The following is a 47,150-nucleotide window of genomic DNA, read 5'->3' on the forward strand; positions in this document are numbered from 1 at the left end:
GGGTGCCCAGTACACCATCCCGCCGACCAAGAATCTGCTTCATCCCTGGAAATATGACCGGCAAATTTACAAGCGCCGGAATGTAATAGAGCGCTATTTTTGCCGCTTGAAAGACTTCAAGCAAATCACTACCCGCTATGATAAGAGAGCGAATTCTTTTCAAGCTTTTCTTTTCCTTGCTGCTTCTACTGTCATTTTCTCCATTTTGCACATATGAGCCGACTTCTCAGATACACCCTAGGCGAATATTTTGTTGAACCAGCCTCCTACCGCATTGGAAACTGCGGTAGCTGCATTTCCGATGCCTTCCGCAATCGCCTGTCCGCCGTCAAGAATGAAATCCGATGCCCATTCGGTGGCGGTCTTCCCGGTAAAATGTTCAATCAGAGCATTACCGCCGGCAATCACGAGACCACTGGCGGCAGCAACGACCACAGCCGGCGCGGCTACAGTTCCACCGACAGCTGTAACGGCAGCGCCAATCACGGCTTGAATTCCGATGGAAGCCGCGGTGTCCACTACTGTTTCAACAACAGTTTCTGCGACCACACGGCCGTCAGACATGCTTCCGCCGGATGCGGCTTGTTCTTCTTTATTGCTGAACCAGTTGCAGACGCCAGTGATTCCGACGGATACCCAAGAAGGAATAGCATTTTTGATGCCGTTTTTTTCGGTAAAATTGTCCACTGAATTTGTCAGTTGTTTGCGGAAGGGCGAGGTTTTGTTGGTCAGATTATTGATAAACCGGGTTGTAACACTTTTAGCCTTGGAAACATAACCGACAGGCTTGAGTCCAAAAGCGTTTCGGAAAAACCAGCTTGTGGCTGTTTTCCCGCCCACTGCATTGCCAATTTTGGAGTAATTTTTAATGTCCTTGATTAGATCGGAAATGAATTTAACCCCTTTAGAACCAGGTTTGACGTAATCCGCCCAGCTTGAGGCGTTTTTGAATCCGTTGATTATATCATAAATGCTTTTGCCATAGTTGGAACCGGCTATGAGTGTGCCGAGGCTGATCCAGGTGGCAAATTCATTATCAGAAGACTGCGTAGGTGCTATTTTACGAGTATCGTTGTTTTGATTCTGGTCCAGCTTTTGATAGGTGTCATAGGCTTGCTGGAAAAAGGACTGATAACTTTTCAGGGCCTGCTGATAGTTTTCCAGGCTGCCGGACAAACGGGAAGCAATAGAATTGATGTCAGACTGGCATTTAATATCCCAGTCGAGGCTTTTGACAGTGTTTGAGAAGTTGTCCTGAATCTCGTTGACTTGTGAACCGACCGCAGTCCAAGCGTCCCCCAGCTGCTTCATGCCCGCAAATTGTACATATATACGCGGCATACATGACGTCTCCTCTCTATCCATACCAGACAGCCCGGCCCAAAGGCCGGGCGTGCCGGATGGTTACATGATGCCGTGCAATATCAGAAAACTTTGCCCTGTTCCTGTGCCATCTGAGTGCCCTGCTGCTCTACGGCCTCGTAGTTTTCCGCAGCAGTGGTCAGGAAAGTGCTGTAGTTGATCATGTCAATCTTGAAGGTTTCAAAGATCGTCTGCATACTAGCAAACTGCTTCTTTTCGGTTTCGATGGTGGTACCCTTCATGCTGCCGGCGGTGTTGTTGACTTCCTGCAGCATTTCCGTGTAAAGGGTTAAGATTTTATCGCCTACCGTTTTGATATTCTGGGCCTTGTCACGCATGACCTAGGAATCCACTACAACCTGTGCCATATTCAAAGTACTCCTTTCAAAACAATACGCCTGTAAAATGTGTTTATCGGCCGGTGCTGAGGTTGCTGGCAACCTGTTTCAGATTGTTTTCACTGCTGCGCAGATCGCTGACATATTTCCGGAGGAAAGCCACATAATTGTCCAGAGCCTTTTTGGCAGCGGTAAAATTGTTCTGATAGTTCTGAATTCGCTGGTTGAAGGTCTGACTGGCTTCACCTTTATAGCTGACGTTCAGGTCAGAGACGGCAGTGTAGATGCTTTTGTATGTAGTGGCAAATTCGTTTGCTTTGGCCTCAATGGTAGAGGCGGAGCGCTCCAGGGTTTCAGGTGTAACGTCAAAAATAGTGGATGCCATGATAAAATCTCCTTTCAAAACAGATCATAATGCCATCAGCGGCCAAGGGAAGCACCCAGCGATGCGGCCAAAGAGGCGGCTTTTTCGGCGGCCTCTTCGTCCTCTCTCTGGATCCTTTTGGCGCAGGTGCGGATTGTGTTGGCCAATGTGGACATCTGGGACCTGGTCTGGCTCATTTCGCTGCGCAGGGCCACCAGCTTGGCTAAAAAGGCTTCTGCAGCTTCACCTTTCCAGATACTGCGGCAATCCTGTTCCATTTGCTGCAATTTTTGAATCTGACTGGCCAGCTGACTGGCCTGGTCGGATATTTCGTCCGCCTGAGACATGACCTTGGAATAGTTAATCCGGAATTTCATCTTGCCGATTCCTCCTTTGTTACATCAAAACCAACTGCGCTCCGTCTGTAATACCCAGCTGCCGGAAGCTGCATTCCTGGCGCAGGACAGTGCCGTCGGCCTTATCAAAAAGAGACAGCTCCTCCGCACCTTGCTGCACGCCGTATTCTGAGCATAAAATGCGGGCCATCAGCTGCTGCACGTGAGCGACAGACAGCGAGTCCGGCACGATGAAATCGTAGATGTTGCCCAAAGCAGGAACAGTGACGGCAACCGATATTTTTTTCATGGAAATCACCATCCAATTTCTACAGCTTTGCCGCCGGCCAAAAAATAGCCGGTATCTTTGCGGGCTTGATGGATCACCGGCAGTGTACCAATTGCGGCTGCTGCTTCATAGCAGCCCGGAGCAATCAGATAATTTTCCACGCCGGAAACCAGATTGATGAACAGGCTGTCCAAATTGTATCCACCATTTACATCGAAGCCGCAAATAAAGCTGATCCCATATTTGGGGCTGTCAATATAGCGGAATACTTTCCGCAGAAAAGCGGCTTGCTGATCCGTTATTTCATCGAAGAAAGCGTGAAATTCTGCAATCAGCACAAAGAGATGACGGCTGCGGCTGGTTTCATCTTCTAGCCTGCAGTTGAGCTCAGGCTTCAGGAGTTCAATCCAGTTATCCAGATCTTCTGAGCTTTGAATGTAACGGCATGCGGGAAAAGCCTGTGCAGCAGGCGCGAGTATCCCGGAGCGACTGTCGATCAGCACAACGTCTCGATTCTCCTGCATAAAAATGGAGCGGAGCGTTTCCTGGAACCGGTCAGTCAGAGCGTTCTGGTTTGCTGCGCAGATACAGACATTGCTGCTTTCCTCCAGGGAAATTCCATACAGCATGGCGCCGGACAGAGAAGCTGCTAAGATCAGATTTTCGGCACTGTCCTCACAGGGATCGAGGCGGGGAAGAGTGGGCAGCGGAGAAGAATTTAGTGTCTGGAAAGAAGTTTCCTGAATAGAATCTTGTCCAGCGTCCAGCTTAAGGGGCAGGGGACCATGCCATTCCTCTGCAATCTTTTTGTACTGTTTACAGTATCGCTCTGCACAATTGTTTTGCAGGAACGTGGCAGCTCTGTGATGTCCCCATAAGCAAACAGAGTGGTGATTCCGGCATCGTTTTGAGGGTCATTCAGATAGCGCAGCAGCGCTTCTCTTTCGATCAGGGCTGGATGCATGACCACCACCACATAATGGGGAACAGAGAGTTTCTTTTTGCTTTCCTGGTTTTTGCGGTTTTGGATTTCCTCGTCGATGGAGTTGAAAACAAAATGTACTTCCTCTGGTGTAGTGGCGAAATAACGAACTTTTTTGTCGTCACTCCAGACATGTGGCACATCTTTGAACAGCTCAAAACGGTGAACTTGCTGGGGTGGAACAATCAACACCATCTTGACCTCATTGTAAGGATGCAGGGCGATGATGTTGAGAATTATGGACTCCAGCAGGGAGTGCACATTTTCTTCGTCGCCAATCATGCCGATGGTCTGGCTGCTGGCCAGATCCAAAGTCATGGGGACGTCTGACAGCACGCTGTATTTTTGAGCCAACTGACCGGGCAGAGCGCTCAGCGGGTCGGGGTGCAGCTGAAACCCGACCTTGGGGATTTTGATTTTTAAATTGAAAGGTCGGTTGCCGATGCCCAGACGCACCCTCAGAAAGTCTTCATCCTGCGCCGAACGTTCCCACAGCCGCAGTCGGTTGACTTCATTGTCCAGCATGGCACAGAGAGTTTCCGGGGGAGGATTCAAGGTTTGACCCAACAGTTTGACGGCATGGCTTTCTTTTTCGGACAGGATTTTGTCAATCCCCTGGATGTAGGCCGTATAGCGTTCTTCCCGATATTTTGTCTCAGCGGCAAGATTCTTTTTCTGGTAATTCCGCAGAAGGGTGGGCCACAACAAGGAGCCCAGCAGCATACCTACTGCCATTACGCCGCTGGTCACGACTGAAGCGGTACTTCCGCCGTTGAGGGCATTGGCAACCGAGACGCCGACGCTGACCAGCATAACCAGCGACATGGTGAGGCTAGGGCCGATGGACAAAAGGAGGGGCGTTTTATCCATAGAAGGAGGAGAGGGCGGGCCGTCAACTTCTATTTCTTCGGGCTCCAGCGTGCGGGAAACGCGGGGAGTAATGATAAAATAACTTTCTTTTTCTTTCCGTGGTTTCGGAGATTTCAGCGGCCAGTCCTGGGCTTCCGGCAGGAAAGTTTCTATGCACAAGTCCCGAATGGCGACAATATTGCCGCCCAGATAAACCATTGAAAATCCCATGAAAGCAAGCTCGTCAAAGGGCTCCAGCTTCCGGGAATGTACAGCCTTGCCGTTAACATAAATGCCTGCGGTTCGTTTTAAGTCTTCGACATAAACACAGTTCTGGTCATCTACCCGGACAGCAACCTGTTTCTCTCTGGAAATATAATTGCTCAAGGTGAATACAATATCATTTTGCGCTCCGCGGCCAATATAAATATTGCTGCCTTTGGGCAAATAATATTTCTTGTAGGCAAGCGAAAGGGCGGATCTGGCAATAAAGATCACCTTTAGCTTCACTGTGCCGTTTGAATCTTTGAATGTAATATAATCGCCGTTTTTTAAAGTGTGTTCACGGCACGCTTGATGGTCAATTTCCGCCTGGAAAAGACTGTTGTGTTCAAGCCGCAGAACATAGCTGGAAACAGACTCGGTTTCCTCTTGAAAAAAGGGTAAAACAAATCCATCCGGCAGGCCCAAAGTGTCATGGTACAGTGCGTTGGTACGGTTCTCCACTACTTTGCTCAGCAACTGGGAGATCATATGGTTTCCGATGAAGAAGATTGCCAGAAAATCTGTAACAGACCTATTTTTCTCCGTTTGAGCCATGCCATATACTCCTTTTTAATATATATCGTTCGTTGACGCTGAAAATGGTGCGGCAGTTTTCGAATTTACTGTGAAAAGGGATTTTCATTGTATAACAAATCTTTCAAGCCGATTCATTGAATATGTAGTATTTTGCGTGTTCCATGTAATAATTTGCGGAATAGATAAAATGCGTTTTAAATACAGCTTTTAAAAATTTACTATATAATAAGGAAGGCGTAGCTACCATGTTTCTGCTGAGCAAAGAGTTGATGCGGACGGGGAGACACTTTATCTGGAAAGCAGATTGGGTATGCATCTGCATACGGTACGCCATGAGCTGTAAAAGGTTCTGATCAGTAGGAATCCCATTGTCTCAAAATCGCCGTGACGGCTTCTCTTTTCCAGGGCAAAAGCCAGCTGCGGGGAATTTTACTTTTATTGATGCAAGTTATGACATTGACGGAACAAGATAATACACTATTCATGCAGTTGTGAAAGAAATTTGCTATACTGTGGACGTCAAATCCGATTTGGTACAATTATTTTTCAGGAGGAAAGAGTATGTTTAAAAGATTGTTTGGACCAACGACTGCGGATCAGCTTGTTTATCTGGAAAACCGCATCTGGCCTAGCCTGGCGGTTGTTGTCCTCAGTTTTATTGCTTCGTTTTTTGTGAACGGCGCCCTTGGCATCATTGCGATAGTAATCCTGTACTGGGGCTGGTCGGGTGTCAAAAACTGGTTTGGATTTGCGGCATTTACCACCATTCTGGCAGGTTATGACAACCTTATACTGGGCGTGCTGGTAGGCCTGCTTTATTTGCTGGTAGCGTATTTTGCAGGTATTTTTATTTTTCTGCTTGGGGTAGTCCGCTATGGAATGCTTAAATTGCAGCATTCCTGAATATAGCGTCAGCCGCCAGATTTTTTGCGGCTATCTGGTTGCAGCTGGACAGGAGTGAGGGATGGAGTATGTCAGTTGTATGGGTTTTGATCGTTGTCGTGGCCGCTTTTTTCTTCCTGAAAAGAAGGCCGCCGTTGGAAATTCCACAAGAATCACAGACAGCTGTCAAAGCTTCTGGTAAGTGTGGACCGGATGCAGAATGGAGGCTGCATGAAGATGGGCAGCTGTACATAACCGGCAACGGATCAATGTATGATTATGAGCCCGAAACAACAGAACATCCTGAAAAAATTGCGCCTTGGCATCCGTATCGGCGTGACGTTCATTCGCTTGTTGTGGATCGGGGAATTTCCTGCCTTGGACGGTGGGCCTTTGCATATTTTTTCAATATGACCGCAGTTACATTGGCTTGCCGAATTTCTTTTCTGCCTCAGGGATGCTTTTTTGAATGCGAAAGCTTGGATGAAATTGAGATACCCAGCGGTGTAAAACGGATCGGAACAAACTGTTTTTTGGATTGCGTTAGTCTGGATACCGTTCATCTGCCCAAGGGATTGCTGGCAATTTTGGACAGTGCTTTTTGCGGTACAGGACTTGTTCATATCAATCTGCCTGAATCGCTGGAAGAAATTCATTCCTTTGCATTTGGCCACTGTCAATCTCTGAGAGAAATCTCCATACCTGATAATGTGAGCTATATTCACGCTGATGCATTCTATCACAGCGGTGTGTGGGTTCCCCCTCGTGGATGAAGCCTATATGGTTTCTGAATGTTTTTAAAGGACAGATAAAAGAAAGCCAGGTTTTCCTTTTGTAGGAAAACCTGGCTTATTCTCATTTTGAGAGGAAAGAAAACTGGTTTCTGCTCTATGAGCATGAATTTAGTGCAGGATATTCTGGATCATAGCAGTGTTTTTGAAGTACAGGAAACATAGATAGGCGATGGAAGCGAAAATGTTGAATAGAATTCTTGGGCCAAGGTTTCTTTCAAAGAGGAAATGACTGGCTTTTAAGATGAAAAAACTGGGAAGAAAGTAAAGCCCTGCCAATATAGGTATATCGATGATATATAAGACGAAACTAAGCATTCCGCGCAAACCGTTTATGCTCAACATCCCGGCCCATTTAAATAGAATAAGTACCAGCCCCATATAAAAGGGAACGAAAGGAAAGGCCTCGGAAACTCTTAAGGTGCGCTCTCCGCGTTCAGAGTGAGAATATACTGCCATAAAAATAATAATCCAGATTACTACAGAGATGGGAACAATGTTTTCGGCAATCCAAAGAACCGCCTGCATGCCGATTCCAAGAAGGCCAAGCGCAGTCATAAGTAAAAAGATAACGAAAGAAGCTGGAATGAAATAAATAATCATATCATAACCCTTTCCATTGGAGCTGAGATGAAAATATATATTGAGATCATGATGGATTGATCATAAATCAAAAAACCGAAAAAGTCAATATAAATATCTTGCTGCAGGAGCATGACAACAGAGAGTAAATGGGTTTGCTGGCTCTGACTACAAACCAATTCTGCATCTGGTTTTGTTCTTTTAAAACAATATTAAGAAGATATCTGCGCCCTACTCGAGAGCAGCTGAATTTATTCTTGTTCTGTCGGGCGGAACTGCTTGATAAATGGAACTCGAGCAGGGAATTTCGGCTGAGGAATGTCTGCGAGATGGGATGAATTTCGATAGAAACTGTAAACCGTTACATGAAACCTGCATAATATGACGGATTCAATGACTTGACACAGTGGATTTGTTATAATTTTATAAATTTCTGTGGAGTTTTTATGAGATAAACGATCGACATTGAAATGGTGAAGGTGAAGTAAGATGGCTCTTTGGGATAAACTCAGCGGCAAGATGAAGGAAACCATTGTCAAAGGAGTTACCCTGGCGGGCATTACAGTGACCAGCATTACCTCGGTTGGGGCAGGCGTGGAACAACAGCAGCAGTTGGATCAGATGGAAGACTCAAGCAGAGATCCGGTCTCTATCGAGAGGCTGCTTCAGGATGCACCCATTAAGACCAGTATGGAAGCTTTCAATGAGATGGATGACCTGATGGGTCAGTCCGAGCGCCAGCAGGAGATCGAGGAGGCTACAGATCCCAGGCTGAAGGCGGCGATGTTTAGTGCTGGAGCCGAGGGACCCAAGGGTGCCGGCGACGGTATCCCTGGCAAAGATCCGGGTCCGGTGCAGACAGAGTCCGGAGACTATTATTTCACCGGAACAGCCGAAGCTAATTTGAAGTATGGCAGCGGCGGTATCCAGCAGTGTTTCATTCAAAACGCTTATGAGCTGAAAAAAGAGCATCCCGCAGCTGGCAATGGGCGGCTGATCGAGGTGGACCGTGAATACGAAGATCCAGATTTTGCCCAGAGAAACGGCCAGCCCGACGGGGTGACAAGTCACCAGTTCGGGTCCACCCATGCCACGGTGGATCACCGTCCCCTGACAGCGGAGGGGAAGGCGGAGATGGCTCAGCTGGATACTTCAACTCCGATGGAGGAAGGAAAATCCATCCAAAGTCTGGATGTGGAGCAAAACCCGGACACGGCGTATCTAGACGAAAATACCATCGACGCCCGGGGCCTGAACCGGGAAGGGGCTGATGTGAAAAAAGAAGCCTGGATTCGGCCATTCAGCAATCAGGAAGACGACAAGCTGGAGCCGGACGGATGGAAGAACCCGGAACAGCTGAAGGACGGGCAGACATTCTATCAGTTGAGCGTAGACGGTGATACCACAAGCAGTTATTTTGTGACGGAAGATGTGGTGGACAGCTGCCGCAAAGAAGACGGCACAGTGGATTTCAACCAATTGAGGGATGGCTTGCAAATTCCTCAGGGAGAGCAGAAAAACTGCCTTGTAAAATATGTGTACCGGACAGGGCGGGAATCATCGAATCAGGATAAGAGTGAGTCTGATAAGGTATATGCAGATCCTCCAGACCACAAAAACCTGTTGGGTTCCAATGACAAAAACAATCATAACAGCGATGGCCTAAAAAATCATGATGGTCCTGAAAACAAATCGGATAAAGACGGAAAAAACACAGATGTCACCAAAATCGGGGATGAAAACCAGAGTAAAGTTGCTGCCCGAGAGTCTGGTTTGAACGAGAAAAGGGAAACCGAGGCCAGGCAGACGACACAGACCGGAAACATTCAGGAGGACGGGAGCCGGAACGTGAGAGCTGAGGACCCGAACAAAGATGAGGTCAAAACCCGCCAGACTGACCCGAATCAGGAGAATAAAACCGAGACCGAACAGACGACGCAGACTGGAAACGTTCAGGAGGACGGGAGCCGGAACGTGAGGGCTGAAGATCCGAACAAAGATGAGGTCAAAACCCGCCAGACTGACCCGAATCAGGAGAATAAAACCGAGACCGAACAGACGACACAGACCGGAAACATTCAGGAGGACGGGAGCCGGAACGTGAGAGCTGAGGACCCGAACAAAGATGAGGTCAAAACCCGCCGGACCGACCCAAGTCAGGAGAATAAAACCGAGACCGAACAGACGACGCAGACTGGAAACGTTCAGGAGGACGGGAGCCGGAACGTGAGGGCTGAAGATCCGAACAAAGATGAGGTCAAAACCCGCCAGGCCGACCCAAGTCAGGAGAATAAAACCGAGACCGAACAGACGACGCAGACTGGAAACGTTCAGGAGGACGGGAGCCGGAACGTGAGAGCTGAGGACCCGAACAAAGATGAGGTCAAAACCCGCCAGGCCGACCCAAGTCAGGAGAATAAAACTGAGGCCGGGCAAACAGCCCTGACAGGAAAACCCCGTGCAGAGGACCCAACCAAAGTCCAAGCTGTAGGTCGGCAGGGTCTCTGGAACAAGAATGCCAAAGCTGAGGATCTGGACAAGGATAAAGACAAGGTTGCAGCACAGCAGACCGGCCAAAGCGAGAATCAGGAAACAGAAAACACAAATCAAAAGACGGGCCTTCCGGCGGTGCAAACCAATACCAATCTTCCGGCCTTGTGGGAAAAACCTTCCACCGGCCAGGAGAAGAACGAGAATCAGACAAACAAAGCGGCTAAGGAGGGAGACCGGCACGAATGGGAGAAGCCGGGCGCTGAAAAATCCGGGGCGATGGAAGACAAGCCATCAAACACCAAAACAACTGACAAGCAGGAAACCCATTCCACCGGTTCCACGCAGAAGGACAATCAGGGAAAGGAGCAGCCGACGTCTTCCGGCGGACAGAACAGAGACGATGATGGAGGATATCATCTATGAAGAAAATTGAAGTATTTGATGGCAACGAGCTGCGGGATCTGCCGGTGGAATACCCAGTGCAGATACCTCGCTGCACCCTTTACGGTCAGGACCGGCGGGGCGGACAGGTGGTTGTCCCGCTGGACGATGAACTGCTCAGCCGCCACATCATGCTGTTGGGCGGCATCGGCACCGGTAAGACAAATGCCTTTTATCAGGTGGTCAGCCAGCTGCGCCGGGGAATGACCGACCAGGATGTTATGATTGTGTTCGACACCAAGGGCGATTTTTACAATGCCTTTTATCGAAAAGGCGATGTGGTCATCAGCAATGATTCTACGGCCTGTGGACCCGATGGACCGGATTACTGGAACCTGTTCAACGAACTGGAAGAGGGCGAGGACATGGAGGTGGCCATCAATGAGATATCTAAAACCCTCTTTGCCCAGCGGCTGAAAAACACCACACAGCCCTTTTTTCCAAATGCTGCAAAAGATCTGTTCGGTGCGGTGCTGACACATTTTTCGCGGAATAGAGAAAGATTCTATTGCGACAACCTGGCCCTGCGCCAGTTTATGGACGCTATGCCTACCCCACAGCTGCGAGAAATGCTGAATCAACACGATGACCTGCGGTCTATGAGCAGCTATATCTACGACGACAAATCCGGACAGACGCAGGGCGTACTGTCCGAGCTGCAGCAGCAGGTTCGGGAACTGTTCGTGGGCAACTTCAAAAAGCGTGGCACTCTGTCCATGCGGGAACTGGTTCGCCGCAAGGGGGGCCGGATGATCTTTGTGGAATACGATCTGAGTGTGGGTGAGACTTTGACCCCTATCTACACCCTGCTCTTTGATCTGGCTATCAAGGAGGCTCTCAGCCGCAAAAAAAGCGAGGGAAATGTGTTTTTCCTGGTGGATGAGTTCCGACTGCTGCCCAACCTGACCCACATCGATGATGCCGTCAACTTCGGACGGAGCATGGGTGTAAAATTTATGATCGGCATTCAGAACATCGAACAGATGTACGAGGTCTACGGTCAGGCGCGGGCCCGGAGTATTTTGTCCGGTTTTCTGACCAGCATCTGCTTTCGCGTCAACGATGCTTCCTCCATTGAGTACATCCAAAAACTCCACGGCCGCAACCGGAAAAAAGAGGTCTATATGGCCTCGGTCCAAGGCCGTGGTCTGGTCGAAAATGTCCGGGATGCCAATGTGGTGGAGGACTGGGACATCCAGCGGTTGGGGATCGGCGAAGCAATCATCGGCCTGCCGGGACGGGAACCCTTCTGGTTCCATTTCCTGAGGGCCAAATAAAATGCCAGGACACGAAAAAGAGAGGAGGATCAAGATGCGGTGCCCCAAATGTGGAAATCAAGTGTCGGCAGGGGCGAAGTTCTGCCGGACCTGCGGAGCCAGGCTGATGCCCCTGCCTGCATCGGAGCAAGCGGCCCCGGCGGCTCTGGCTCCAGTTGCACGGACTCGATTTGGCGGCAAAAAGTGGCTGGCAGCGGTGGTGTTGGTACTGGCGTTATCGGTTGTGGCGGCCTATCTGCTGCTGGGACGGAAGAAGGGCGATAACATCGACTGCTTTATGGTTTGTGACGGCAACTACGTGCTGGCAGATGTGCAGAATGACCAGGCTTTCCCACTGGTTCCCAGCATGGGAGAAGCAGCCAGCGTGCTGTTTGGTCCCGATGAGTCCTATGTCTTTTTGTTTATGAGGAATGACATCCTCTGCCGGGTGGACTGCGCCGGACTGGAACTGGACCCAGAGGCCAGCAATGCTGGCCAGGTGATGCAGGTGGATACTGGCGTTTTTCAGAACGGTGTGACTCAGCTGACCGGGGGACGGGCAGTGTATCTCAAAAAGGGAGGAGAGCTATGCTGGTTTGATGGACAAACGGTGACCCGGCTGGCAGGGAACGTGGTGTCCTATTCTTTGGTGGATGGCGAGAAACTGGTTTATTCCGTGGAGACGGAGAACGGATATATCATCTACTGGGTTCCTCTGGATGGGTCGGAAAAGGCGGCCCAGCTGACCGGAGAAAATGAAATGGCGTGGCTGTGGAGCTCCTGGGAGGCGGGCCAGCAGGCAGCCTACTCGGTGGAAACGGAGGAGGGCTGGGAAGCTCTCTATCTGGTAGGTGCCGACGGGGAGCCTCAGCTGGTGAATGACGCTGCCCAAATTTACAACTACGGCGAGATGGGGGATACCCTCTACTATACCGCTGACACCACAATGCCCTATGATGGCGAGAGTTTCGCTTCTACAGGCATCCTCTGCAGTCTGAAGGATGGCGCTATCACCCAGCTGGCAGAGCGAGTCAATAACTATTGGCTCAACGGGGACCAGCTGGTGTATCTGGTGGAGGATGATCTGAACCAGGAGCGGGCCGCGGCTGATTTCAGCATCTCGGATGTCCGGGAGGACCCTGTCTGCTATCACCGGTGTTTTGTAATGGCGGATGGTCTGCCCACGGTGGAAGTGGATATGGACAATCTGGTAGAGGTCTTGATCCAGGATGGAGACGACCGGCCCTGGGTTGACCAGATTATGACCAATGGCACACAGGTCTTTGTGCGGAAGGGTCAGGGAAATATCTATCAGGCCCCTGTGACCGATGGCATCGCCACCGGTTTTGTCCAGATGACAGAGGGGTCGAAGTGGATGACGGTCAACGGCGATTCCTTGTACTATACCGACGCTCTGCCCGGAGGACAGAACGAGGAAGAGTGCAGCCTGTACTGTGCCCGGGACGGAGAGATTGCCTGTCTTTCTGAGAGAGTCAACCCCTGGCAGGTCTGGGTTTATGAGGACGGCACCGTCCTGGCTATCAGGAACCTGGATACCTCCAGCACTGCCCAGGGCCAACTGGTGATGCTGAACGCCGCCGAAGGGGAAACGCTGGTGGGAGAAAAGGTCAGCGGCTTCCTGCGGATGGATGAGGAAACGATATTGTATCTATCCGACGGTACTCTCCACCGCTTCCGGAAGGGAGAGAGCGAGGAACTTTGGGGGCAGATAGAAGGTCTGTGGTGCCGGAACGTCTGCCAGCCAGTCTATGAAAATGACCTGTACTGGATGGAATTGAGTCAGTAACTGTCCAGAAGGGCCGCAAGATACAACCAATACAAAGAGACAACAGGAGGAAGAAAATCATGGCTTTTTGCGAACAATGTGGAACCCGTCTGCCGGATTATGCCGTTGAGTGCCCGGTCTGCCATACGCCGGTGCCGGCTGAGCCTCAGCCCTTTTTCAAGATGGAACCCGACCGGCCTCAGCCCTCTGCCCCGGTCCAGCCGACCTGGGAGGGGGCGACAGTGACTCAGACCCAGACCAATAAAGCAGAACAGTCTGCTCCGAGGGAAATTCCCAACAGCAATATCAAGCTGTCAGAAAACGAGGAAGTCGTCCGACAGTACCAATGCAGCAACATCAAGCGGCCTGCTTCCTGCATTGGATACCTGACCGTGACCACCAAGCGGATTCTGTTTGAGGGCAGAAGCTCGGGCAGCCGCATCGCTAAGGAAGTGGTGCTGGATTCGGTGTCGGGTCTGGACTGCTCTTATGGCACCAATATTCATCTTCGCCGCCTGATTCTGGGCATCATCATTGTTCTGCTGGGGCTGACAGGAAGATTCAATTCCCTGTTCCAGATAATTGTTATTCTGGTGGGCGTCTATCTGGTCGTTACCAGCTTCCGTAAAACCTTTATGCTGGCTATCTATTCTTCCAAGACCAGCAGCAGTCCCATTTCCATTGGTGAAGGCATTCGCTCTCTTCTGGGGAACGAGGCGGTTTACACGCTGGTGAGCGAACCAACACAGGATACAGACCGGATGCTCAATGAGCTGGGGGCCATGGTGCAGGATCTCCAAACGCTGGGAGACTATGCAGTCACCAAGTGGAAGAAAATCTGAGGAAGGATCGTTGAACCATGAAGTGCCCAAATTGTGGTCAGGAACTATCTGATCAGGCCCGGTTCTGCCGCTTCTGTGGACAGAGACTGGAACAAAAACCCACACCCCAGCCGCCTGAACCGCCAAAACGGTCCGAGCCTGAAATCATTCCACGCTGGCAGCCCCGTGCCGACACCGAAAACAAGACTGGTCTGGGACAGAAGAAAATAGTATGGGTGATTGCCGCTCTGGCACTGCTGCTGGTGGTGATTGTGGGAGCACTGGTTTTTCTGATCGGGAAAAACAAGGTGGAATCCAAACAGTCGAGAGAGGAATCGGCTATATCAATGGAAACTTCCTACGAGGAAGACCAGCTCGACTCCATCCCTGAGAAGTCAGCAGCGTCTGCTGCCTTGGAACCAGAGGCTTCATCGGTGTTTGAGGTGGAGCCGGAGTGGGGTCAGCAGGAAATTCTGGTGACTCCTTCCGGCGGAGGCACAGCAGTGCTGACCTTGCGCCAAAAGTATGGGGATGACTGGGAAACCCTCTACACCTGTACCGCAGCCATCGGCCGCAACGGTACCACTACATCTCCCCAGGAGGGAGACGGCAAGACGCCGGCCGGTACATTCCCGGTGGAGTTCTGCTATGGTCTGGAGCAGCCCGAGACTGGCATTCGCTTCATTCAAGTGGGACCGGACAGCGTTTGGGTGGATGACGGGAATTCCCCTTACTACAACTGTCTGACTACTAAAACCGAGGCTGGGGACGTATCCCATGAGGATACCTACTCCCAGTTCACCCGGGGCTTCTATACCGTCAATATTTTCTTTGCCAACAACGGAGATGGACGTACTCCCGGTTCCGCCACGCCGGGAGCTGGTTCAGTGCGGGTGTTGGAAGGCTATACCAGGACCCTGGAACCCACCAATGGAGACATTAAAATTGCATCGGAGGATATGAATCAGCTGCTGCAGCGGCTGGATGCAAATTATGATCCAGTGGTCACCGTTGTGAGCGGTTCATAAAAGAACAAAAAGATCCCCAGCCTGTATGGGTAGGCTGGGGATCTTTTTGAATGTACAAAATGTTGGCTTGGATGCTGTTTTTGGGGATTTAAGGAAAAGTGCAGGCATGGGGTGCGCAGTAGCTCTCTTTATCTCTGTGAAACACCCCGCTCCCACTTGCTGACGGCCTTGTCGGACACAAAGAGCGTCTCGGCCAGCTGGCGCTGGGTGAGACCCTTTTCCCGGCGGAGGGCGGCGAGAAACCCGCCGAAGGCATCTTTATCCAGTTGGTACATGCAATCCACCTCGTTTTCCGTTGTTTGCTGGCCTCACTCTAGCAGCCGGCGCCGGACTTGTCAATCGACGGACGGCAGAATGGACGGAGATGCGATAAAAAGCGGGCAAAAAGGGCCGCGCACAGGGACGCCGATCCCGGGCGAAAAGCGCGGCGGAAGCCTCTCTGTGGGCGAAACTTTGCGTATGTTTCCGAGGGCCCCTGTCTCCCCGGCAGGATGGCCGCCGGCTATGTCCGGGCATCCAGTCCAGAAGGATGAGCGGCCTGCGCCGAAGCAGCCGCCGGGGCGTATGTGCTGGCATGAAAAAAGACCCGCCGGAGCGGGCCTTTTGAGACGAACGGTTCTTTTCGGGGCCAGGCTGCCGTCACAGCCCTTCCAGGTAGCCCTTCAGCAGGGGGACGATCTGCTTGATGGAGACGTGGGTGGTGTTGATGCACAGGTCGTAGTTTTCCTTCTGGCCCCAGCCGGTCTCGGCGAACAGGCGGTAATAGCTGGCACGGGCCTTGTCGATCCGGCGCATCTGGCGGAGAATGTCTTTCTCGGTGGTGCGGGGGTCGGTCTCCCGCTCCAGGCAGCGCTGCAGCTTGGCCTGTTCCTCGGCGTAGACGAACAGCCGCAGGGGGTGATAGTCCCGCAGGATCACGTCGGCGCAGCGGCCCACGATGATGCAGCTGGAACATTTCCGGGCGATGTCCAGAAGGGTGTTGCGCTGGGCGATGAGCAGGTCGGTGGCGGTCTGGGGGATGGGCTGGACGCAGGAGAAGCTCTTGCCGATGGTCAGGGGATACTGCAAAAGATAGTTTTGCTCCAGGGTTTCCCGGACGTAGTCCTCGTGGAAGCCGCCCTTCTGGGCGATGGCGGTGAGGATTTCCCGGTCGTAGTAGACGATGCCCATGGCGTCGGACAGGCGCTTGGCCAGTTCCCGGCCGCCGCTGCCGAATTCGCGGCTGATGGTAATGATTTTCACTGTGCTTCCTCCTTTGCAGTTTTCCGGGTCAGGAACCGGCCCAGACCTAGGGTGAACAGTTCGGCTGCCGGGAAGGCCAGCCACACGCCGGTGACCCCCAGCATCCAGGACAGCAGACAGGCGAACACCACGATGGCCACCACCCCGCGGGACAGCGAGAGGATGGAGGACTCCCGGCCCCGACCGGTGGCGCTGTAAAAGCCGGTGCGCACAATGTTGACCGCCGCCACCAAAAAGCCCAGGAAGTAAATCCGCAGTCCCGGTTCAGCGTAGGCGGCCAGGGCGGCGGAGCCCTCGCTGTTGAAGACGGCCACGAAATAGGGCGCGAACAGCAGGACGCTCACCACCAGAATCCCCGCGATGACGGCGGCAATCTGGAGGGAATGGCGGTAGATGCGGCCTTCGGCGTCGGCGTCGCCCTGGCCGTGGACCTTGCTGGCCAGGGGCTGCAGGCCCTGGGATACGCCGTTGAACAGGGCGGTGCCCACCAGGGCCATGTTGGCCACGATGGCGTAGGCCGCCACGCCGGTGTTGCCCGCCAGGCCCAGCAGAATGAAGTTGAACACCATGGTGGTGATGCCGCTGGAAATCTCGCCCACAAAGGCCACCACACCCAGATAACAGGCCGAGGCCAGCTTTTTCAGGGAGGGGCGGCGGGGCCGCAGGCGGATGGTGTTTCTGGGGGAGAGGTAGTGGATGGAACACAGGCTCATGCTGACGATGGGGGAGACGGCGGTGGCCAGGGCCGCGCCGGCCATTCCCAGCCGCATGGGGAACATAAAGATATAGTCAAACACAATGTTGAAAATGCCGCTGGTGAGGGTGGCGGCCATGGCGATGTTGGGGGAGCCGTCGTTGCGGACAAAGGCGGTGAAGGTGTAGTTCAGCATGAAGAAGGGGGTGAAGCACAGGACAATCCGGAGGTAATCCGCCCCCAGCTGCACGATGGAGCCGTCCGCACCCAGCAGCCGGAGAATCCCCTCGGGCCACAGCAGACCCCCGGCGATGAACACCAGGCTGATGGACAAAGTGAAAAAGATGGAGTTGAAGAAATAGTCGTCGGCGTCCCGGACCCCCAGGGACTTCTGGAGGGTGTAGCGGGTGGCGGAGCCGATGCCGATCATGGAGCCGATGGCGAAGATCAGCCCGTAGACCGGGAGGATCAGGTTCAGGGCGGTGATGCCGTCGGCGCCCTCGGCACAGGCGATGAAGAAGGTGTCGGCCAGAACATAGCAGGAGGTGCCCACCATGGCCAATACGTTGGGGATGATGTATTTCCTGAGTTGCTTTTCGATCATACGGTCTCCTTTACCAAAAAAGCATCCTCGCTTGCGGCTTCCAAGACCTAACGTCGCAAGCAAGAATGCGCTGTGCATTCTACTACCCGGTGGCAGTGTGGATGTGAACTTTTTGGCCCGGCCCGGGGCCCCGGAGGGGGCGAAAAAGGGGCGTTCGGGCCGAATCGCTGGCTATTATAACACAAGACGCACCAAAGAGCAAGGCGGCCGCCCTGGCGCCAAAAACGCCGGGCCCCTCCGGGTCCGGCGCGGCGGCAAACGGGCGGGACGGTCAGTCCCGGAAATCCTTGTCCGACATCTTGTCGTAGAAACAGCGCTTGTTGTGGTACATCCGGCTGTCGGCCTCCTCCACCTGGGCCCGGACGTTGCAGGGGGCGGCGTGCCAGGAGGTGCCCACCGAACAGCTGATGCCGTTCTGGGCCATGCTCAGCTCCACCGCCAGCACCGACGCCCGGAAGGCGGCGTGGTCCCGCTCGTCGTCGATCACCACAAACTCGTCCCCGCCGATGTGGTAGATCTTGCCGGCGAACTCCAGCCGGATCTGGTCGGCGGTGCGGCAGATCAGTTCGTCCCCCATGCTGTGGCCGAACAGGTCGTTGGCCCGCTTCAGCCCGTTGAGGTCAAAGCAGATGATCCCCAGATGGGGCTTGTCCTTCTCCCAGCCGCTGGTCAGCATCTCGTTGTACTTGTTGCGGTTGTACACCCCCGTCAGGGCGTCCTCATAGCTCAGCCGCTCCAGAAGGGCGGTCTGCTGGGCGATCTTTTTGGTCTGCAGGGCCAGCTGTTCCTGTAAATAGAGGGTGGACTGCTGGCCCATCTTGTGGGGGAAGCCCACCTCCCCCTCCTGCATCTCCTCATAGGGGTTGGAAATATGGATGTGGCAGCACAGCAGCCGGCCTTCCTGCTGCCGGAACAGAAAGCTGAACCGCTGATGCACCCGCAGGGAAATTCCGGTGGAGGCGTCGGTGGAAATCCACACCCGCCCGGCGCACAGGTAGAGGTCCGGGCCCATCTCCAGCACCTGGTATTCCTCCCCGGACAGGTTGCACCGGGGCACCAGCCCCGCAAACTGCCGGAAAATCTCCGCCACCGTCTCCCGCCCGGCGGCGTACTCGCGCTCGGCGGTGCCCAGCCAGACAATCTCCGGGTCCAGCAGCTGGATGATGGCGTCCATATTGTTGTCGCAGTAGTGATATTGAAGCAGGGAACGGGTCAGGTCTATGACCTGACGGGCGGGGTCGGTGTGAGGGTCCATCATCGCAGTCGTCCTTTCCTTCGGCGCGCCGGCGGCCCAAAGACGCCGGGCTGCAGAATGTAATCCCTTAAAATCCCGCGGGGATTGGTGGGTTTTATTATCCATTATTTTACCAGCCCGCCGGCCATCCGTCAATCAAAAAAGAAACCGTTTTTGCTGCCGCAAAAAACTCCGCCCGCCCCTTGCGGACCGGCGCCGTCCGGAGTATATTCAAAGCAGAAAACTGCCGGCCCTCCTCCGGGGCCCGGCGCGGAAAGGAACCAATCATCATGGAACATTTGACAACCCTGCCCCTGTCCGCCCTGCCCCAGGTGCGGGTGCTGGGCCGGCATGCGGACCGGCAGCCCCAGACCCTGTTCTGGACCGGCAGCGGCATCGAGCTGCAGTTCACCGGCAGCGAGCTGTGGGTGGAATGGAACGCCGGCTATGACATCATGGAGCCCTGGGTCAGCGTGGAGCTGGACGGGGCGTGGGTGGCCCGCTTTGCGGTGAACCCCGGCCGCAGCCGCAGCTGTCTCTTCCGGGGGATGGCCCCCGGCCGGCCCAAGCACGTCCGCATCCTCAAGGACGCCCAGGCCATGTACGACGACCCCGCCCACTTCCTGCAGATCGAGGGACTGACCTTTGCGGAGGGGGAATTCCTCCCCCTGGACCCGCCCCGGCACCGCATTGAATTCGTGGGGGACAGCATCACCAGCGGAGAGGGGGCCATCGGCACCCAGGGGGAACAGGACTGGACCGGAGTGCTGTTTTCGGCCCGGAACAACTATGCCCGCCTCACCGCCGACGCCCTGGGGGCGGAATACCGGGTGGTGTCCCAGAGCGGCTGGGGGATTGTGGCCGGCTTTGACAACGACCCCCGCCACGCCCTGCCCGCCTATTATACCCGGGTGTGCGGGGTGGCCCGGGGGGACCAGAACCGGCAGCGGGGCGCCCAGGAGCCCTACGACTTCGCCGCCTGGCAGCCCGACGCGGTGGTGATCCATCTGGGCACCAACGACGACCACGCTTTCGCCAATCCGCCCTGGGTGGACCCGGTCACCGGCCAGGCCAGCCAGCTGCACAGCCTGCCCGACGGCACCTTTGATCCTCAGGACGCCGCCCGGGTGGAGCAGGGGGTGCGGGATTTCCTGGCCCTGGTGCGGCAGCATAACCCCCAGGCCGTCCTGGTGTGGTGCTACGGGATGATGGGCTGCGGCCTGCTGCCGGTGATCCGGGCGGGCCTGGACCGCTACCGGCAGGAAACCGGGGACGGCCGGGTCCAGATGCTGGTTCTGCCCGCCCTCACCCCCGAGACCACCGGCGCGCTGAACCATCCCGGCCTGGCGGCCCATCAGGCCGCCGCCCGGGTCCTCACCGGCTGCCTTAAAACCTGGCTGGAACCGGACAGCCCGGCCTGAGCCTCTATTACAAATAGGAAGGAGCAGGGGCGAACCCGGTCGAAAGGGCGCCCGGCCCGGGCCGCCGGCTGGGGGAAGGCCCGGCATCGCGGCGGGGGACGTGGACCGTCCGTCCCGGGGCCTTGCGGGCTGAAACAGCCCCGCCGGTGTTTTTTGGAAATACCTCAAACTTATAACATAAAGAAGAAAACATAAAATTTTTTAACGAAATAGCCGCGCCGGGTTGGCCTGCGAAATCAAAACGCAGACCCGCCCGGCGCTTTTTCTGTGTGGGGCGGCGGGGGAGATGGGCTTTGGAATCGAAAGCAAAGAAGGGCAGGAAGAGCGGTTTTTTGCTGTATTTTTTACCAAAAACCCCTTGACATTCTCGGTCAATCTGCTAAAATACCTGTAAAATTATTTTTTCTAAATTATTTTAGATAAAATGATTTTTGAAAAAATTTGAATCAAATCCACTTTTGGTAGAAAAAAGGAGAAATCATCATGGACTTCGAGAAGGTTAAGGAAATTATTGTTGAGACCCTGAGCTGCGACGCCGACAAGGTGACCATGGAGGCCACCCTGACCGAGGACCTGGAGGCTGATTCCCTGTCCGCCGTGGAGCTGTCCATGGCTCTGGAGGAGGCTTTCGGCATCGCCATCGCCGACGAGGACCTGCCCAACATGAAGACCGTGGGCGACCTGTACAAGTACCTGCAGGACCACGCCGACGAGGCTGAGAAGGCTGAGTAATTCGCCTTCCTGTCCGCCGACAGATTGTCCTACATTGCGAAAGGAGCCTCTATGACCAATCAGGAAATCCTGGAGCTGATGGCCCGGTTTGACGCCAGCAGCCTCACCGCGTTTAAGCTGCATACCAAAGATACAGAGCTGGAGATGGACAAGGGCGTGGCCGTGATGGCCGCGCCTGCCGCCCCGGCCGCCGCGCCCGCAGTTTTGGCACCTGCCGCACCGGCTCCCGCCCCGGCCGCCGCGCCCGCCGCACCTGCCCCGGAGGGCAAGTGCATCACCGCCCCGGTGGTGGGCACCTTCTATGTGGCCCCCGCACCCGACCAGCCGCCCTTTGTCCAGCCCGGCGACAAGGTGCAGAAGGGGCAGACCGTCTGCCTCATGGAGGCAATGAAAATGATGAGCGAGGTCAAGGCTCCGTGCGACTGCGTCATTGAGGCTGTCCTGCAGGAGGACGGCGCACTGGTGTCCTTCGGCGATGCCCTGATCCGCTACCGGGAAGGGTGAGGAAATGTTCAAGCGCGTTTTGATCGCCAACCGCGGCGAAATTGCCCTGCGGGTGCTGCGTGCCTGCCGTGAGCTGGACATCGAGCCGGTGGTGGTGTATTCCGCCGCCGACGCCGAGGCCCTCCATGTGCAGCTGGCCGAGCAGGCCTACTGCATCGGCCCCGCCCGGGCAGCGGACAGCTACCTGAACATGAACGCCATCCTGACGGTGGCCAAGGCCGCCGGCTGCGACGCCATCCATCCCGGCTACGGCTTCCTCAGCGAGAACGACCAGTTCGCCGACGCCTGCGCCGAGGCGGGCATCGCCTTCATCGGCCCCTCCGGCGACGTGATCCGCGCCATGGGCAACAAGGCCGCCGCCCGCAAGATGATGATGGCCGCCAACGTGCCGGTGGTTCCCGGCTCGGACGGCGCCGTCGAGACCGCCCAGCAGGCCAAGGAGATCGCCGACCGCATCGGCTATCCCGTCCTGATCAAGGCCTCCGCCGGCGGCGGCGGCCGCGGCATGCGCCGGGTCTTTGAGCCCGACCAGCTGATCCCCCTCTTTGAGGAGGCACGCAGCGAGTCGGTGGCCTGCTTCGGCAGCGGCGAGATGTACCTGGAAAAGCTGATCCTCAACCCCAAGCACATTGAGTTCCAGATCCTGGCCGACAAGGCCGGCAACGTGATCCAGCTGGGGGACCGCGACTGTTCCATCCAGCGCCGGAACCAGAAGATGCTGGAGGAGGCCCCCTCCAAGGCCCTGACCCCCGAACTGCGGGAGAAGATGGGCGCCGCCGCCGTGGCGGCCGCCAAAGCCGCCGGCTATGAGAACGCCGGCACCATCGAGTTCGTCCTGGACCAGGAGGGCAACTTCTACTTCATCGAGATGAATACCCGCATCCAGGTGGAGCACCCCATCACCGAATACGTCACCGGCATCGACCTGGTGCGGGAGCAGATCCGCATTGCCGCGGGCCTGCCCCTGTCCCACAAGCAGGAGGACGTGGTGCTGCGGGGCCACGCCATTGAATGCCGCATCAACGCCGAGGACCCGGCCAAGAATTTCCAGCCCTGCCCCGGCAAGATCGACTTCCTGCATCTGCCGGGAGGCTGCGGCGTCCGGGTGGACACCGGCCTGTACACCGGCTGCACCCTGCCGCCCTATTACGACTCCCTGATGGCTAAGCTGATTGTGTGGGCTCCCACCCGTCTGGAGGCCATCCGCCGGATGCGCCGGGTGCTGGAGGAAATGATCATCGACGGCCCGGCCAACAACGCCGACCTGCTGCATCAGATCCTCTATCACCCCGAGTTTGTCCGGGGCAGCTTCACCACCGCCTTCCTGGACGAAAACCTGGACACCCTGCTCCAGTGGAGCCGGGCAGGGGATGAGGAGGGCAAGGCATGAGCACTGTATTTGCCCGCCGCCGGCACAAGCTGCTGAGCCTCAAGGCCCTGCGCGACTCCGGCACCGTGGTCCCCGCCAACACCGAGGAGACCTGCAAATCCTGCGGCCAGCCGGTGCTGCGCCGCGACCTGGTGAAAAACCGTTACGTCTGCCCCCTGTGCGGCTACCACCATCCGGTGGGCGCCTACTACCGTCTGAGCCTGATCCTGGACGAGGGCAGCTTCAAGGAGCTGGACGCCGACCTGGTGTCCAACGACCCTCTGTCCTTCCCCGGCTATGAGGCCAAGCTGGACGGCGCACGCCGCCGCACCGGCCTGGGGGAGGCGGTGGTCACCGCCGTGGGCCGCATCGACGGCATCCGGGTGGCCGCCGGCGTCCTGGACAGCCGGTTCTTTATGGGCAGCATGAGCGCTGCCCTGGGTGAGAAGGTCACCCGCCTGGTGGAGTACGCCGACAAAAACAAGCTGCCCCTGATCCTCTTTTCGGCCAGCGGCGGCGCCCGGATGCAGGAGGGCATCCTCTCCCTGATGCAGATGGCCAAGACCTCCGCCGCCGTTGAGCGGTTCTCGGAGCACGGCGGCCTGTACATCTCGGTGATGACCCATCCCACCACCGGCGGCGTCACCGCCAGCTTTGCCAGCCTGGGCGACATCATGCTGGCCGAGCCGGGGGCCCTCATCGGCTTCGCCGGGCCCCGGGTCATCGAGCAGACCATCGGCGAAAAGCTCCCCGAGGGCTTCCAGACCGCCGAGTATCTGCTGGAGCACGGTTTCCTGGACGCCATCGTCCCCCGTGCCCGTCTGCGCAGCACCCTGATCCGTCTGCTCAAGCTCCATGGAAAAGGAGGCGATTCTCATGGCAAATGATCTGACCCCTGCCCAGCGTGTGGCGCTGGCCCGCCATGCGGACCGCCCCGGCACCCCCGACTTTGTCTCGGCGCTGTTCACCGAGTTCTTTGAGCAGCGGGGCGACCGCACCTGCATGGACGACGGCGCCATCTACGGCGGCGTCGGCCTGTTCCACGGCAAACCGGTGACCGTCATCGGCCACCGCAAGGGCCGCACCCTGGAGGAACACGTGGCCTATCACTTCGGCATGCCCTCCCCCGAGGGCTACCGCAAGGCCCAGCGCCTGATGCTCCAGGCGGAGAAATTCCGCCGGCCCATCATCACCTTCATCGACACCGCCGGGGCTTACCCCGGCCTGGAGGCGGAGGCCCATGGCCAGGGCGAGGCCATCGCCAGCACCCTGGCGCTGTCCAGCCGGCTGACCGTCCCGGTGATCTCGGTGGTCACCGGCGAGGGCGGCAGCGGCGGCGCGCTGGCCCTGGGCGTGGGCAACCGCGTCCTGATGCTGGAGAACGCCGTCTATTCGGTCCTGTCCCCGGAGGGCTTCGCCGCCATCCTGTGGAAGGACGCCTCCCGGTCCAGCGAGGCCTGCGACGTCATGAAACTGACCGCCGCCGACCTGCTGGAGCTGAAGGTCATCGACAGCATCATCCCTGAGCCGGAGGGCGGCGCACACACCGACCCCCAGGCTGTCTACCGCGCCCTGGATGAGGTGCTGGTCAAGGAGCTGGGCATCCTGTCCAAGCTCAGCGGCAGCGCCCTGGCGGCGGCACGGTACAAAAAATTCCGCATGATGGGCGCCAACGCCCTGAGAAAGGAGCGCCTATGAGTGGGATCAAGCTGATGGGCACCGGGTCTGCGCTGCCTGCGCAGGAGGTGACCAACTTCGACCTGGAGAAAAAGGTGGACACCAGCGACGAGTGGATCGTCACCCGCACCGGCATTTCCAGCCGGCACTACTGCACCGGAGAGGAAAATCACCTGGGCCTGTGCACCGCCGCCGCCCGCCGGGCTCTGGAGAGCGCCGGCATCGGCCCCGAACAGATCGGCGTCTGCCTGGTGGCGACCCTGACCCAGGACACCATGACCCCCTCCACCGCCTGCGTGCTGCAGAAGGAGCTGGGGATGCCCGAGGACACCGTCTGCTTTGACCTGAACGCCGCCTGCGCCGGCTTTGTCTACGGCCTGCACACCGCCGAGTGCCTGCTGGCCGCCAGCGCCCACAAGTACGCCCTGGTGATCGGCTGCGAAGTGCTCAGCCGCATCACCGATTTCACCGACCGCAGCACCTGCGTGCTGTTCGGCGACGGCGCCGGCGCCGCCGTGGTGGAGTGGAGAGAGGATTATCCCTCCCTGTGCGCCGTCATGGGCAGCCGCGGCAACCGGGAGGTCCTGATGATCCCCGGCGTCAACACCGGCGCTGCTTCCTACATTCATATGGACGGCAAAGAGGTTTTCCGCTTTGCGGTCGAGGTCCTGCCCCGGTGCGCCAAGGAAGTGGCCGCCAAGGCCGGCATCGGCCTGGACCAGGTGGACCACTTCGTCTTTCACCAGGCCAACCAGCGCATCCTTGATTTCGCCATCAAGAAGCTGCGCCTGGACCCGGAAAAATGCGCCGGCAACATTGCCCACACCGGCAATACCTCCGCTGCCAGCGTCCCCATCCTGCTGGATGAGCTGGTCCGTTCCGGCCAGCTGCACAGCGGCCAGAAGGTCCTGTGCGCGGGCTTCGGCGGCGGTCTGACCTGGGCCGGCGCTCTGCTTCAGCTTGCATAAGCAGCCTGACGCCCAACAAAGAAAAGGAGTTTAGTTAATATGAAGATCAATGAGCTTCTGGGGACTGAGTTCCCGATCATTCAGGGCGGCATGGCCAACATCGCCACCGGCGCTTTCGCCGCAGCCGTCTCCAACGCCGGCGCTCTGGGCCTGATCGGCTCGGGCGGCATGGACGCCGAGACCCTGCGCAAAGAGATCCGCACCGCCCGCGCTGCCACCGACAAGCCCTTCGGCGTCAACCTGATGCTGATGAACCCCCACATTGACGAGCTGGCCAAGGTCGTCGTGGAGGAGGGCGTCCAGGTGGTCACCACCGGCGCCGGCAACCCCGGCAAGTACGTCCCCGCCTGGAAGGAGGCCGGCATCAAGGTCTTCCCCGTGGTGGCCGCTCCCATCCTGGCCAAGCGCCTGGAGCGGTATGAGGTGGACGGCTTCATCGCCGAGGGCACCGAGAGCGGCGGCCATGTGGGCGAGATGACCACCATGGCCCTGGTGCCCCAGGTGGTGGACGCAGTCAGCGCCCCGGTCATCGCAGCCGGCGGCATCGCAGACGGCCGCCAGATGGCTGCCGCCTTCGCCCTGGGCGCCTGCGGCGTCCAGGTGGGTACCTGCCTGCTGGTCAGCCAGGAATGCCCCATCCATGAGAACTACAAGCTGGCCCTCATCAAGGCCGGCGCCAACGATACCGTCGTCACCGGCCGCTCCACCGGCGCACCCGTCCGCGTTCTGAAGAACAAGATGGCCCGCCAGTATCTGGAGATGGAGAAGGAGAACATGCCCCTGGCCGAGCGCGAAAAGCTGACCCTGGGCTCCCTGCGCCGCGCCGTCTTTGACGGCGACCTGGACACCGGCAGCTTTATGTCGGGCCAGGTGGCCGGTATGCTCACCGAGATCAAGCCTCTGCGCCAGATCTTTGAGGAAATGATGGCCGGCTGTGAGGCCACGATGAAAGGACTGCAAGCATGAAACTTGCATTTTTGTACGCAGGCCAGGGCAGCCAGCATCCCGGCATGGGGGCTGACCTGTACGAGGCCTACCCCGAGTTCCGGGCGGTGCTGGACGGCGCCGACGTGGGCTTTGACCTGAAAACCGTCTCCTTTACCGACCCCGACGGGGTTTTGAACCAGACCCAGTACACCCAGCCCTGCATGGTGGCCTTTGCCGCCGGCATGACCGCCATCCTGGCAAACAAGGGGATTCATCCCGACTATGCCGCCGGCCTGAGCCTGGGCGAGTATTCCGCCCTGGAGGCCGCCGGCGTGTTCACCGCCCGCCAGGCGGTGGAGCTGGCCGCATTCCGCGGCAAGGCCATGGCCGAGGCGGCCGCCGGCGTCCCCTGCGGGATGTCTGCCGTCCTGGGCCTGGACCGCGACACCCTGCGCCAGGCCTGTGAGGAGGCCTCGGACGTGGGCGTCGTGGAGATCGCCAACTACAACTGCCCCGGCCAGCTGGTCATCGGCGGCCACAAGGCCGCTGTGGACAAGGCCGCCGCACGGGCCAAGGAGCTGGGCGCCAAGCGCTGCCTGCCCCTGAAGGTCAGCGGCCCCTTCCACACCTCGCTGCTGGCCCCCGCCGGCGACGCCCTGCGGGAGAAGTTCACCCAGATCACCTTTGGTGAGATGAAGTTCCCGGTGCTGTTCAACTGCCTGGGCCATGAGATGGGGGAGGGGGACACCATCCCCGCCCTGCTGGAGCGTCAGGTCCAGTCCTCGGTCTACATGGAGGACACCATCCGCCGTCTGGCCGAGCTGGGTGTGGACATGATCGTGGAGATCGGACCCGGCAAGGTCCTCAGCGGCTTTGTGAAAAAGACCGTTCCGACCATCAAGACCTGCGCAGTGGAGACCTGCGCCGACATCGATGCCCTCTGCGAGGCGCTGAAAGGAGAGTAACATGGGCAGCATGACTGGAAAGACCGCCGTTGTCACCGGCGGCAGCCGCGGCATCGGCCGCGCAATCTGCCTGGAGCTGGCCCGCCGCGGCGCCAACGTGGTATTCTCCTACGCGGGCAACACCGCCGCCGCCGAGAAGACCCTGGCCGAGCTGAAGGAACTGGGCGTTGAGGCCCGGGCCGTCCAGGGCGACGTGGCCGACCCCGCCGCCGCCAAGGCCCTCATCGACACCGCCGTCAAGGAGCTGGGCGGCATCCACATCCTGGTCAACAACGCCGGCATCACCCGGGACAACCTGGCCATGGTGCTGAAGGAAGAGGACTTCGACGCCGTCATCAACACCAACCTCAAGGGCGCGTTCCTGTGCATGAAGGCGGCCATCCGGCCCATGATGAAGGCCCGCTACGGCCGCATCGTCAACATGAGCTCGGTGGTGGCCCTGCGGGGCAACCCCGGCCAGATCAATTACTGCGCCAGCAAGGCCGGCCTCATCGGCATGACCAAGTCTCTGGCCAAGGAGATGGGCGCCCGGGGCATCACCGTCAACGCGGTGGCCCCCGGCTACATCGCCACCGATATGACCGCGGCCCTGCCCGACGCTGCACGGGAGGCCATGCTGTCCACCATTCCCGCAAACCGCCCCGGCACCCCCGAGGACGTGGCGGCGGCTGTGGCGTTCCTGGCCTCGGAGGAGGCCGGCTACATCACCGGCCAGGTGCTGAGCGTGGACGGCGGCATGGGAATGTGAGGAGGAACACAAGATGGAAAAACGCAGAGTTGTAATCACCGGCATGGGCACCGTCAACCCGCTGGGCCACAACACCGCCGACAGCTGGCAGGCCGTCCGTGAGGGTGTGTGCGGCATCGCCCCCATTACCCAGTACGATTCGTCCGCCCAGAAGGTCCATCTGGCCGCCGAGGTCAAGGACTGGGACCCCACCGTCTACATTGACAAGCGGGAAGTCCGCCACATGGCCCGGTACACCCAGTTCGCCATGGCTTCGGCCAAGGAGGCCATGGCCGACAGCGGCCTGGACCTGAGCGCCGAAAACCTGGAGCGCTGCGCCGTCATCGTGTCCAGCGGCATCGGCGGCATCTCCACCACCGAGAGCGAGCAGACCCGCTGCCTGCAGCGCGGCTTTGACAAGGCTTCGCCCTTCTACATCCCCACCAGCATCGCCAACATGGCCGCCGGCCAGATCGCCATTGCCTTTGGCTTCAAGGGGATGTGCACCTGCCCGGTGACCGCCTGCGCCGGCGGTTCCAACGCCGTGGGCGACGCATTCCGCCACATCCGGGACGGCTACGCCGACATGGCCCTGTGCGGCGGCGCCGAGGCTGCGGTGACCCCGCTGTCCATCGGCGGCTTCACCTCCATGCGCGCCCTCCACGTGGGCGACGACCCCAGCCGGGCCTCCATCCCCTTTGACGGGGAGCGGGACGGCTTCGTCATGGGCGAGGGCGCCGGCATCCTGCTGCTGGAGGAGTACGAGCACGCAGTGGCCCGCGGCGCCAAGATTTACGCCGAGGTCGTGGGCTACGGCGCTACCTGCGACGCCTACCACATCACCGCTCCCGCTCCGGGCGGCGAGGGCGGCGCCCGGGCCATGGCCCAGGCCATCCAGGACGCCGGCATCACCGCCGACCAGGTGGACTACGTCAACGCCCACGGCACCTCCACCCCGCTGAACGATTCCGGCGAGACCGCCGCCATCAAGACCGTCTTTGGCGACCACGCCTACAAGATGGCGGTCAGCTCCACCAAGTCCATGACCGGCCATATGCTGGGCGCTGCCGGCGCGGTGGAGGCCATCTTCACCGCCCTGGCCCTGAAGGACGGCTATCTGCCCGCCACCATCAACTACAAGACCCCCGACCCGGCCTGTGACCTGGACTACGTCCCCAACGAGGGCCGCAGCGCAGACATTCACTATGCGCTGTCCAACTCGCTGGGCTTCGGCGGCCACAACGCCTGCGTCCTGTTGAAGAAGTGGGAGGGCTGAGAGATGATGAAGTACAGTTCCGATGAAATCGCACAGATCCTGCCCCATCGCTATCCCTTCGCCCTGGTGGACCGCATCGTGGACGGCGAGGAAGGCAAGTGGGCCAAGGGCATCAAGTGCGTCACCGTCAACGAGCCCTTTTTCCAGGGCCATTTCCCCCAGTATCACGTGATGCCGGGCGTCCTGATTGTGGAAGCCATGGCTCAGGTGGGCGGCGTGGCCCTTCTGTCCATGCCGGAGAACAAGGGCAAGCTGGCCCTGTTCGGCGGCATCAAAAATGCCCGGTTCCGCCGCCAGGTGGTGCCCGGCGATGTGCTGGAGATCGAGTGCACCCTGACCAAGATGAAGGGTCCCGTGGGCATTGGCGAGGCAAAAGCCATGGTGGACGGCCAGGTGGCCGCCACCGCAGAGCTGACCTTTGCCCTGGTGAAAGGACCTGCGTGTACCTGACAGCGGGCGTACCCGCGCGGCACAAACCCTCTGGGAGGAGCAGAATGCTGGAACAGATTGTCCAAACAGCATACCGGGAATTCACCCTCCGCTTTTACCATGAGCTGTTCGCGCGGTTTCAGGACCAGGAGACCGGTCTGTCCGCGGCGGAGATCTTTGCAGCGGAGGCCATCCGCGCACTGGGAACCCCTACGGTCAACGAGTTCGCCGAGTTCATGCACGTCTCGACCCCCAACGCAGCCTATAAAATCAACAGTCTGGTCCGCAAGGGCTATGTGGAAAAGACCCGTTCCTCTCAGGACAAGCGGGAGTACCTGCTCCATGTGACCCGGAAATACGAGCTCTACTGCGGCGCAGGCGACCGCGTCCAGAGCGCCGTGGCCCGTATCCGGGAACGCTTCACCCCCGAGGAGTGCGCCAAGTTCGGCGAGATGCTCTCGGTCATCAGCGAGGAGCTGCTGCCCTACGATCCTACTTTTTCAGAGAAAAAGTAGGCAAGTTCCTTTTTCGAGAAAAAGGAACCAAAAAGCTTTTCAACTGGTACCGCTGACTGCTGTGGGCTTCACTAGGCCCTGCCGGCGGTAAGGTTTCAGCCGCTTTAGTAGGCTCCCGGGCTGCGCCCCGGTGAGTCCAGCGCTTTGTGTAGCCTGGTTTCCTCGTCCGGCACGTCCTGAAAAACCTGTAGATGAAACAACCCCCGCCCAAGATCAAGGGCGGGGGTGTTTTTGGTTTAGAGCCCCACGGGGGCGCGGCCACAGGCCGCAGGGGTTCCGCTATTGGGTGGTTGGGTGGGTTTAGATCATAAAAGGGTAGAGCGTAGCGGTTTCAAAGTCTGCGCCCTACAGCACCAAAAGACTCACCGAATCGCCAGCCCGCTGGGGCGGGCATGTGGTCTCAATCGGAGCGGCGGGCAAAAGCCGTTAAGAAAAAACCGGGCCGTCTTTTGTAAGCGCTCAAAGTTTTAACGAGCCAAGGCCGTCGCGTTTTTTTAGGCTTTTGCCCAGAGCGACCACTTCTTTTGGGTCCAGGGGTCTCCCCTGGTCGTTAGGGAGGGTAGGGAGTCCAGAGGGGGTAGGGAGGGGGAGTCGAAACCCCCTCCCTCCCCCTCTGGGCCTAGCGCAGCGGAAAAAGACGAAAAGGAAACAGAGGGTTAAAGGGCAGAGCGGCAACCCCCTAAAATTGTCACAAAGGGGCAGGGGAGGTTACCCCTCCCCCTGGCTCTGACTCTGCCGCCGCCGGGTGGCGGTGTCCTCAAAACAGAAGTAGGCCGGCTGGTGGCGGGACTGGGTGTATTCGAACAGCAGGCCGTCGGCGTCGAAGGTCAGGCTGGAAACCACCACCACCCCGTCGTAGTCGTCCAGGTCCAGCAGGGCCCGGTCCCGGGTGGTGGCGTGGTCCATGGTGACCCGGCGCTTGGTGGTGGTGATGCGGAGTTTTAAGTCTTTTTCGATGTAGTCGTAGATGGAGCCGGCGGCGATCTCGGCGGTGAGGCCGGGGATCATTTCCTGGGAAAAGTAGTTGCAGTCCAGGATCAGGGCCTTGCCGTCCAGATACCGCACCCGCTCGATGGCCCACAAAGGCTCGCCCACCATGAACCCGCTCTGGGAGGCCAGCCGCTCGTCCGCCACGGTGGGCTCAAAGCTCACCACCTTGGTCACCGCCCGCAGATGGTTGCGGGCCGCGGTCTCCCGGAAACTCTCGATCACACCGATCCGGAACGCCGTCCGTCCCACCGGCCGGTAAATCACCCGCACCCCTTTGCCCTGGATGGGCTGCAGGTATCCGTCCGACGTCAGGTCCGCCAGGGCCCGGCGCAGGGTGTTGCGGGCGCAGTCGTATTCCCGGATCAGCTCGCTCTCGGCGGGCAGCAGGGTCTGGTAGGGATAATCCAGGGCTTCGATCCGCTGCTTGATGCTGCGGTAGATCCCTTCGTATTTGGCTTTGGGCACCGTAATCAACCTCCCACATGTTCAGATGTTTGACCCTATTATACAGTGAATCCTTCCAAATTGCAAGAGCGCAGTTTGTGCCATGCTCTGAAAATGTCTGGTATCACGCATATTTTTGCGGGTTTCGATTGACTTTTTTGTCCGGAATGCTATACTTGCTCCAGAACGAAAACCTATTTGAACATGTTCGGACTTTTGAACATGTGGCACCAATCGAAGGAGGATGTTTTCATGGGCAAGTACCAAGAGGACGCAAAAGAGCTGCTGGCGGCCGTCGGCGGCAAAGAGAACATTGCGGCGGTGTCTCACTGCGTCACCCGGATGCGCTTTGTGCTCAACGACCCGGCCAAGGCGGATGTGCCCCGGATCGAGAAAATCAAGTCCGCCAAGGGTACCTTTACCCAGGCGGGCCAGTTCCAGGTCATCATCGGCAACACCGTGTCCGAGTTTTACAATGATTTCGTAGCGGTGTCGGGCATCGAGGGCGTCTCCAAGGAGGCGGTCAAGAGCGCCGCCAAGCAGAACCAGAACCGCCTGCAGAAGGTCATGAGCGCGCTGGCTGAGATCTTCGCCCCCCTGATCCCCGCCATCATCACCGGCGGCCTGATCCTGGGCTTCCGCAACTGCATCGACAGCCTGTACCTGTTCGAGGACGGCACCAAGACCCTGTGCGACATCAGCCAGTTCTGGAGCGGCGTGGACAGCTTCCTGTGGCTGATCGGTGAGGCCGTGTTCCATATGCTGCCGGTGGGCATCTGCTGGTCGGTGACCAAGAAAATGGGCACCACCCAGATCCTGGGCATCATCCTGGGCCTGACTCTGGTGTCCGGCCAGCTGCTCAACGCCTATTCGGTGGCCACCACCGCCGCCGCCGACATCCCCAAGTGGGACTTCGGCTTCATCCAGGTCAACATGATCGGCTACCAGGCCCAGGTGATCCCCGCCGTTCTGGCCGCCTTCACCCTGGTGTATCTGGAAAAGTTCTTCCGCAAAATCTGCCCCGCCGTCATCTCCATGATCGTGGTGCCCTTCTGCAGCCTGGTGCTGGCCGTCATGGCCGCCCACTTCGTCCTGGGCCCCATCGGCTGGACCATCGGCTCCGCCATCTCCTCGGTGGTGTACGCCGGCATTTCCGGCTCCTTCCGGGTGGTGTTCGGCGCCATCTTCGGCTTCATCTATGCGCCGCTGGTCATCACCGGCCTGCACCATATGTCCAACGCCATCGACCTGCAGCTGATCGCTGACTTCGGCGGCACCATGCTGTGGCCCATGATCGCCCTGTCCAACATCGCTCAGGGCTCCGCCGTTCTGGGCGTCATCTACCTCCAGCGCAAGAATGCCGACGCACAGGAAGTCAACGTCCCCGCCTGCATCTCCTGCTACCTGGGCGTCACCGAGCCTGCCATCTTCGGCGTCAACCTGAAGCTGAACTTCCCCTTCCTGTGCGGCATGATCGGCTCGGCCATCGCCGGCGTGGTCTGCACCGCCACCTCCACCACCGCCAACGCCATCGGCGTGGGCGGCCTGCCCGGCATCCTCTCCATCCAGCCCCAGTCCATGCTCAGCTTCGCTCTGTGCATGCTGATCGCTGTGGTGGTGCCCTTCGTCCTCACCGTCATCGTGGGCAAGAAGAAGCACGTGCAGTAATTCCAAAGCCATTTCCGACCCGCTCCCGCGGGCAGACAGGAACCATGATAAGAACATTTCGGCAAGATAAAGAAGGGATACGCGATGGCAAATTTCCAAGATAAAGTGGTGTATCAGATTTACCCCAAGTCCTTTTGCGACACCGACGGCGACGGCCTGGGCGACCTGCCCGGCGTCACCGCCAAACTGGACTACCTGAAAGACCTGGGTGTGGATTACCTGTGGCTGACCCCGTTTTTCCCCTCGCCCCAGCGGGACAACGGCTATGACGTGGCGGACTACCGGGCGGTAGACCCCCGGTTCGGCACCATGGAGGATCTGGAAACCCTCATCCGCGAGGCGGACAAGCGAGGCATCGGCCTGATGCTGGACATGGTGTTCAACCACACCTCCACCGACCACGAGTGGTTCCAGAAGGCCCTGGCCGGGTACAAGAAGTATCAGGATTACTACATCTTCAAGGACGGCACCCCCGACAAAATCCCCACCAACTGGGTGTCCAAGTTCGGCGGGCCGGCCTGGGAATACCTGCCCGGCCTGGGCAAGTGGTACCTGCACCTGTTCGACGTCAGCCAGGCCGACCTGAATTGGGAAAACCCGGCGGTGCGGGCCGAGCTGGCCGACATCCTGCGGTTCTGGCGGGAGAAGGGGATCAAGGGCTTCCGCTTCGACGTGGTGAACCTGATCTCCAAGCCCGAGGTCTTTGAGGACGACCACGAGGGGGACGGGCGGCGGTTCTACACCGACGGCCGCAACGTCCACCGGTATTTGCAGGAACTGGTGGCCGCCGGCGGCATCGACGGGATGATTACGGTGGGTGAGATGTCCTCCACCAGCCTGGAAAACTGCATCGGCTACACCAACCCCGACCGCCACGAGCTGACCATGAGCTTCAGCTTCCACCACCTGAAGGTGGACTACAAGAACGGGGACAAGTGGTCCCTGATGCCCCCCGACCGGATGGCCCTGAAAAACCTGTTCACCCTCTGGCAGGAGGGGATGCAGGCGGGTCACGGCTGGAACGCCCTTTTCTGGTGCAACCATGACCAGCCCCGGGCGGTGAGCCGCTTCGGCGACGAGGGCAAATACTGGAAGGAAAGCGCCAAGATGCTGGGCACCGCCACCCACATGATGCGGGGCACCCCCTACATCTACCAGGGCGAGGAAATCGGCATGACCAACGCCCACTACACCTCCATCGGCCAGTACCGGGACGTGGAGAGCCTGAACTACTACCAGATTCTCCAGCAGCAGGGCAAGACCGCCGCCGAGGCCCTGGAGATCCTGGCCCAGCGCAGCCGGGACAACGGCCGCACCCCCATGCAGTGGGACGGCACCGCCCACGCCGGTTTTACCACCGGCACCCCCTGGCTGGGGGAGGCGGACAACTATCCGGCCATCAACGCCGCCGCCCAGGTAAAGGACCCCGACTCGATTTTCAGCTACTACAAACAGCTGGTGGCCCTGCGCAAGCAGGAGCCGGTCATCAGCGGGGGACAGATCCAGTTCCTGTACAAGGACGACCCCGACCTGCTGGCCTATCGCCGGTGGAATGAGGACACCCAGCTTCTGGTGGTCTGCAACCTCACCGGCCACGACGCCCCCGTGACCCTGCCCGAGGGCTGGGCCGGCGCCGGCCTGCTGCTGGGGAACTATCCCGACGGCGGCAGCCGCACCAGCCTGCGCCCCTATGAGTGCTGGGTGCTCAAGAAGGGCTGATTTTTTCCGACATTTTCACACGCAACCATAGAACGGACCATAAGCAGAAACCGGACCGGTGCACCGAGGCACTGGTCCGGTTTTTGCGTCCTTCACTCAACAAAAAAGTCCCGGCCGGACGACATGTGCGTACGGCCGGGACACCTACAGGGAAATTTGCCGCAGAGAGTGTGCGAGGCCGCAAGGCCGAGTGCGCGGTTCTGCGGCAAATTTTGTCCCCAGGGGGATATTAGGGGGAAGGAATTTCTGTCACGCGTATGCGTGCAGAAATGGGTTCCCCCTAAAGCGTGTCGTTTTTCGACACGCTGCGGCGCTCCCGCCGGCGGGGCGCCGTTTTGGTTTTTTATTGGGCGTCTTTTTTGTCCTTGGGGTTGAGGTAGCGCCAGAGGGTGGTGCGGCTGATGCCCAGCCGCTTGGCCGCCAGGGTCTGGTTGCCGCCCACCGCGTCCAGGGTCTGGTGGACGGCGTTGAGGATGATTTCATCCAGGGTGCCGCCGGCGGCCGCAGGGCTGGACGCCGGCACAAGACCCTCGCTGTGGCAGGCCCGGCGCTCCCGGGCCAGCACCTCCGCCACCACGCTGCCCCGGATATAGGCCGAGTCGGTGAGGGTGGCCAGCTCCTGCAGCACCTGCTTGAACTGGGTGTAGTTGTTGGGCCATTCGTAATGGAGCAGCTGCTCGGTGGCCCGGGGGTCAAAGCCGATGATCTGCTTGCCCAGTTCGGCGTTGAGGCTGCTGAGGTAGAGGCTGGCCAGGGAGGGCAGCTCGTCCCGGCGGCTGCGGAGGCTGGGCAGCTGCAAAGTCAGACAGCCCAGCTGGCTGCGCAGGGCCTGGACCGGCTCGGGCAGGGGCTGGCCGTCGGCGCACACCGCCGAAAACAACAGCCGCACCCGGCGGGACAGGTTGGTCTCGGCGGCCACCGCCAGCAGTTCCTGCTGGCAGGGCCGGGCCAGCTGTTCCAGATGCTGAAAGTACACGGTGCAGCTGCCCTCGTTCAGGGGGGAGGCGTAGTGGTTGAACAGGTACTCCCAGTTTTTCTCGGTCATCAGGCTGCAGTCCACCACCGCCAGGGGGCTGTTCACCCGGGGGCTGCGCAGGTACAGCGCCCGGGCAATCTGTTCCTTGCCGGTGCCCACCTCACCCAGGATCATCACCGGCTGGCGGGTGGGGGCGATGGCGTTGACCTGTTCCTCCAGCATCCCCATGGCCCCGCTGATGCTGTAAAAGCTGTGCATGAACTGCTGGGCCGCCTCGGCCTCGTCGAAAAACCGCAGCCCGTTCTTGCTGGACCGCAGGGGGATCTGGCTCTGCTGGCAGTGGAAGGTGTAGCACTGCTCCCATCCGGCCCGCACCCGGTGGGCCGTCACCCGGGTGAACTCGCCCCCTTCGGTGTGGAAAAACCGCAGGGGGGACGCCGGGGGAATGTCGGGGATTTTCCGCCGCAGCAGGGCCAGCAGGTTCTCGGTGGGGGTCTCCCGGGCGGCGTAGACCAGTTTGCCCTCGCTGTCCAGGACGATGGTGTTGCCGCTGCGGGTCCGGGCCACCCCCTCCAAAAGCAGGTTCTGCCGGCGCATCTGCCGGAACCGGTCGCTGATCTGCACCGCCTGTTCAAAGGCGTCGTGGAGGCTCTCCACCCCCGAGGTGATCAGAAAGGCATCGAAACCCTTCTGCCGGGCCAGGGTGTGGGTCACCATGTCGCTGACCACCATCTTGTAGCCGCCCTCCCGCAGCCGGTCCAGGGCACGGTTGGTCTCGTCCATGCCGTGGATGGTGATGATGTCCATATCCAGCCGCAGCAGGTCGCACAGGGTGTGGGCCGGCTGGGTGATGCTGGGGAATCCCACGATGGCGTACAGGTTGGAGTAGTTCTCCGCCATCTTGATGGCACGCAATACGTCGTACACCGACAGCTGAATCGAAATCACCGGCAGGTCGGTCACCTCCCGGATGCGGTCGGCGGTGCCGCCGCGGGAGATGATGACATCGTAGTTGTCCAGCGGCACGCTGCGCACAATGGCGGCGCCCGCCTCCAGGTCGCCGGTGTAGGCGTCCAGCTGTATGTTGGGGAACTCCTCCGCCACCCGCTCCATGGCGGTCTGCATCCCGTCGTAGGGCGCAATGCCCAGGATATGCGTGACCTGTCCTTCCATCAATGAAACTCCTTTTCTGTGCACTTGTGCATCGTTCTGTATGTATTGTAGCATTTCTGGACGAAAAAGAAAGGGCGGAGGGGACTGTTTTGTTCTGAAATGAAACAACTTACGGAGCGGCACGGTGAAAAAAGAAGGAAACTATTTCAAATTGTGACAGTTTTGGGATGGCTCAGATTGTACCCGAGGGTCGATCGTGGTAAGCTTAAACCACAGAGCGGGGGCGCCGGCCCGGCGCATCCCCCAACAAGTTCCGGAGGTGGAGCATGATCACGCTACTGATCGTTGCAGACGATTTCACCGGTGCGCTGGACACAGGCGTCCAGCTGGCGGGCTGCGGCGCCCGGACCCGGGTGGTGACCGATCCGGCCTTTTCCTTTGAAAAGGCCCAGGACGCCGAAGTCCTGGTGATCGACGCCGAAACCCGGCATCTGCCCCCCAGCCAGGCCGCCGGCATCGTGGGAGACATTGTGGCCCGGGCGGCAGCCCAGAAGGTGCCTTACATCTATAAAAAGACCGATTCCGCCCTGCGGGGCAACGTGGGGGCCGAGCTGGGGGCCATGCTGGCCGCCAGCGGGGAAAAGGCCCTGCCTTTCCTGCCCGCCTACCCCCAGATGAACCGCCTGACCCGGGGCGGCGTCCATTACATCGAGGGGACGCCGGTGGCCCAGAGCGTGTTCGGGGTGGACCCCTTTGAGCCGGTGCGCCGGTCCCGGGTGGCGGATTTGATCGCCGCCCAGAGCAGCGTGACGGTCCACAGCGTCCCGGCCGACGCCCCCGTCCCGGCGGGGGAGGGAATCTACGTCTACGACGCGGAATCCCTGGAAGATCTGGAACAGGCCGGCCGCACCCTGATGGCCGCGGGCCGGCTGCATATTTCGGCGGGCTGCGCCGGGTTCGGCGCGGTGCTGCCGGGCCTGCTGGGCCTGGGACATCCCGAGCGGGTGGCCCGCCCCGAGCTGGACCGGCGGCTGCTGGTGGTCTGCGGCAGCGTCAACCCCATCACCCTGGCCCAGCTGGACCACGCCCAGCAGGCCGGCTTTGCCCGGCTGCGTCTGGCCCCCCGCCAGAAGCTTCAGCCCGGCTACTGGCACACCGGGGAAGGGGAGCAGGCCCTCCGCAAGATGGAGGAGGTCCTGAAAGACCATCCCCTGTGCATCATCGACAGCAACGACGCCGGGGGCAACCAGCCTACCGCCGCCTACGCCGAGGACCTGGGCTGCAGCCTGGAAACCATGCGGGTGCGGATCGCCTCCAGCCTGGGAGACCTGGTGGCGGGATTGTTCCGCAGCCCCCATCTGGGCACGCTGCTGCTGACCGGCGGCGACACCCTCCTGCAATGTATGCGCTGCGCCGGGGTCACCGAGCTGGAACCGGTGTGTGAAATGGAAAAAGGCGTGGTGCTGGCCCGGTTCACCTGCGACGGCTGCACCCGCCACGTCATCACCAAATCGGGAGGGTTTGGCCAGGCCACCCTCCTCACCGACCTGGCCGCCCGGCTGGCGGCCGGGGCCTGAACCTGCATCCCATCCACCCACACGAGAGAAAGGAAGAACACCATGATCTATCCCAAACTGCCTGGCCTCACCTGGGACGGCACCCTGTATCAGAACGACGAAATGGGCACCGTGGAAGCCCTCCTGCCCAACGGCGGCTATCCCACCGCCCACGCTCCCGCCATGGTGGAGCTGCCCGACGGCGATCTGCTGTGCTGCTGGTTCGCGGGCACCTATGAGGGCAGCGCCGACGTCCACATCATCTGCTCCCTGCTGCCCAAGGACGCCCCCGCCTGGCTGGAGCCGGTGGATATCTCGGGGGACCCCACCCGCAGCGAACAGAACCCCTCTCTGTTCTACGGCCCCGACGGGGCGGTCTGGGCCATGTACACCGCCCAGCTGGACCGCCAGGAGGGCAAGGACAATATGCAGTATACCGCCGTGGTCCGCTGCCAGAAGAGCTTTGACGGCGGCCGCACCTGGGGACCCTATGAGACGGTGTTCCCCGAGGAGGGCACCTTCTGCCGCCAGCCCATTCAGGTGCTGTCCAACGGCCGGTGGATCTTCTCCAACTGGCTGTGCACCGACTCGGCCGAGGGCCTGTCGGGGGACCCCACCGCCTTCCGCATCTCGGACGACGGGGGCAAGACCTGGCGGATGGTCATGATGCCGGGTAGCAACGGCCACGTGCACGCCAACGTCATCGAGCTGGAGCCGGGGCATCTGGTGGCCTTCATGCGCAACCGGGAGGCCTACCGCATCCACCGCAGCGAGTCCTTCGACTGGGGCGACACCTGGTCGGAGCCCAAGCCCACCCCGCTGCCCAACAACAATTCCAGCATCAGCGCGGTGAAGCTGGCCAGCGGCCGCATCGCCATCGCCTACAACCCCACCTGCACCCCCGACCCTCACCCCGGCAAGGCGGCATGGCCCGGCCTGCGGTGCCCGGTGGCGGTGGCCCTGTCCGAGGACGGGGGCCTGACCTTCCCCATCATTCGGTGGATGGAGCGGGGCGAGGGCTTCATGGGCGAGGAAAACCGCACCAACAACAAACAGTATGAGTACCCCTACATCATGCAGGGCAAGGACGGCGCCATCCATCTGGCCTACGCCGCCCGCACCCGCCAGGGGGTCAAGTACGTCCGGTTCCGGGAGGAGGACGTGCTGGGCGCGCGCCGGGAGCGTGTGGGCCTGTACAACCCCACCGCCGCCCAGGGCACCAAGTGAATCCCACCCAAAAGGTTTTTTGATACGAGAGGAGACTGAGAGGATATGCTGACCCAATACAATCTGAAAATGCCCCACGCCGTCTACGGCGGCGAAAACGCCATGGACAACATCACCGCCATCGTCAAGGCCCTGGGGGCCAAAAAGGTGGCTATGTTCACCGACAAAGGCATCGAGGGGGCGGGACTGTTCGCCCTGCCCGAGGATGCGGTGAAGGCCGCCGGGGTGGAGTACTACGTCCTGGACGAGCTGCCCCCCGAGCCCAGCTATATGGCGGTCCAGAAGCTGGTGGATGAGTTCAAGCACAGCGGGGCCGACCTGATTGTGGCCTGCGGCGGCGGCAGCGTCATGGACGCCGCCAAGCTGGCCAGCGTCCTGGTCACCGACGACTACGGCGTCAAGGAGCTGCTGGACCATCCCGGCATGGCCCAGAAGTGCGTGCCCATCGTCCTGATCCCCACCACCGCCGGCACCGGCGCCGAGGTCACCCCCAACGCCATCGTGGCCGTCCCCGAGAAGGAGCTGAAGGTGGGCATCGTCAACGAGCACATGATCGCCGACTACGTCATCCTGGACGCCCGGATGATCAAGAACCTGCCCCGGAAGATTGCCGCCGCCACCGGCGTGGACGCCCTGGCCCACTGCATTGAGTGCTTCACCAGCAACAAGGCCAACCCCTTCAGCGACCTGTACGCCCTGGAGGGCCTGGACCTGATCCTCAACAACATCGAGGCCGCCTGCGACGACCCCGAGGCCATGACCGAGAAGAACCGGATGCAGATCGCCGCCTACTACGGCGGCCTGGCCATCACCGCCTCCGGCACCACCGCCGTCCACGCCCTCAGCTACCCCCTGGGCGGCAAGTACCATATCGCCCACGGCGTCTCCAACGCCATCCTGCTGGCCCCCGTCATGCGGTTCAATGCCCAGGACCCCGCCGTGCGGGAGCGGCTGGCCGTGGCCTACGACCACTGCTGCCACGAGGAAAAGACCTGCACCACCGTGGAGGAAAAGGCAGCCTGGATCATCGCCCGCATCGAGCACATCGTCAAGCACCTGGACATCCCCACCAGCCTGAAGGAGTTCGGCGTCCCCGCCGAGGACCTGGAGGGCCTGGTCCAGGCCGGCATGCAGGTGCAGCGGCTGCTGGTGAACAATATGCGCACCATCACCCCCGACGACGCCCGCAAACTGTATCTGGAAGTCATGTGAGCGCACCGCGCCCATCATTTTGCGATGTAAAAAGGAGAGACTACCATGAAGGCTGTTGAAATCAAAGGCATCATCCCCCCGATCATTACCCCGATGAACGACGATGAATCCATCAATGTGGCCGAGCTGCGGGCCCAGGTCAACCGCCAGATCGAGGGCGGCGTCCACGCCATCTTCTGCTTCGGCACCAACGGCGAGGGCTATATCCTGAACGGCAAGGAGAAGGAACTGGTGCTGCGCACCGTCATCGAGGAGACCAACGGCCGGGTTCCCGTCTACGCCGGCACCGGCTGCATCTCCACCAAGGAGACCATCGAGCAGAGCAGGATGGCCCAGGCCCTGGGCGCCGACGTGCTGTCCATCATCACCCCCAGCTTTGCCGCCGCCAGCCAGAACGAGCTGTATGAGCATTACAAGGCGGTGGCCGAGGCGGTGGATATGCCCATCGTGCTGTACAACATCCCCGCCCGCACCGGCAACGCCCTGGCCCCCGCCACCGTGGCCCGTCTGGCCCAGATCGACAACATCGTGGGCGCCAAGGATTCCAGCGGCAACTTCGCCAACATCCTGGCCTACATCGACGCCGGCAACTCCAAGAAGAACGGCAAGTTCTCCACCCTGTCGGGCAACGACCAGCTGATCATCTGGAACCTGCTGGCCGGCGGCACCGGCGGCATCGCCGGCTGCGCCAACGTCTATCCCCACACCATGGCCTCCATCTACAACCTGTTCATGGAGGGCAAGATCGAGGAGGCCAAGGCCGCCAACGCCAGCATCGCATCCTTCCGCGCCTGCTTCAAGTACGGCAACCCCAACACCATCGTGAAAACCGCCGTGGCCATGCTGGGCTACAACGTGGGCAAGTGCCGCGCACCCTTCAACCAGGTGCCCGAGGAGGGCGTCAAGGCTCTGGAGAAGGTGCTGAAGGAGAACGCAGAGAAGGGCATGTGCTAAGAGCACTCCAGGGGGGACCCATTTCTGCCTGCATGCGCAGGTCAGAAATGCTTCCCCCCTGGTATCCCCCTTTCCGACAAAATTTCCCGGCGAACCGCGCACTCGGCCTATGGCCTCGCACACTCCCGCCGGAAAATTTCCCTGTCGGTGTCCGGCCTCAGGCACATGTCCTTCGGCCGGACGGATTAAAAATGGGGTGCCCGCTCCAACAGGCCCAATTTAAATCGGAGCGGCGGGCAAAAGCCGTTAAGAAAAACACCCGTGCCGCCGTTTGAGGCCCTGAAAGTTTCCATGGGCCAGGCATGACAGTGTTTTTTAGGCTTTTGCCCAGAGCGACCACTTCTTTTGGGTCCAGGAGTCAGTCCTCTTGCGCTTAGCCGATTTTTGCGGCGCGCCGCGGAGGGCGCTTGCAAAAACCGGAGCGCTGCGCCAGCTTCGGCCCGGCTGTTTCGTCCACTGGACGCGCCGGGCCAAAGCTGCCCTGGTCGTTAGGGAGGGTAGGGAGTCCAGAGGGCCTAGGGAGGGGGAGTCGAAACCCCCTCCCTGGCCCTCTGGCCCCAGCGGAGCGGACAAAGAGGAAAAAGAAACAGCGTGTTTAAGGTAGAGCAGAAACCAACAAAACACTGTAGATGATGATTGCATAAATGGAGAGATAGGAATATGACAAAACCCATTGTTGGCATCACCATGGGCGATCCTGCGGGCAACGGCCCCGAGATCACCGTCAAGGCCCTGGCCCATGGGGATATTTACGACCGGTGCCGGCCCATTGTGGTGGGCGACGCCAAAATGCTGGAACAGGCCAGGGGCTTTGTGGGCCGGCCGGATATCCGGATTCACCGCTGTGAAAAGGTCAGCGACGCCCTGTTCACCCCCGGCACCATCGACGTGCTGCATATGGAACTGATCCCCGATGTGGCCGCCTTTGAACTGGGCAAGGTGAGCGTGGAGGGCGGCAATGCGGCCTTCCAGTGCGTGAAAAAGGTCATCGAGCTGGCCATGGCCGGCGAGGTGGACGCCACCTGCACCAACGCCCTCAACAAGGAGGCCATGAACAAGGCTCTGGAGGCCGATGGCGGGGCTCATTCGGACGGCTATACCCATTTTGACGGCCATACCGAAATCTACGCCACCTACACCCACACCAAAAAGTACACCATGATGCTGGCCCACCACGACCTGCGTGTGGTGCACGTGTCCACCCATTGCTCCCTGCGGGAGGCCTGCGACCGGGTCAAGAAGGCCCGGGTGCTGGAGGTCATCGAGATCGCCCACCGCGCCTGCAAGGATATGGGGATCGAGAACCCCCGTGTGGCGGTGGCCGGCCTGAACCCCCACTGCGGCGAAAACGGCCTGTTCGGCACCGAGGAGATCCAGGAGATCAAGCCCGCCATCGAGGCCGCCAAGGCCGAGGGCATCAACGCCATTGGCCCCATCCCGCCCGACAGCGTGTTCAGCGAGGCGCTGGGCGGCTGGTATGATATCGTGGTCTGCATGTACCACGACCAGGGCCATATCCCCCTCAAGACCGTGGGCTTTGTCTACGACAGGGAAAAGCAGACCTGGAAGGCGGTGGAGGGCGTCAACGTCACCCTGGGCCTGCCCATCATCCGCACCAGCGTGGACCACGGCACCGGCTTCGCCCTGGCGGGCAAGGGCACCAGCAACGAGCTGAGCCTGGTGAACGCCATCGACTATGCCGTCCGCATGGCCCATGGCCGCGAAAAAGCATAAACCCATACCAAAAGCCGGAGGGCGGGGAGGAATCCCAGGCCCAGACTGTCAAAAAAGTCCCGGCCGGACGACATGTGCGTACGGCTGGGACACCTACAGGGAAATTTGCCGCAGAGAGTGTGCGAGGCCGCAAGGCCGAGTGCGCGGTTCTGCGGCAAATTTTGTCCCCAGGGGCAAACACAGCGACCGCGTCCTGTGGACGATACAGCGAGGTGTGCTTGGCGCAGTGCTCCAATTTTTACAAGGGCATTTATGCCCGCAGGAAAAATTGGCTAAGCACAAGAGGACAGCCGTCCAAATTTTCAAGCGGACTGCGTCCGGCGCAGAAAATTTGGGTAACGGCAACCCGGGGCAGCGCTCCAATTTTTACAAGAGCATTTATGCCCGCAGAAAAAATTGGTTAAGCACAAGAGGACAGCGGCCTGTCCTTTGCGGGGGCGCGGCGCCGCCCAAAGGAAAGCCGGGCGCCGCAGCCCGGGGCCGCATCCCGGCTTTGCAGGGGCCCGGCGGGGAAAATCCGGCCCGGACGGCCTCTGCGCCGCGGCCGGGGAGGAAAAAGGGCTCAACTTGACTGTTTTTTGGCCAGAGTGTCCAATAACTTTTGAGATATGGTTTGAAAAAAACAGGATTTGACGGTTTAGGTCTTGTTTTAGGTGGGGTTTTATGCTATTGTTATAGTACAGTACTGCGGGGTTTGGATGCCCTGCGGCGCAAAAACCGACACCACAATGCAGTAAACAGACGAGGAGGACATTTCGATGAAAAGCTATATATCCCGTCGTAATTTCCTGAAGGCCGCCGGTGCAGCCACCGGCGCAGCAGCGGCCCTGGGCCTGACTGCGGCCCCCCTGGGTGCAGACGCTTTCTATCCCCTGGTAGCGCCTGACAAGACCCCCATCACCATCCTGTACACCAACGATGTGCACACCTACATCGACAACGAGAGCCCGGATCTGACCTATGCTTCGATCGCTGCCCTGAAGCGGAGCTATGAGGATGCAGATATGGACGTGCTGCTGGTGGATGCCGGCGACCACATCCAGGGCACCGCCTACGGCGCCATGGACAAGGGCGCTTCCATCATCAAGCTGATGAATTCCGCCGGCTATGACCTGGCCACTCTGGGCAACCATGAGTTTGACTACGGCATGGACCGCATCATGACCATCGTCAACGAGGAAGCCGACTTCCCCTACGTCAGCTGCAACTTCAAGGACCTGCGCACCGGCAAGAAGGTGCTGCCCTCCATCAAGTATTTCTTCCGCGGCGGCCGGCTGCTGGCCTTCATCGGCGTCACCACCCCCGAGACCATCACCAAGTCCACCCCCGCCTACTTCATGAACGCCGACCAGACCGAGTACATCTACGGCATTGACGGCGGCGACGACGGCAAGGAGCTGTACAAGGCCGTTCAGAAGGCCATCGACGAGGCATGGCTGTACGCCGACTTCGTCATCGGCCTGGGCCACCTGGGCGTGGATGGTTCTTCGTCGCCCTGGACCAGCCGTGAGGTGATCCAGAACACGGTGGGCTTCAACGCCTTCATCGACGGCCACTCCCACACCGAGATGGCCGGCGAGATCGTCCGTGACGCCGAGGGCAACCCGGTGGTCCTGACCCAGACCGGCTGCTACATGGGCAACGTGGGCCGTATGGTCATCAACACCGACCGCGACTTCACCACCGAGCTGATTTCCTCCACCAACCTGCAGGTGGTCAACGAGACCAAGTTCCTCCAGACCGACTGGATCGCCGCCGTGGACGATATGCTGGGCGAGAAGATCGCTGCCAGCCCGGTGAACTTCTACATCAACGACCCCGTCACCGGCAAGCGCCTGATCCGCAGCCAGGAGACCAACATGGGCGACCTGGTGGCCGACGGCATCTATGCCTACTTCAACGAGATCGAGAAGCTGGACTGCGACATCGCCATCATGAACGGCGGCGGCATCCGTGCCGACGTGCCGGCAGGCGACTGGACCTACATGACCTGCAAGACGGTCAGCCCCTTCGGGAACGTGGCCTGCCTGATGTCGGTGACCGGCGCCCAGATCCAGAACGCTCTGGAGTTCGGCGCCCGGTTTGCGGGTTCGGGCCAGGAGAACGGCGGTTTCCTGCAGGTTGCAGGCGCCACCTATGAGATCCACACCGATCTGCCCAACACCGTCCAGACCGACGACCAGAACGTCTGGACCGGCCCTGCCACCGGCACGCCGCGGGTACAGAACGTCAAGATCTACAACCGCACCACCGGTACTTACGAGCCTCTGGATCCCAACCGCACCTACAACATGGCCGGCATGAACTACACCCTGCGCAGCCTGGGCGACGGCTTCGCCATGTTCGACGGCGCAACCCTGGTAAAGGATTACGTCTCGGAGGATTATCTGGTTCTGTCCAGCTACGCCATGCTGTTTGACGGCACCACCATCACCACCGCCAACAGCCCCCTGGCCGACTATCCCGGCTACCTGCTGGACTACGAGAACCCCTACGGCGCCGGCCGCATCCAACTTTTCTGAAGAAAAGTTGGCAAAAGACTTTTCAATGTGTACCATGAAGTTTCCGGGTCTCCGTAACTTCCGCGGAACATGTGCGTTTTAGCTCGCTCGTTACGTCTGGGGCTGCGCCCCGATGCGATGCAAAGCCCGTTTTGACCTGATTCGATTAACCGGTACACACTGAAAAACCTATAAAATACAACAACCCTCGCCTCATCTAGGGGCGGGGGTTGTTTTTGGTTTAGAGCCCCACGGGGGCAGCCGAGCCGACCGCGTTCAGTGAACGAAACAGGGAGGCGAGGCTGGCGCAGCGCTCCAATTTTCACAAGGGCGCACCGCCGCCCGCTGGGAAAATTGGCTAAGCGCAAGAGG

The 47,150-nt window shown here is 59.4% G+C and carries 41 protein-coding genes and 1 pseudogene; 28 read left to right on the plus strand and 14 right to left on the minus strand.

The features are described from left to right. Nucleotides 1–237: 237 nt before the first annotated feature. The 7 genes from B5E67_RS11275 to B5E67_RS11305 form a co-directional block, all read right to left on the minus strand. Complete coding sequence (locus B5E67_RS11275) at nucleotides 238–1,341, minus strand: hypothetical protein (protein WP_087385377.1); 1,104 nt, start codon at nucleotides 1,339–1,341, stop codon at nucleotides 238–240. Between the two features lie 83 nt (nucleotides 1,342–1,424). Then, nucleotides 1,425–1,700, minus strand: coding sequence for a hypothetical protein (locus B5E67_RS11280; RefSeq protein WP_087385378.1), 276 nt, complete (start codon nucleotides 1,698–1,700; stop codon nucleotides 1,425–1,427). A gap of 73 nt (nucleotides 1,701–1,773) precedes the next feature. Next, on the minus strand, nucleotides 1,774–2,085 hold the full coding sequence (locus tag B5E67_RS11285) for a WXG100 family type VII secretion target (protein WP_087385379.1): 312 nt from the start codon (nucleotides 2,083–2,085) through the stop codon (nucleotides 1,774–1,776). Between the two features lie 35 nt (nucleotides 2,086–2,120). After that, nucleotides 2,121–2,441, minus strand: coding sequence for a WXG100 family type VII secretion target (locus tag B5E67_RS11290; RefSeq protein WP_087385380.1), 321 nt, complete (start codon nucleotides 2,439–2,441; stop codon nucleotides 2,121–2,123). A gap of 19 nt (nucleotides 2,442–2,460) precedes the next feature. Beyond that, complete coding sequence (locus tag B5E67_RS11295; RefSeq protein WP_087385381.1) at nucleotides 2,461–2,709, minus strand: EsaB/YukD family protein; 249 nt, start codon at nucleotides 2,707–2,709, stop codon at nucleotides 2,461–2,463. A 5-nt stretch (nucleotides 2,710–2,714) separates the two neighbouring features. After that, complete coding sequence (locus tag B5E67_RS11300) at nucleotides 2,715–3,191, minus strand: hypothetical protein (RefSeq protein WP_143405421.1); 477 nt, start codon at nucleotides 3,189–3,191, stop codon at nucleotides 2,715–2,717. Nucleotides 3,192–3,406: 215 nt separating this feature from the next. Next, the gene (locus B5E67_RS11305) at nucleotides 3,407–5,338 is read right to left on the minus strand and encodes an FHA domain-containing protein (protein WP_087385383.1); all 1,932 of its coding nucleotides are present in this window, start codon (nucleotides 5,336–5,338) and stop codon (nucleotides 3,407–3,409) included. Between the two features lie 543 nt (nucleotides 5,339–5,881). Between B5E67_RS11305 and B5E67_RS11310 the strand changes: the two genes are divergently transcribed. Both B5E67_RS11310 and B5E67_RS11315 read left to right on the plus strand, forming a co-directional pair. Next, nucleotides 5,882–6,223 carry a hypothetical protein gene (locus B5E67_RS11310; protein WP_087385384.1) on the plus strand — a complete coding sequence of 114 codons (342 nt, stop codon included), beginning with the start codon at nucleotides 5,882–5,884 and terminating at the stop codon, nucleotides 6,221–6,223. A gap of 68 nt (nucleotides 6,224–6,291) precedes the next feature. After that, the gene (locus B5E67_RS11315) at nucleotides 6,292–6,975 is read left to right on the plus strand and encodes a leucine-rich repeat domain-containing protein (RefSeq protein WP_087385385.1); all 684 of its coding nucleotides are present in this window, start codon (nucleotides 6,292–6,294) and stop codon (nucleotides 6,973–6,975) included. A 129-nt stretch (nucleotides 6,976–7,104) separates the two neighbouring features. Here the strand turns inward: B5E67_RS11315 and B5E67_RS11320 are convergent, their stop codons facing one another. Then, nucleotides 7,105–7,596 carry a hypothetical protein gene (locus tag B5E67_RS11320; protein ID WP_087385386.1) on the minus strand — a complete coding sequence of 164 codons (492 nt, stop codon included), beginning with the start codon at nucleotides 7,594–7,596 and terminating at the stop codon, nucleotides 7,105–7,107. A 468-nt stretch (nucleotides 7,597–8,064) separates the two neighbouring features. On the opposite strand from B5E67_RS11320, the gene B5E67_RS11325 reads away from it, so the two are divergent. The 5 genes from B5E67_RS11325 (at nucleotide 8,065) to B5E67_RS11345 (ending at nucleotide 15,400) form a co-directional block, all read left to right on the plus strand. Then, nucleotides 8,065–10,491: a hypothetical protein gene (locus B5E67_RS11325; RefSeq protein WP_087385387.1), complete on the plus strand. Its 2,427-nt coding sequence runs from the start codon at nucleotides 8,065–8,067 to the stop codon at nucleotides 10,489–10,491. Continuing rightward, nucleotides 10,488–11,786, plus strand: a complete 1,299-nt coding sequence (locus B5E67_RS11330) for a type IV secretion system DNA-binding domain-containing protein (protein ID WP_087385388.1) — start codon at nucleotides 10,488–10,490, stop codon at nucleotides 11,784–11,786. Before B5E67_RS11325 ends, B5E67_RS11330 begins: the two co-directional genes overlap by 4 nt. Before the next feature lie 106 nt (nucleotides 11,787–11,892). After that, nucleotides 11,893–13,572 (plus strand): hypothetical protein, encoded by a 1,680-nt coding sequence (locus tag B5E67_RS11335; protein ID WP_242956956.1) that lies wholly within the window; start codon nucleotides 11,893–11,895, stop codon nucleotides 13,570–13,572. Nucleotides 13,573–13,631: 59 nt separating this feature from the next. Further along, entirely contained in the window at nucleotides 13,632–14,393 is a 762-nt protein-coding gene (locus B5E67_RS11340; RefSeq protein ID WP_087368590.1) for a zinc ribbon domain-containing protein, read from the plus strand. Nucleotides 14,394–14,608: 215 nt separating this feature from the next. After that, a complete protein-coding gene (locus B5E67_RS11345) occupies nucleotides 14,609–15,400 on the plus strand; it encodes a hypothetical protein (RefSeq protein ID WP_242956958.1) in 792 nt (263 codons plus the stop codon). Between the two features lie 137 nt (nucleotides 15,401–15,537). On the opposite strand, the pseudogene B5E67_RS11350 reads toward B5E67_RS11345, so the two are convergent. The 4 genes and pseudogenes from B5E67_RS11350 to B5E67_RS11365 form a co-directional block, all read right to left on the minus strand. Beyond that, nucleotides 15,538–15,675: pseudogene (locus B5E67_RS11350) on the minus strand (helix-turn-helix transcriptional regulator); the annotation flags it as partial. Between the two features lie 364 nt (nucleotides 15,676–16,039). Further along, the gene (locus B5E67_RS11355) at nucleotides 16,040–16,642 is read right to left on the minus strand and encodes a cytidylate kinase-like family protein (protein WP_158098887.1); all 603 of its coding nucleotides are present in this window, start codon (nucleotides 16,640–16,642) and stop codon (nucleotides 16,040–16,042) included. Next, nucleotides 16,639–17,940: an MATE family efflux transporter gene (locus tag B5E67_RS11360; RefSeq protein WP_087385393.1), complete on the minus strand. Its 1,302-nt coding sequence runs from the start codon at nucleotides 17,938–17,940 to the stop codon at nucleotides 16,639–16,641. The genes B5E67_RS11355 and B5E67_RS11360 overlap by 4 nt, the downstream gene beginning before the upstream one ends. A 271-nt stretch (nucleotides 17,941–18,211) precedes the next feature. After that, the gene (locus tag B5E67_RS11365) at nucleotides 18,212–19,198 is read right to left on the minus strand and encodes a diguanylate cyclase (protein WP_158098888.1); all 987 of its coding nucleotides are present in this window, start codon (nucleotides 19,196–19,198) and stop codon (nucleotides 18,212–18,214) included. Nucleotides 19,199–19,464: 266 nt separating this feature from the next. Here B5E67_RS11365 and B5E67_RS11370 point away from each other — a divergent pair, with 266 nt between their 5' ends. The 13 genes from B5E67_RS11370 (at nucleotide 19,465) to B5E67_RS11430 (ending at nucleotide 30,684) form a co-directional block, all read left to right on the plus strand. Then, nucleotides 19,465–20,595 (plus strand): SGNH/GDSL hydrolase family protein, encoded by a 1,131-nt coding sequence (locus tag B5E67_RS11370; protein ID WP_087385395.1) that lies wholly within the window; start codon nucleotides 19,465–19,467, stop codon nucleotides 20,593–20,595. A 483-nt stretch (nucleotides 20,596–21,078) separates the two neighbouring features. Beyond that, nucleotides 21,079–21,327 carry an acyl carrier protein gene (gene acpP / locus B5E67_RS11375; RefSeq protein WP_087249057.1) on the plus strand — a complete coding sequence of 83 codons (249 nt, stop codon included), beginning with the start codon at nucleotides 21,079–21,081 and terminating at the stop codon, nucleotides 21,325–21,327. Nucleotides 21,328–21,378: 51 nt separating this feature from the next. After that, entirely contained in the window at nucleotides 21,379–21,831 is a 453-nt protein-coding gene (gene accB / locus B5E67_RS11380) for an acetyl-CoA carboxylase biotin carboxyl carrier protein (RefSeq protein ID WP_087249058.1), read from the plus strand. Nucleotides 21,832–21,835: 4 nt separating this feature from the next. Beyond that, nucleotides 21,836–23,221: an acetyl-CoA carboxylase biotin carboxylase subunit gene (accC, locus tag B5E67_RS11385; RefSeq protein ID WP_087368744.1), complete on the plus strand. Its 1,386-nt coding sequence runs from the start codon at nucleotides 21,836–21,838 to the stop codon at nucleotides 23,219–23,221. Beyond that, nucleotides 23,218–24,087, plus strand: a complete 870-nt coding sequence (gene accD, locus B5E67_RS11390) for an acetyl-CoA carboxylase, carboxyltransferase subunit beta (RefSeq protein ID WP_087385396.1) — start codon at nucleotides 23,218–23,220, stop codon at nucleotides 24,085–24,087. Before accC ends, accD begins: the two co-directional genes overlap by 4 nt. Further along, nucleotides 24,077–24,898, plus strand: a complete 822-nt coding sequence (locus B5E67_RS11395) for an acetyl-CoA carboxylase carboxyltransferase subunit alpha (RefSeq protein WP_204246550.1) — start codon at nucleotides 24,077–24,079, stop codon at nucleotides 24,896–24,898. Before accD ends, B5E67_RS11395 begins: the two co-directional genes overlap by 11 nt. Then, complete coding sequence (locus tag B5E67_RS11400; RefSeq protein WP_087385398.1) at nucleotides 24,895–25,845, plus strand: beta-ketoacyl-ACP synthase III; 951 nt, start codon at nucleotides 24,895–24,897, stop codon at nucleotides 25,843–25,845. Before B5E67_RS11395 ends, B5E67_RS11400 begins: the two co-directional genes overlap by 4 nt. Nucleotides 25,846–25,884: 39 nt before the next feature. Further along, the gene (locus B5E67_RS11405; RefSeq protein WP_087249068.1) at nucleotides 25,885–26,811 is read left to right on the plus strand and encodes a nitronate monooxygenase; all 927 of its coding nucleotides are present in this window, start codon (nucleotides 25,885–25,887) and stop codon (nucleotides 26,809–26,811) included. Next, on the plus strand, nucleotides 26,808–27,737 hold the full coding sequence (gene fabD / locus B5E67_RS11410; protein WP_087385399.1) for an ACP S-malonyltransferase: 930 nt from the start codon (nucleotides 26,808–26,810) through the stop codon (nucleotides 27,735–27,737). The genes B5E67_RS11405 and fabD overlap by 4 nt, the downstream gene beginning before the upstream one ends. Before the next feature lies 1 nt (nucleotide 27,738). Continuing rightward, on the plus strand, nucleotides 27,739–28,485 hold the full coding sequence (gene fabG, locus B5E67_RS11415; protein ID WP_204228855.1) for a 3-oxoacyl-[acyl-carrier-protein] reductase: 747 nt from the start codon (nucleotides 27,739–27,741) through the stop codon (nucleotides 28,483–28,485). Nucleotides 28,486–28,498: 13 nt separating this feature from the next. Continuing rightward, nucleotides 28,499–29,740 (plus strand): beta-ketoacyl-ACP synthase II, encoded by a 1,242-nt coding sequence (gene fabF, locus B5E67_RS11420; protein WP_087385400.1) that lies wholly within the window; start codon nucleotides 28,499–28,501, stop codon nucleotides 29,738–29,740. A 6-nt stretch (nucleotides 29,741–29,746) separates the two neighbouring features. Then, complete coding sequence (gene fabZ / locus B5E67_RS11425; protein WP_204228856.1) at nucleotides 29,747–30,190, plus strand: 3-hydroxyacyl-ACP dehydratase FabZ; 444 nt, start codon at nucleotides 29,747–29,749, stop codon at nucleotides 30,188–30,190. A gap of 44 nt (nucleotides 30,191–30,234) precedes the next feature. Then, entirely contained in the window at nucleotides 30,235–30,684 is a 450-nt protein-coding gene (locus B5E67_RS11430; protein WP_087368749.1) for a MarR family transcriptional regulator, read from the plus strand. A gap of 708 nt (nucleotides 30,685–31,392) precedes the next feature. Here the strand turns inward: B5E67_RS11430 and treR are convergent. Next, the gene (gene treR / locus B5E67_RS11435; protein WP_087385401.1) at nucleotides 31,393–32,139 is read right to left on the minus strand and encodes a trehalose operon repressor; all 747 of its coding nucleotides are present in this window, start codon (nucleotides 32,137–32,139) and stop codon (nucleotides 31,393–31,395) included. Between the two features lie 231 nt (nucleotides 32,140–32,370). Between treR and treP the strand changes: the two genes are divergently transcribed. Both treP and treC read left to right on the plus strand, forming a co-directional pair. Beyond that, entirely contained in the window at nucleotides 32,371–33,786 is a 1,416-nt protein-coding gene (treP, locus tag B5E67_RS11440; protein ID WP_087366218.1) for a PTS system trehalose-specific EIIBC component, read from the plus strand. An 84-nt stretch (nucleotides 33,787–33,870) separates the two neighbouring features. Further along, nucleotides 33,871–35,505 (plus strand): alpha,alpha-phosphotrehalase, encoded by a 1,635-nt coding sequence (treC, locus tag B5E67_RS11445; protein ID WP_087385402.1) that lies wholly within the window; start codon nucleotides 33,871–33,873, stop codon nucleotides 35,503–35,505. Nucleotides 35,506–35,848: 343 nt separating this feature from the next. Here treC and B5E67_RS11450 read toward each other — a convergent pair whose 3' ends face one another. After that, on the minus strand, nucleotides 35,849–37,654 hold the full coding sequence (locus B5E67_RS11450) for a sigma-54-dependent transcriptional regulator (RefSeq protein ID WP_087385403.1): 1,806 nt from the start codon (nucleotides 37,652–37,654) through the stop codon (nucleotides 35,849–35,851). A gap of 266 nt (nucleotides 37,655–37,920) precedes the next feature. Here B5E67_RS11450 and B5E67_RS11455 point away from each other — a divergent pair, with 266 nt between their 5' ends. The 6 genes from B5E67_RS11455 (at nucleotide 37,921) to B5E67_RS11480 (ending at nucleotide 46,799) form a co-directional block, all read left to right on the plus strand. Further along, on the plus strand, nucleotides 37,921–39,171 hold the full coding sequence (locus tag B5E67_RS11455) for a four-carbon acid sugar kinase family protein (protein WP_087385404.1): 1,251 nt from the start codon (nucleotides 37,921–37,923) through the stop codon (nucleotides 39,169–39,171). Between the two features lie 42 nt (nucleotides 39,172–39,213). Then, entirely contained in the window at nucleotides 39,214–40,377 is a 1,164-nt protein-coding gene (locus B5E67_RS11460; RefSeq protein WP_087385405.1) for a sialidase family protein, read from the plus strand. Nucleotides 40,378–40,422: 45 nt separating this feature from the next. Next, a complete protein-coding gene (locus B5E67_RS11465; protein WP_087385406.1) occupies nucleotides 40,423–41,589 on the plus strand; it encodes an iron-containing alcohol dehydrogenase in 1,167 nt (388 codons plus the stop codon). A gap of 45 nt (nucleotides 41,590–41,634) precedes the next feature. Continuing rightward, nucleotides 41,635–42,543 carry a 4-hydroxy-tetrahydrodipicolinate synthase gene (gene dapA, locus B5E67_RS11470; protein ID WP_087385407.1) on the plus strand — a complete coding sequence of 303 codons (909 nt, stop codon included), beginning with the start codon at nucleotides 41,635–41,637 and terminating at the stop codon, nucleotides 42,541–42,543. A 660-nt stretch (nucleotides 42,544–43,203) separates the two neighbouring features. Next, nucleotides 43,204–44,277 carry a 4-hydroxythreonine-4-phosphate dehydrogenase PdxA gene (pdxA, locus tag B5E67_RS11475; protein ID WP_087385408.1) on the plus strand — a complete coding sequence of 358 codons (1,074 nt, stop codon included), beginning with the start codon at nucleotides 43,204–43,206 and terminating at the stop codon, nucleotides 44,275–44,277. A 758-nt stretch (nucleotides 44,278–45,035) separates the two neighbouring features. Beyond that, on the plus strand, nucleotides 45,036–46,799 hold the full coding sequence (locus B5E67_RS11480; RefSeq protein ID WP_087385409.1) for a bifunctional UDP-sugar hydrolase/5'-nucleotidase: 1,764 nt from the start codon (nucleotides 45,036–45,038) through the stop codon (nucleotides 46,797–46,799). Nucleotides 46,800–47,150 lie beyond the last annotated feature (351 nt).

The organism is Faecalibacterium sp. An122 (assembly GCF_002160895.1).
Classification (GTDB): domain Bacteria; phylum Bacillota; class Clostridia; order Oscillospirales; family Ruminococcaceae; genus Faecalibacterium.

Bases quoted from the DNA above. Each gene is read 5' to 3' on its own strand.
- B5E67_RS11275 (WP_087385377.1), bottom strand. From the start codon at position 1,341: ATGCCGCGTATATATGTACAATTTGCGGGCATGAAGCAGCTGGGGGAC.
- B5E67_RS11280 (WP_087385378.1), bottom strand. From the start codon at position 1,700: ATGCGTGACAAGGCCCAGAATATCAAAACGGTAGGCGATAAAATCTTA.
- B5E67_RS11285 (WP_087385379.1), bottom strand. From the start codon at position 2,085: ATGGCATCCACTATTTTTGACGTTACACCTGAAACCCTGGAGCGCTCC.
- B5E67_RS11290 (WP_087385380.1), bottom strand. From the start codon at position 2,441: ATGAAATTCCGGATTAACTATTCCAAGGTCATGTCTCAGGCGGACGAA.
- B5E67_RS11295 (WP_087385381.1), bottom strand. From the start codon at position 2,709: ATGAAAAAAATATCGGTTGCCGTCACTGTTCCTGCTTTGGGCAACATC.
- B5E67_RS11305 (WP_087385383.1), bottom strand. From the start codon at position 5,338: ATGGCTCAAACGGAGAAAAATAGGTCTGTTACAGATTTTCTGGCAATC.
- B5E67_RS11310 (WP_087385384.1), top strand. From the start codon at position 5,882: ATGTTTAAAAGATTGTTTGGACCAACGACTGCGGATCAGCTTGTTTAT.
- B5E67_RS11315 (WP_087385385.1), top strand. From the start codon at position 6,292: ATGTCAGTTGTATGGGTTTTGATCGTTGTCGTGGCCGCTTTTTTCTTC.
- B5E67_RS11320 (WP_087385386.1), bottom strand. From the start codon at position 7,596: ATGATTATTTATTTCATTCCAGCTTCTTTCGTTATCTTTTTACTTATG.
- B5E67_RS11325 (WP_087385387.1), top strand. From the start codon at position 8,065: ATGGCTCTTTGGGATAAACTCAGCGGCAAGATGAAGGAAACCATTGTC.
- B5E67_RS11330 (WP_087385388.1), top strand. From the start codon at position 10,488: ATGAAGAAAATTGAAGTATTTGATGGCAACGAGCTGCGGGATCTGCCG.
- B5E67_RS11335 (WP_242956956.1), top strand. From the start codon at position 11,893: ATGCCCCTGCCTGCATCGGAGCAAGCGGCCCCGGCGGCTCTGGCTCCA.
- B5E67_RS11340 (WP_087368590.1), top strand. From the start codon at position 13,632: ATGGCTTTTTGCGAACAATGTGGAACCCGTCTGCCGGATTATGCCGTT.
- B5E67_RS11360 (WP_087385393.1), bottom strand. From the start codon at position 17,940: ATGATCGAAAAGCAACTCAGGAAATACATCATCCCCAACGTATTGGCC.
- B5E67_RS11365 (WP_158098888.1), bottom strand. From the start codon at position 19,198: ATGATGGACCCTCACACCGACCCCGCCCGTCAGGTCATAGACCTGACC.
- B5E67_RS11370 (WP_087385395.1), top strand. From the start codon at position 19,465: ATGGAACATTTGACAACCCTGCCCCTGTCCGCCCTGCCCCAGGTGCGG.
- acpP (WP_087249057.1), top strand. From the start codon at position 21,079: ATGGACTTCGAGAAGGTTAAGGAAATTATTGTTGAGACCCTGAGCTGC.
- accB (WP_087249058.1), top strand. From the start codon at position 21,379: ATGACCAATCAGGAAATCCTGGAGCTGATGGCCCGGTTTGACGCCAGC.
- accC (WP_087368744.1), top strand. From the start codon at position 21,836: ATGTTCAAGCGCGTTTTGATCGCCAACCGCGGCGAAATTGCCCTGCGG.
- accD (WP_087385396.1), top strand. From the start codon at position 23,218: ATGAGCACTGTATTTGCCCGCCGCCGGCACAAGCTGCTGAGCCTCAAG.
- B5E67_RS11395 (WP_204246550.1), top strand. From the start codon at position 24,077: ATGGCAAATGATCTGACCCCTGCCCAGCGTGTGGCGCTGGCCCGCCAT.
- B5E67_RS11400 (WP_087385398.1), top strand. From the start codon at position 24,895: ATGAGTGGGATCAAGCTGATGGGCACCGGGTCTGCGCTGCCTGCGCAG.
- B5E67_RS11405 (WP_087249068.1), top strand. From the start codon at position 25,885: ATGAAGATCAATGAGCTTCTGGGGACTGAGTTCCCGATCATTCAGGGC.
- fabD (WP_087385399.1), top strand. From the start codon at position 26,808: ATGAAACTTGCATTTTTGTACGCAGGCCAGGGCAGCCAGCATCCCGGC.
- fabG (WP_204228855.1), top strand. From the start codon at position 27,739: ATGGGCAGCATGACTGGAAAGACCGCCGTTGTCACCGGCGGCAGCCGC.
- fabF (WP_087385400.1), top strand. From the start codon at position 28,499: ATGGAAAAACGCAGAGTTGTAATCACCGGCATGGGCACCGTCAACCCG.
- fabZ (WP_204228856.1), top strand. From the start codon at position 29,747: ATGAAGTACAGTTCCGATGAAATCGCACAGATCCTGCCCCATCGCTAT.
- B5E67_RS11430 (WP_087368749.1), top strand. From the start codon at position 30,235: ATGCTGGAACAGATTGTCCAAACAGCATACCGGGAATTCACCCTCCGC.
- treP (WP_087366218.1), top strand. From the start codon at position 32,371: ATGGGCAAGTACCAAGAGGACGCAAAAGAGCTGCTGGCGGCCGTCGGC.
- treC (WP_087385402.1), top strand. From the start codon at position 33,871: ATGGCAAATTTCCAAGATAAAGTGGTGTATCAGATTTACCCCAAGTCC.
- B5E67_RS11450 (WP_087385403.1), bottom strand. From the start codon at position 37,654: ATGGAAGGACAGGTCACGCATATCCTGGGCATTGCGCCCTACGACGGG.
- B5E67_RS11455 (WP_087385404.1), top strand. From the start codon at position 37,921: ATGATCACGCTACTGATCGTTGCAGACGATTTCACCGGTGCGCTGGAC.
- B5E67_RS11460 (WP_087385405.1), top strand. From the start codon at position 39,214: ATGATCTATCCCAAACTGCCTGGCCTCACCTGGGACGGCACCCTGTAT.
- B5E67_RS11465 (WP_087385406.1), top strand. From the start codon at position 40,423: ATGCTGACCCAATACAATCTGAAAATGCCCCACGCCGTCTACGGCGGC.
- dapA (WP_087385407.1), top strand. From the start codon at position 41,635: ATGAAGGCTGTTGAAATCAAAGGCATCATCCCCCCGATCATTACCCCG.
- pdxA (WP_087385408.1), top strand. From the start codon at position 43,204: ATGACAAAACCCATTGTTGGCATCACCATGGGCGATCCTGCGGGCAAC.
- B5E67_RS11480 (WP_087385409.1), top strand. From the start codon at position 45,036: ATGAAAAGCTATATATCCCGTCGTAATTTCCTGAAGGCCGCCGGTGCA.